53 protein-coding genes (2 of these 53 running past the window's edge) are annotated in these 57,309 nt (G+C 63.2%); 14 read left to right on the top strand and 39 right to left on the bottom strand.

The features are described from left to right. The 4 genes from ACW73L_RS02630 to ACW73L_RS02615 all read left to right on the top strand — a co-directional run. Positions 1-1,067 carry the end of a polysaccharide biosynthesis tyrosine autokinase gene (locus tag ACW73L_RS02630; protein ID WP_498919793.1) on the top strand. Its footprint begins 1,267 nt before the window's first position, so only the last 1,067 of its 2,334 coding nucleotides appear in the window; its start codon lies beyond the left edge, outside the window; it ends in the stop codon at positions 1,065-1,067. A gap of 294 nt (positions 1,068-1,361) precedes the next feature. Further along, a complete protein-coding gene (locus ACW73L_RS02625) occupies positions 1,362-1,586 on the top strand; it encodes a BrnT family toxin (protein ID WP_498919791.1) in 225 nt (74 codons plus the stop codon). A gap of 35 nt (positions 1,587-1,621) precedes the next feature. Continuing rightward, positions 1,622-1,861, top strand: coding sequence for a hypothetical protein (locus ACW73L_RS02620; protein ID WP_139556652.1), 240 nt, complete (start codon positions 1,622-1,624; stop codon positions 1,859-1,861). A gap of 237 nt (positions 1,862-2,098) precedes the next feature. Beyond that, on the top strand, positions 2,099-3,247 hold the full coding sequence (locus ACW73L_RS02615; protein ID WP_498919790.1) for a lipocalin-like domain-containing protein: 1,149 nt from the start codon (positions 2,099-2,101) through the stop codon (positions 3,245-3,247). Positions 3,248-3,876: 629 nt separating this feature from the next. Here ACW73L_RS02615 and ACW73L_RS02610 read toward each other — a convergent pair. The 5 genes from ACW73L_RS02610 to ACW73L_RS02590 all read right to left on the bottom strand — a co-directional run bounded on the left by ACW73L_RS02610 (position 3,877) and on the right by ACW73L_RS02590 (position 6,416). Next, the gene (locus tag ACW73L_RS02610) at positions 3,877-4,422 is read right to left on the bottom strand and encodes a Uma2 family endonuclease (protein ID WP_498919789.1); all 546 of its coding nucleotides are present in this window, start codon (positions 4,420-4,422) and stop codon (positions 3,877-3,879) included. 822 nt (positions 4,423-5,244) lie between these two features. Continuing rightward, on the bottom strand, positions 5,245-5,628 hold the full coding sequence (locus ACW73L_RS02605) for a HEPN domain-containing protein (RefSeq protein ID WP_498919788.1): 384 nt from the start codon (positions 5,626-5,628) through the stop codon (positions 5,245-5,247). Next, positions 5,625-5,936, bottom strand: a complete 312-nt coding sequence (locus ACW73L_RS02600; RefSeq protein WP_498919786.1) for a nucleotidyltransferase family protein — start codon at positions 5,934-5,936, stop codon at positions 5,625-5,627. The genes ACW73L_RS02605 and ACW73L_RS02600 overlap by 4 nt, the downstream gene beginning before the upstream one ends. Before the next feature lie 43 nt (positions 5,937-5,979). Further along, the gene (locus ACW73L_RS02595) at positions 5,980-6,129 is read right to left on the bottom strand and encodes a hypothetical protein (RefSeq protein WP_498919785.1); all 150 of its coding nucleotides are present in this window, start codon (positions 6,127-6,129) and stop codon (positions 5,980-5,982) included. Then, the gene (locus tag ACW73L_RS02590) at positions 6,126-6,416 is read right to left on the bottom strand and encodes a nucleotidyltransferase family protein (protein WP_498919784.1); all 291 of its coding nucleotides are present in this window, start codon (positions 6,414-6,416) and stop codon (positions 6,126-6,128) included. Before ACW73L_RS02590 ends, ACW73L_RS02595 begins: the two co-directional genes overlap by 4 nt. Before the next feature lie 234 nt (positions 6,417-6,650). Between ACW73L_RS02590 and ACW73L_RS02585 the strand changes: the two genes are divergently transcribed. Beyond that, entirely contained in the window at positions 6,651-7,799 is a 1,149-nt protein-coding gene (locus ACW73L_RS02585) for a lipocalin-like domain-containing protein (RefSeq protein WP_498919783.1), read from the top strand. A 475-nt stretch (positions 7,800-8,274) separates the two neighbouring features. Here ACW73L_RS02585 and ACW73L_RS02580 read toward each other — a convergent pair whose 3' ends face one another. From ACW73L_RS02580 to ACW73L_RS02540, 9 genes are all read right to left on the bottom strand, one after another. After that, entirely contained in the window at positions 8,275-8,628 is a 354-nt protein-coding gene (locus ACW73L_RS02580; RefSeq protein WP_139556650.1) for a DUF5615 family PIN-like protein, read from the bottom strand. Continuing rightward, positions 8,625-8,855: a DUF433 domain-containing protein gene (locus ACW73L_RS02575; protein ID WP_139556649.1), complete on the bottom strand. Its 231-nt coding sequence runs from the start codon at positions 8,853-8,855 to the stop codon at positions 8,625-8,627. The genes ACW73L_RS02580 and ACW73L_RS02575 overlap by 4 nt, the downstream gene beginning before the upstream one ends. Positions 8,856-9,085: 230 nt before the next feature. Next, positions 9,086-10,033 (bottom strand): DUF4351 domain-containing protein, encoded by a 948-nt coding sequence (locus tag ACW73L_RS02570; RefSeq protein WP_498919781.1) that lies wholly within the window; start codon positions 10,031-10,033, stop codon positions 9,086-9,088. Positions 10,034-10,253: 220 nt separating this feature from the next. Further along, entirely contained in the window at positions 10,254-10,658 is a 405-nt protein-coding gene (locus tag ACW73L_RS02565) for a HEPN domain-containing protein (RefSeq protein ID WP_498919779.1), read from the bottom strand. After that, positions 10,642-10,983: a nucleotidyltransferase domain-containing protein gene (locus tag ACW73L_RS02560; protein ID WP_498919778.1), complete on the bottom strand. Its 342-nt coding sequence runs from the start codon at positions 10,981-10,983 to the stop codon at positions 10,642-10,644. Before ACW73L_RS02560 ends, ACW73L_RS02565 begins: the two co-directional genes overlap by 17 nt. 265 nt (positions 10,984-11,248) lie before the next feature. Next, positions 11,249-12,172, bottom strand: coding sequence for an Rpn family recombination-promoting nuclease/putative transposase (locus ACW73L_RS02555; protein ID WP_498919777.1), 924 nt, complete (start codon positions 12,170-12,172; stop codon positions 11,249-11,251). Positions 12,173-12,892: 720 nt separating this feature from the next. Continuing rightward, entirely contained in the window at positions 12,893-13,237 is a 345-nt protein-coding gene (locus ACW73L_RS02550; RefSeq protein WP_498919775.1) for a HepT-like ribonuclease domain-containing protein, read from the bottom strand. Beyond that, positions 13,227-13,535: a nucleotidyltransferase family protein gene (locus ACW73L_RS02545; RefSeq protein WP_498919774.1), complete on the bottom strand. Its 309-nt coding sequence runs from the start codon at positions 13,533-13,535 to the stop codon at positions 13,227-13,229. Before ACW73L_RS02545 ends, ACW73L_RS02550 begins: the two co-directional genes overlap by 11 nt. Positions 13,536-14,503: 968 nt before the next feature. Next, on the bottom strand, positions 14,504-15,814 hold the full coding sequence (locus tag ACW73L_RS02540; RefSeq protein ID WP_498919773.1) for an MraY family glycosyltransferase: 1,311 nt from the start codon (positions 15,812-15,814) through the stop codon (positions 14,504-14,506). Positions 15,815-16,082: 268 nt separating this feature from the next. Between ACW73L_RS02540 and ACW73L_RS02535 the strand changes: the two genes are divergently transcribed. Further along, positions 16,083-16,706 (top strand): response regulator, encoded by a 624-nt coding sequence (locus ACW73L_RS02535; RefSeq protein ID WP_498919772.1) that lies wholly within the window; start codon positions 16,083-16,085, stop codon positions 16,704-16,706. A gap of 258 nt (positions 16,707-16,964) precedes the next feature. Beyond that, positions 16,965-18,197, top strand: coding sequence for an OmpA family protein (locus tag ACW73L_RS02530; protein ID WP_498919771.1), 1,233 nt, complete (start codon positions 16,965-16,967; stop codon positions 18,195-18,197). A 407-nt stretch (positions 18,198-18,604) separates the two neighbouring features. On the opposite strand, the gene ACW73L_RS02525 is transcribed toward ACW73L_RS02530, so the two are convergent. The 5 genes from ACW73L_RS02525 to ACW73L_RS02505 form a co-directional block, all read right to left on the bottom strand. Then, positions 18,605-20,062, bottom strand: a complete 1,458-nt coding sequence (locus ACW73L_RS02525) for an efflux transporter outer membrane subunit (protein WP_498919770.1) — start codon at positions 20,060-20,062, stop codon at positions 18,605-18,607. A 2-nt stretch (positions 20,063-20,064) separates the two neighbouring features. Beyond that, entirely contained in the window at positions 20,065-23,196 is a 3,132-nt protein-coding gene (locus ACW73L_RS02520) for an efflux RND transporter permease subunit (RefSeq protein WP_498919769.1), read from the bottom strand. Between the two features lie 15 nt (positions 23,197-23,211). Then, positions 23,212-24,366: an efflux RND transporter periplasmic adaptor subunit gene (locus ACW73L_RS02515; RefSeq protein WP_498919768.1), complete on the bottom strand. Its 1,155-nt coding sequence runs from the start codon at positions 24,364-24,366 to the stop codon at positions 23,212-23,214. Positions 24,367-24,457: 91 nt separating this feature from the next. Further along, complete coding sequence (locus tag ACW73L_RS02510; RefSeq protein ID WP_498919767.1) at positions 24,458-25,012, bottom strand: hypothetical protein; 555 nt, start codon at positions 25,010-25,012, stop codon at positions 24,458-24,460. Positions 25,013-25,155: 143 nt separating this feature from the next. After that, the gene (locus ACW73L_RS02505; protein WP_498919766.1) at positions 25,156-26,568 is read right to left on the bottom strand and encodes a hypothetical protein; all 1,413 of its coding nucleotides are present in this window, start codon (positions 26,566-26,568) and stop codon (positions 25,156-25,158) included. Between the two features lie 362 nt (positions 26,569-26,930). Here ACW73L_RS02505 and ACW73L_RS02500 point away from each other — a divergent pair, with 362 nt between their 5' ends. Beyond that, a complete protein-coding gene (locus tag ACW73L_RS02500; RefSeq protein WP_498919765.1) occupies positions 26,931-27,704 on the top strand; it encodes a proteasome-type protease in 774 nt (257 codons plus the stop codon). Between the two features lie 12 nt (positions 27,705-27,716). On the opposite strand, the gene ACW73L_RS02495 is transcribed toward ACW73L_RS02500, so the two are convergent. From ACW73L_RS02495 to ACW73L_RS02465, 7 genes are all read right to left on the bottom strand, one after another. After that, complete coding sequence (locus ACW73L_RS02495; RefSeq protein ID WP_498919764.1) at positions 27,717-29,354, bottom strand: hypothetical protein; 1,638 nt, start codon at positions 29,352-29,354, stop codon at positions 27,717-27,719. A gap of 79 nt (positions 29,355-29,433) precedes the next feature. Further along, positions 29,434-30,075 (bottom strand): MarC family protein, encoded by a 642-nt coding sequence (locus ACW73L_RS02490; RefSeq protein ID WP_498919763.1) that lies wholly within the window; start codon positions 30,073-30,075, stop codon positions 29,434-29,436. A 198-nt stretch (positions 30,076-30,273) separates the two neighbouring features. Beyond that, complete coding sequence (locus ACW73L_RS02485; RefSeq protein WP_498919762.1) at positions 30,274-30,687, bottom strand: DUF6691 family protein; 414 nt, start codon at positions 30,685-30,687, stop codon at positions 30,274-30,276. Continuing rightward, a complete protein-coding gene (locus ACW73L_RS02480; RefSeq protein WP_139556629.1) occupies positions 30,684-31,151 on the bottom strand; it encodes a YeeE/YedE family protein in 468 nt (155 codons plus the stop codon). The genes ACW73L_RS02485 and ACW73L_RS02480 overlap by 4 nt, the downstream gene beginning before the upstream one ends. 28 nt (positions 31,152-31,179) lie before the next feature. After that, positions 31,180-32,967 (bottom strand): glycosyltransferase family protein, encoded by a 1,788-nt coding sequence (locus ACW73L_RS02475; RefSeq protein WP_498919761.1) that lies wholly within the window; start codon positions 32,965-32,967, stop codon positions 31,180-31,182. A 200-nt stretch (positions 32,968-33,167) separates the two neighbouring features. Beyond that, entirely contained in the window at positions 33,168-33,977 is an 810-nt protein-coding gene (locus ACW73L_RS02470; RefSeq protein WP_498919760.1) for an alpha/beta fold hydrolase, read from the bottom strand. Next, positions 33,967-35,064 (bottom strand): M14 family zinc carboxypeptidase, encoded by a 1,098-nt coding sequence (locus ACW73L_RS02465; protein WP_498919759.1) that lies wholly within the window; start codon positions 35,062-35,064, stop codon positions 33,967-33,969. The genes ACW73L_RS02470 and ACW73L_RS02465 overlap by 11 nt, the downstream gene beginning before the upstream one ends. A gap of 159 nt (positions 35,065-35,223) precedes the next feature. Between ACW73L_RS02465 and ACW73L_RS02460 the strand changes: the two genes are divergently transcribed. Then, positions 35,224-36,123, top strand: a complete 900-nt coding sequence (locus tag ACW73L_RS02460; protein WP_498919758.1) for an ROK family protein — start codon at positions 35,224-35,226, stop codon at positions 36,121-36,123. 237 nt (positions 36,124-36,360) lie between these two features. On the opposite strand, the gene ACW73L_RS02455 is transcribed toward ACW73L_RS02460, so the two are convergent. The 12 genes from ACW73L_RS02455 to ACW73L_RS02400 form a co-directional block, all read right to left on the bottom strand. Then, complete coding sequence (locus tag ACW73L_RS02455; RefSeq protein WP_498919757.1) at positions 36,361-37,380, bottom strand: ABC transporter substrate-binding protein; 1,020 nt, start codon at positions 37,378-37,380, stop codon at positions 36,361-36,363. Further along, positions 37,381-38,025, bottom strand: coding sequence for a c-type cytochrome (locus tag ACW73L_RS02450; protein WP_498919756.1), 645 nt, complete (start codon positions 38,023-38,025; stop codon positions 37,381-37,383). A 1-nt stretch (position 38,026) separates the two neighbouring features. Further along, positions 38,027-39,649, bottom strand: a complete 1,623-nt coding sequence (locus tag ACW73L_RS02445) for a b(o/a)3-type cytochrome-c oxidase subunit 1 (RefSeq protein ID WP_498919754.1) — start codon at positions 39,647-39,649, stop codon at positions 38,027-38,029. After that, entirely contained in the window at positions 39,646-40,173 is a 528-nt protein-coding gene (locus tag ACW73L_RS02440) for a cupredoxin domain-containing protein (protein WP_129882259.1), read from the bottom strand. The genes ACW73L_RS02445 and ACW73L_RS02440 overlap by 4 nt, the downstream gene beginning before the upstream one ends. Before the next feature lie 8 nt (positions 40,174-40,181). Continuing rightward, on the bottom strand, positions 40,182-40,334 hold the full coding sequence (locus ACW73L_RS02435) for a hypothetical protein (RefSeq protein ID WP_165370037.1): 153 nt from the start codon (positions 40,332-40,334) through the stop codon (positions 40,182-40,184). Positions 40,335-40,692: 358 nt separating this feature from the next. Then, entirely contained in the window at positions 40,693-41,292 is a 600-nt protein-coding gene (locus tag ACW73L_RS02430; protein WP_498919753.1) for a response regulator transcription factor, read from the bottom strand. A 4-nt stretch (positions 41,293-41,296) separates the two neighbouring features. After that, positions 41,297-43,255, bottom strand: a complete 1,959-nt coding sequence (locus ACW73L_RS02425; protein WP_498919752.1) for a PAS domain S-box protein — start codon at positions 43,253-43,255, stop codon at positions 41,297-41,299. Positions 43,256-43,416: 161 nt separating this feature from the next. Next, positions 43,417-43,809: a VOC family protein gene (locus ACW73L_RS02420; RefSeq protein WP_498919751.1), complete on the bottom strand. Its 393-nt coding sequence runs from the start codon at positions 43,807-43,809 to the stop codon at positions 43,417-43,419. A 57-nt stretch (positions 43,810-43,866) separates the two neighbouring features. Continuing rightward, positions 43,867-45,483 (bottom strand): ABC transporter ATP-binding protein, encoded by a 1,617-nt coding sequence (locus ACW73L_RS02415; RefSeq protein ID WP_498919750.1) that lies wholly within the window; start codon positions 45,481-45,483, stop codon positions 43,867-43,869. A 20-nt stretch (positions 45,484-45,503) separates the two neighbouring features. Beyond that, on the bottom strand, positions 45,504-46,895 hold the full coding sequence (locus tag ACW73L_RS02410) for an ABC transporter permease (RefSeq protein ID WP_498919841.1): 1,392 nt from the start codon (positions 46,893-46,895) through the stop codon (positions 45,504-45,506). Continuing rightward, positions 46,895-47,872 carry an ABC transporter permease gene (locus ACW73L_RS02405; RefSeq protein WP_498919749.1) on the bottom strand — a complete coding sequence of 326 codons (978 nt, stop codon included), beginning with the start codon at positions 47,870-47,872 and terminating at the stop codon, positions 46,895-46,897. Before ACW73L_RS02405 ends, ACW73L_RS02410 begins: the two co-directional genes overlap by 1 nt. Beyond that, positions 47,869-49,992 carry an ABC transporter substrate-binding protein gene (locus ACW73L_RS02400; protein ID WP_498919748.1) on the bottom strand — a complete coding sequence of 708 codons (2,124 nt, stop codon included), beginning with the start codon at positions 49,990-49,992 and terminating at the stop codon, positions 47,869-47,871. The genes ACW73L_RS02405 and ACW73L_RS02400 overlap by 4 nt, the downstream gene beginning before the upstream one ends. Between ACW73L_RS02400 and ACW73L_RS02395 the strand changes: the two genes are divergently transcribed. Both ACW73L_RS02395 and ACW73L_RS02390 read left to right on the top strand, forming a co-directional pair. Next, entirely contained in the window at positions 49,991-50,149 is a 159-nt protein-coding gene (locus ACW73L_RS02395; protein ID WP_498919746.1) for a hypothetical protein, read from the top strand. The two genes, ACW73L_RS02400 and ACW73L_RS02395, sit on opposite strands and share 2 nt — an antisense overlap. Positions 50,150-50,205: 56 nt before the next feature. Further along, positions 50,206-50,988 (top strand): enoyl-ACP reductase FabI, encoded by a 783-nt coding sequence (locus tag ACW73L_RS02390; RefSeq protein WP_498919745.1) that lies wholly within the window; start codon positions 50,206-50,208, stop codon positions 50,986-50,988. 496 nt (positions 50,989-51,484) lie between these two features. Here ACW73L_RS02390 and moaA read toward each other — a convergent pair whose 3' ends face one another. Continuing rightward, positions 51,485-52,489: a GTP 3',8-cyclase MoaA gene (gene moaA / locus ACW73L_RS02385; protein WP_498919743.1), complete on the bottom strand. Its 1,005-nt coding sequence runs from the start codon at positions 52,487-52,489 to the stop codon at positions 51,485-51,487. Positions 52,490-52,751: 262 nt separating this feature from the next. On the opposite strand from moaA, the gene ACW73L_RS02380 reads away from it, so the two are divergent. The 3 genes from ACW73L_RS02380 to ACW73L_RS02370 form a co-directional block, all read left to right on the top strand. Next, positions 52,752-55,604: a 2-oxoglutarate dehydrogenase E1 component gene (locus ACW73L_RS02380; protein WP_498919741.1), complete on the top strand. Its 2,853-nt coding sequence runs from the start codon at positions 52,752-52,754 to the stop codon at positions 55,602-55,604. Continuing rightward, positions 55,570-56,841, top strand: a complete 1,272-nt coding sequence (gene odhB, locus ACW73L_RS02375) for a 2-oxoglutarate dehydrogenase complex dihydrolipoyllysine-residue succinyltransferase (protein ID WP_498919740.1) — start codon at positions 55,570-55,572, stop codon at positions 56,839-56,841. The genes ACW73L_RS02380 and odhB overlap by 35 nt, the downstream gene beginning before the upstream one ends. 80 nt (positions 56,842-56,921) lie before the next feature. Beyond that, positions 56,922-57,309 carry the 5' portion of a glycosyltransferase family 2 protein gene (locus ACW73L_RS02370; RefSeq protein ID WP_498919739.1) on the top strand. The gene runs 719 nt beyond the window's last position, so only the first 388 of its 1,107 coding nucleotides appear in the window; it begins with the start codon at positions 56,922-56,924; its stop codon lies beyond the right edge, outside the window.

Below are 57,309 nucleotides of genomic sequence, written 5' to 3'. Positions count from 1 at the left end.
CCTCGCTATTGAACAGCGCGCAGGGACTGCGTGTGGCCAAGGCTGGCACCATCGGCACGGTGCGCATCCTGGACCATGCGATGCACCCTTCCGCGCTGGTCTCGCCGAATGCGGGAAGAATCCGAATGCTGTCTTTACTGGGCGGGCTCGCCGCCGGCATCGGTTTGGCGTTCCTGTTGCGCACCTTCCGCCGCGGTGTCGAGGACCCGGACGAGATCGAGAGCAGTTTGAGTCTGCCGGTCTACGCGACCGTGCCCCATTGCGTGGAGCAGGAAAAGCTCGACAAGCAAATTCGGAAGGCCTCACGTCGCAAGACCGAACCCGCGCCCCTCATCAGCCGGGTGGTCGCCGATGTCGAGCGCGATGCCCTGGCCGTGGAAAGCCTGCGCAGCCTGCGGACTACGCTGCACTTCGCCATGATCGATGCGCGGGAGAATTCGGTCCTCTTGACCGGCCCGACCCCGGGGGTCGGCAAGTCGTTCATCAGTGTCAACCTAGCCGCTGTTCTGGCGCAATCGGGCAAGCGGGTGGTGCTGGTCGACGCGGACATGCGCAAAGGACACTTGAACCGCTTCTTTGGTTTGCCGCGTGACAATGGCTTGTCGGAATACATTAGCGCGGGCTCGATGCTGGACCAGGTGATACACGAGACCTCCGTCGCAGGATTGCATTTGGTGCCTACCGGCGTGATGCCGCCGAACCCGTCGGAATTGTTGATGCATGACCATTTTGGGGAGCTGCTGCAGGAGTTGCAGAACCGTTATGACATCGTGTTGATCGACTCGCCACCGGTGCTGGCCGCCACGGATTCGATGATCATCGGCCAGCAGGCCGGCGCCACGCTGCTGGTGGCACGTGCGGGCGCTCACCCGATGCGTCAGTTGCGCGACACGGTCAAGCGCCTGGAGAACGCGGGAGTCAACCTGCGGGGCTTCGTGTTCAATGGCATGCCGATCGCCACGCGTGGTTATGGGTATGGCTACGGTTATGGATACGGGTACGGCTATGGATACGGATATCGGAAGTACGATTACAGCTATACGTATAAGGATAAGAAGAAAGGCTGACCGATACGCGGGTGTGTGACGCACGGGGCTTGAAGCGCGATAGCGCATGGGTGCGCACGGAATTGTTTTTGTAGGGGGGGCAATTCATGAATTGCCCCTACATGAACCGGGCACGTGGATCGTCTGGTCGTGCGGTTGTTCGTGCGCATGGCGCACGTGATTGAAGTTTGACCTGCGCGTTGACCGGTGGGGTGTCGGGCTCAAGCCAGACGGGCCTTCTCGGGCAATAGGGACAGAGACACCATGATCGGTGAAACTAACCTCAGACCAGGGACGAATACGCGAAGGTGATACGTGGAATTCCAATGGGACGACCGAAAAGCCGAGAGCAACCTGAAAAAGCATGGTGTGTCTTTTCGCGAGGCCGCGTCGGTCTTTGGTGATCCATTGGCGCTTACCTTTGATGATCCCGATCATTCCATTGGCGAGCACAGGATGCTGACATTCGGCACCACAAGAACCGGTAAATTGGTTATTGTCTCCCCCTACCGAACGAGATGGATCCATGCGGATCGTTAGCGCTCGACTCATGCAGAAACGCGAGAGAGAGATTTATGAAAAAGGCTAAGGATCAAGATGAAATGAGGCCCGATTATAAAAGAGCGGACCTGGGTGCCGGGGTTCGTGGCAAATATTATGAGGCCTATAACGAAGGCCACAACCTGGTTCTTCTGAGACCTGAAGTAGCGAAGGCGTTTCCGTCAGAGGAAGCGGTCAATGAAGCACTCCTGTCATTGATCAGGATCGCCGAAGCATCCACTGGCCTGACAAAAGACACAAACAGAAGCTCATAGAGGCGGGTGAAATCCGCGGATGCGCCTGACGGCTTATCCGCCCTACGGTTGGCCTAAAGGAACTAAGGTTTTTCGTTCGCGCGGCGCACGGTTGACCGGCGGGGTGTCGGGCTGAAGCCCGACCTACGGCTCAACCTACGGGCTGACCTACGAATCTCAAGGCCGACGATGCGGGGGCGGCGGCGAGTGAGGTGTCCTTCGGCCCCTGCCATGACGTGATCTCTTCGCACTCACCCGATGACAGAAAAGCTCGCAGGACCACCCTCCTCTACGCGCCACGGCAAGCGGCGGCGCTCGTCGTCGAAGCGGCGGCAGCGCATCAAGAGGTGGCGTCAGATTGGCTCCTGGGTGCTGCTGGTGCTGCTGTTCCTGCTGCTGCTGCGCTGGCTCGGTGGCTATCGGCCGGCGCCGGCGGTGTATTCCAGTCACAGTCAGCATCAGGCCTTGGTGCAACTGCCGCGGGATGACGCGCCGCACGATGATTACATGGAGTGGTGGTACTACAACGGGCACCTGAAGGCGGACGATGGGCGGGAGTTCAGCTTTCATTATGTATTCTTCGTCGTCAATTCGGCCGTGGGCTATACGGTGGCGCATGTCGCGCTGACCGATCATCAGACGCTGAAGCGCTACAGCTTCCAGAAGGAGACAACCGGCAATCCGTCCTTCGGCACGCTGGATCGCTTCGGCTTCGTGCTGGGCGACCTGGCGATGGCCGGCGGGGGCGGCAAGGACACGCTGAAGGCGAAGACGCGGGATTTCGCGTTCGAGCTGAAGCTCGAAAACAGCGCCCCGGCGGTGCTGCAGGGCGGCACCGGATTGCTCGATTTCCATCAGGGGGGAACCAGCTACTACTACACGCGGCCGCGGATGAAGGTGTTGGGGACGCTGTCGCTGCGCGGCAAGCCGGTCGCCGTGACGGGGGAAAGCTGGTTCGACCATCAGTGGGGGGACTTTCACCCCCCCAGCCTCACCTGGAATTGGTTCGCGCTGCAGCTGGACGACGGGGCGGACATCATGCTGTATCAGTTGACCGACGGGTCGTCGGCGCTGCCGATGTTCTCCGGGACGTATACGCGGAACGGGCGGACGGAGGTGCTGCACGAGCCGGAGGTGAGCCTGTCGTCGACGACTACGTGGATCAGTCCGGCGACCGCCATCCCCTACCCCATCGCCTGGCATGTGCGGATACCGAAGCATGGGATCGACGTGAAGGTCGTTCCGGTCATGCAGAATGCCGAGGTGGATTCACGCCAGACCACGCATACCATTTATTGGGAAGGCGCCGTTAAGGTGGCGGGCAGCCATACCGGCAAGGGCTTTTTGGAGGTCAATCCGACGCAGGAAAAGAAGGCGCCGACGAAGGGGCCGGCGGACGCGCGGTGAGGGGGATGGTTGGGAGTGGTGCGGGAGGAGTGATTGCCCCCCCTGTAGGAGCCGAGCCCTCTCGGCGAATCGCCATCCGGCCAGGGCATTCATCGGTTCGCCCGGAGGGCCGGGCTCCTACAGGAAATGCGTAGGCTCTGCCAGGGGCCTTGGATTCCCGCTCGCGCGGGAATGACGGGGTTGGGAGGCGGAGTTCGGGCCGGCGCATGGCCGCGCTGCGGAGCCGCACCCGCCCTGTAGGAGCCGAGCCCTCTCGGCGAATTGCCATTCGGCCAGGGCATCGGTCGGTTCGCCCGGAGGGCCGGGCTCCTACAGGAAATGCGTAGGCTCTGCCAGAGCCGTGGATTCCCGCCTGCGCGGGAATGATGGGGCTGGGGGCTGCGGGAACGTGGGCCTCGGCGAATGGCAGTCCGGCCGCGGCATCGGTCGATTCGCCCGGAGGGCCGGGCTCCTACGGGGGATCCTGAAACACGGCATCTAGCCTATCGGCATCGAGGATGTGGTCGAGCTCCGTAGGGGCACCGTGAATTGCCCCTACATGAGCATGGCCTTAAGCACTTCACCTATCGGTTACTTACGCGAACGATAGGTTCAGCCATGGTCATGGGACTGGGTTGTTACCGAGGCACTTATGAAAGCCAAATTTTCGCGAAATCAAAGGGCATCGTGCAGGGTCCCAAGTCAAACTCAACACTTTCCTCGCCGGCGTCCAGCATTTTGATATAGCGCCCTGCATGCCACCGATAGACCTTGGCGAGATTTTCCTCAGGGTCGACGATCACGTAGTAACGCACGCCTTCGTGTTCATAGAGATTGAATTTGGTGGTTCGGTCTTTGTGTGCCGTCGCCTTCGAGAGGATCTCGAAAATCACGACGGGTGCTTTCGTTAGATAATTCGTGTTCGCCAACTCCCCGCAAACGACCAAATTATCGGGCTGGACGATGGTAGCTTCATCGATCTTCCAGTCTACCGGGAGGAGAGCCCGGCACTCCGGGCAGTCTGACAAGGCCGTTTCTAGCTGGCTGGCGATGTGTTGGCTGATCGACTGATGGGCGATACTGGGCGATGGGCTCATGGCATAGGCAATGCCGTAGATCAGTTCCCATTTGCCCGTCCATTCCGCATAGTCGTCATACGTATAATGCGGAAGATCTTCCAGACTGGGTTTGCTCATGAAGTCGCCTTAGGATGGGTATGGCTTGCACGGGCCCTCGCGTGCCTTCGGCTGGTCAGAAGCGTCGCGTTGCCGAGGTGTCGGGCAGTTGACCAAGCGTTGCCTGCCTACCTCATTATCCCACAGCGCCACCGCGAGTGTTCTTGGCATTGTTACGCAACAACACCCCATCATCCGACAGACGTTTCAAGGTCGCGACGGTCGAACGGAACAGGTGCCGGTTTCTGCCCAGGGAGAAGCGCAATCTGTCGGTCCGTTGCGCGCAGGCCGCTATAGCGGCCCGAAGCATTTCAAGATCCTGACTCACAGGGATATTTCTTTCCTCGCGATCACGAGAGTGATCTTTTCCGGTAAGTGCGGCGTCTTGATCAGAAGGTCCACGCGCCCTCGACTCATATAACCAGAGGCGTCGGAGGTGCGGCGGTGAGTTGGGCGCCCGAAAGGGGGCGCTCTCGGGAGCGCGGAGGCGTTGTTTCGTGCGCACGGCGTACGCCACCCCGGATCATCGCGTAGCGCGCGTTGCGCGCACGGAATTATGGGTGCGTGTTGCGAAGCAATCCGTGATCTTTTTCCGTAGGGGCAATTCGTGAATTGCCCCTACATGATCGCGGTCCGCTCATTGCCGTATCGCGCCGCCTTTTCGCGCGCGGCGCATGCGCGTCCGGCCAGGGCATTGGTCGGTTCGCCCGGAGGGCCGGGCTCCTACAGGAAATGCGTAGGCTCTGCCAGGGCCTTGGATTCCCGCTTCCGCGGGAATGACGGGAGAGAGGGTTATGGCAGTGGTCTGGGGCAGCGTTCACGTCCCACTGACCCGCGAAATGTCTATGGCGCTTGCAGCAGATGGGCATGAATCGCCGCGACCACTTGCTGCGCATCGGCTACGTCTTGGGCTGCTTGATCGCGGCCGATTTCGAAAGTCGCATCGTAGTCGCCGAGTTGTCGATCCTCGAATAGACGTGTCACGATCCGTGTGAATGTCTGCGGGAAAATGCCGGTCCGGACAAAATCCCGGTTGAATCGTCCGATCAATTGCGCGTGGCTTGAGAAGCTGTTGTCACGGGCCAGGTGGAGAGCGCTTATCGCATGGAAAACGGCGTAATGGGCCCTTGATGCAGCGTCGCCATGAAGGCTTTCCCTGAGCAATAACTCGGCGGCGAGCAGCTTAGCTTCTGCGGCAGCTATGAGATTTTCGATCTCGGGCGTCATAGCCGCACGGCGTCACGGGCGATGTTGCGCGCAAGCGGGTAGCCTTGGCTGGCCAGCCACTCTTCTTCAGTGCGCAACAAGGTGGCCACCAGCGCGTCGTAGCGGTCGAGGATTTCCACCTGCAGTTCCAGAATCTGGGCGCGTACCTCGGGCGTCTTCTCATCGACAATGACCAAAACGTCATAATCCGACGTTGCGCGGGCATCGCCGCGCGCCCGCGAACCATATAACCAGAGGCCTCGCAGGTGCGGGCGGAGGCGCTGATTCAGCTCGCGCGAGAGTGTTTCGATGATCGCGTCCCGGGACATGCTCGATGCGTCTCGTCAATGGCGAAATGGTTTAAGGCAAAAATCATTTCACTTGCCGAGACAACATGAACGGTATTCTCGGCTGCTGGTCGTTGGTCGAACCTTTCACGCCGACCGGCAAGCGATTGACACGCTCGATCGTATCCAGCATGTCTGCAAGGTAACCCGGTAAGTGCAGGCACTTCTTGGTCATACCGGAATTGCTTCGCGCAGTACCTGGGAGCGAAATTTTTCCGGCAAGGACGCTGGTGTCAGCACGTCGACCGCTACCCCCAAACGCGCCTCAAGCTCGACCTGAATGCGAACGATGTCAAGCAGGGAGGCATCAGCGGAAGGTTCGACGAGAAGATCCAGATCGCTATTCTCCGAATCGCTGCCCTTGAGAAGGGACCCGAATACGCGGGGATTGCTGGGTCGATTGGCAAGAACGACTTGCCGGATGAGTACGCGGTTCGCTTCGAGAACGATGGAGGGTTTCATCGGGGGTGCACCGATAGAGTCAATAGCACAGTAATCATACAGTAGCTCTAACCCATCTATCTCGGATTGGGCAGAGGCGATCGGAATCCACCGTGCGGTCAGGCTGAAACCTGACCTACGAAATGTCTGGCCGAAGAAGCCCGACCTAACATTCTCAAGGCCGCGATGCGGGGGCGGCGGCGAGTGAGGTAGCCTGCTGCCCCTGCCATGACGTGATCTGATCGTACTCACCCGATGACAGAAAAGGTCTCAAGGCCACCCTCCTCTACGCGCCGCGGCAAGCGTCGGCGCTCGTCGTCGAAGCGGCGGCAGCGCATCAAGCGCTGGCGTCAGATTGGCTCGTGGGTGTTGCTGGTGCTGCTGCTCGTGCTGCTGCTGCGCTGGCTGGGCGGCTATCGGCCGGCTCCGGCGGTGTATTCCAGTCACAGTCAGCATCAGGCGCTGGTGCAATTGCCGCGGGATGACGCGCCGCACGATGATTACATGGAGTGGTGGTACTACAACGGCCACCTGAAGGCGGACGACGGGCGTGAGTTCAGCTTTCATTATGTGTTCTTTGTTGTCAATTCGGCCGTGGGCTATACGGTGGCGCATGTCGCGCTGACCGATCATCAGACGTTTAAGCGCTACAGCTTCCAGAAGGAGACGACGGGCAATCCGTCCTTCGGCACGCAGGAGCGGTTCGGCTTCGTGTTGGGTGACCTGGCGATGGCCGGCGGTGGCGGCAAGGACACGCTTAAGGCGAAGACGCGGGATTTCGCGTTCGAGCTAAAGCTGGAGAACAGCGCCCCGGCGGTGCTGCAGGGCGGCACCGGGCTACTCGATTTCCATCAGGGGGGCACCAGCTATTGCTACACGCGGCCGCGGATGAAGGTGTTGGGGACGCTGTCGCTGCGCGGCAAGCCGGTCGCCGTGACGGGGGAAAGCTGGTTCGACCATCAGTGGGGGGACTTTCACCCGCCCAGCCTGACGTGGAATTGGTTTGCGCTGCAACTGGACGACGGTGCGGACATCATGTTGTATCAGCTGACCGACGGGTCGTCGGCGCTGCCGATGTTCTCCGGGACGTATACGCGGAATGGGCGGACGGAGGTGCTGCACGAGCCGGAGGTGAGTCTGTCGTCGACGAATACGTGGATCAGTCCGGCGACCGCCATCCCCTACCCCATCGCTTGGCATGTACGGATACCGAAGCATGGGATCGACGTGAAGGTCGTTCCGGTTATGCAGAATGCCGAGGTGGATTCACGCCAGACCACGCATACCATTTACTGGGAAGGCGCCGTGAAGGTGGCAGGCAGCCATACCGGCAAGGGGTTTTTGGAGGTCAATCCGACGCAGGAAAAGAAAGCGCCGAAGCAGGTGCCGGCGGAAGCGCGGTGAGGGGGCGGTGGTTGTAGGGGTGCGTTCGGGTGCGGGGCGCGCATGGAATCATGGATTCGTGTTGCGAAACAATCCGTCGTCTTCTTCCGCAGGAGCCGAGCCCTCTGGGCGAATCGCCGTCCGGCCAGGGCGTCGGTTGGTTCGCCCGGAGGGCCGGGCTCCTACAGGAAAGCGGATACGGCCAGGGCCTTGGATTCCCGCTTGCGCGGGAATTACGGGGTTGGGGGGTGCGGCAGTCTCGTAGCACGGAATGCTGGGTGCGTGTTGCGAAACAGGCCGTGGTCTTTTTCCGTAGGGGCAATTCATGAATTGCCCCTTACGTGATCGCGGTCCGTTCATTGCCGTGTCGCGCCGCTTTTTGGTGCGCGGCCCATGCGCGTCCGGCCAGGGCATTTGTCGGTTCGCCCGGGGGGCCGGGCTCCTACCGGTAATCATGGAGCACGAGCCCATCAGCTTGCTGGTGTCTTCCGTCGAATCATTGATGAATGATCAATGAATGCCGACCAAGCTCGACATACCGAGCGTGTTCGAACGCTCGTAACACTGCTGGCAAGGCTGCTGAAATCAACCGTCCGAGCTCTGTATTGGAAACATTCCCCACAGCAATCAACAGTAGTCGCTGCGGCGTGTTCCGCAACAGGAAGGATTGGACAAAGTCGTCATCCTTCGTCACCACAATCCGACCGTGTTGATCTGCGAAACGCATGATTTCAGCGTCCGGTGTCCGATTGCCCAAGTCGAGGTCGAGGGTGTGTACTGCATCGTGCCCCTCTTGCCGCAACCAATCGCAGAGACGGCGCGGTAGTTGGGCATCTACCAGAAATCTCATGCGGCTATGCCATTGATACTCTTCACATGCGCTAATCGTGCAGCGTAGGCAAGAACGGCGAGAATATCTTCCCGTTCGAGATCCTCGTAGTCACCCAGAATATCGTCGATGGTCATTCCCCCGGCCAGCCATTCGAGCACGTTTTCGACGGGATAACGTAACCCCCGAATACAAGGCTTGCCATGACAAATGCTGGGGTCTGTCGTAATGCGGTCAATCGTTTGCATCGCGTTATTGCTCCTCGATCAGTGCAACTCAGTCGCCTGGCGTGCGCTGCGCGCAAGGAATGATGGGTGCGTGTTGCGAAACAATCCGTGGTCCTTTTTCGTAGGGGCGATTCATGAATCGCCTCTACATGATCGCGGTCCACACATTGCCGTGTCGCGTCATATTTTCGTGCGCGGCGCATGCGTGGCCGCGCCAGGGCATCGGTCGGTTCGCCCGGAGGGCCCGGCTCCTACAGAGGATCCTGAAACACCGCCTCCAGCGTGTCGGCGTCGAGGAGACGATCGGCCCACAGTTCCAGTGTGTCGGTCGAGGCTTCGCTCAGCTTGGCTTCGACCCACTCGGGCAGTGGCCCGAAGCGGCGGATTAGCAACCGGCGCACAATCTGGGCTTCGCCTCGGGGGATACCTTGCTCGATCCCTTGCTCGATCCCTTGCTCTTGGCCGATCAAGATCCCCTTTTTGATCCCAAGTTGTTCGCCTTCCGCTCGGTAATGTTGTGCAAAGCCCATGAGTTCACCTCGTTCGTTGACGTAGGTCGCCCGGTAGCGGGCCTGTTCCTCGTCGGTCAAGTTGGCATAGTAATCGATGAAGTCGACGTATTTCGAGCGCCGGTTCGGATCGCTCTCGAGTTGGATCAACCCGATCTGCGCTGCGGCGTACACGTCCAGTCTCGCTTCGGCCGAATGGGCCATGGTCGGGAGCGCCAAGCGCACGACCAGGTTGTCGCTGTCCTGGTAATCGACCGCCGGCAGTGCATAAAGCTCGCAGGCGAGGTAGTGAAAGTCGAGATAGGTAGCGCGGTGTCCGCCGAGGCATAAACGATCCGGCCGGGAACCTGATCGCAGAAAGATCACTACGGGGACCACCCGCTCCGTGTCGAGCAGTTCCGCCAAATCGAGGCAGTAGTGCGCCAACCGGTGGATGGAGAAGCGGCCCGTCTCCGTCTCTTCTTCGATCACGAACAACAGCCCCTCGCGGCGTCCATCGGGCCACTCGACGAGCAGCGGGGTGTCCAGTTCGCGGAAGCGCTCACCCAGGCGTTCCTGCAGTTGCTCCTGACGCAGCGGCACAATGCGCGCCCGAGCCAGCGCGTCCCGGTCCACTTCCCCGGCCGCAAAGAAGGCCAACGCTTCCTTCGGATAGTCCAGGATCAGGTTCTTGAAGTTCTGATCGTGCATGCGCCCACCGGGGCCGGTGATGGGTCAGGTCATTTGCAGTCAGCGCCTAACCCTGGCGCGGCCGCGCCGTAGGCAGCGCCGTTGCAATGACGGAGCCGCACCCGCCCTGAGGCGCCGAGCCCTCTGAGCGAATGTGCATCCGGCCAGGGCATCGGTCGGTTCGCCCGGAGGGACGGGCTCCTACAGGTACGGGTTCATGTTTCGAAGGGTTCCGCGGTCATCAAGTTCGGTAGCCTTCCTGTTTCAGTATCGCCTTACTTCGCTGGAACAGGGATAAAGCAAACCTATGGAAAACAGCCACCTCGGCTATCGTCGGTTTACCTTCCGGCAAGAGGCCATAGGGGCCGGGATAGCGTGCGTCGAGAAACAAACCTTCCAGGCCGTTGACAAGATCTGACTCTGATTCTGCCAACTGAATGCAGCAAAGCTCGAAAAGACGTGTCAAGGAATGAACCTTTGGAACCGGTTGCCCACGGTACTCCATAATGGCCTTGAGGCATTTCTCTATCGCCTGCTGCGCATGAAATGCAGCGAGATGGCTCAATCGCTCATCTTCGAGGATACGACTAATCAGAAGCAGATCATCGCTTGCTGAAGCAAGCCATCCCTCAATGACTTGATTCATAGAGCACAACCCCTTTGTGCATGATATCGCGCGCAAATGAACTATTCAGTTCGACAAAGCGTTTGTGCATCGCCTCGGAATGCGCAATCAGATCCGTCGGATGCTGACGCATGAAATCACGCAACTGCCGCGCTACTTTGAGGTATATCGCGTTTTTTTCACTCCAGCTGACTGGCAGGTAAGCGTCATCCGTGACGACGTAGAGATCGATATCGCTATCGGGCGTAGCCGTGCCAGTGGCATGTGAGCCAAAGAGCACGATCATTCGCGGCGATATCGTCATCAGCCGAGAGATAATCTCGTCCTTCAGTTCTTGGGGAATCACGTGTTGAGACCGCACGACTGCCCTGCACCTGGGCCTTGACACGGGCATTCTACAACGTTTCAGGTTAAGGAAGAGGAACCTTCCCAAGACGCTGGCCGAACCTTTGTCGGCTAATTTCTGGATTCCCGCCTCCACGGGAATGGCGGGGTTCGGGCCGGCGCAGGGTCGCGCTGGCGGAGCCGCACCCGCCCTGGAGGAGCCGAGCCCTCTCGGCGAATGAGCATCCGTCCAGGGCATTGGTCGGTTCGCCCGGAGGGCCGGGCTCCTACAGAGGATCGTGAAACACGGCATCCAGCGTGTCGGCGTCGAGGAGACGATCGGCCCACCGTTCGAGGGTCTCGGTCTTGGCCTGGGTCAGCTTCGCCTCCGCCCAGTCGGGCAGCGCACCGAAGCGCCGGGTCATCAGACGCCGGAGCAGTTGGGTGGCTTCTTCCTGCCGACCTTCCTGCCGGCCCTCCTGCCGACCCTCCTGCCGACCCTCCTGCCGGCCTTCCGCTCGGTAGTATTGTGCGAATCCCATGATCTCACCTCGTTCGTTGACGTAGGTTGCCCGGTAGCGGGCCTGTTCCTCGTCGCTCAAGTTGGCATAGTAATCGATGAAGTCGACGTATTTCGAGCGCCGGTTCGGATCGCTCTCGAGTTGGATCAACCCGATCTGCGCTGCGGCGTAGACGTCCAGTCTCGCTTCGGCCGAATGGGCCATGGTCGGCAGCGCCAAGCGCACGACCAGGTTGTCGCTGTCCTGGTAATCGACTGCCGGCAGTGCATAAAGGTCGCAGGTGAGGTAGCGAAAGTCGAGATAGGTGGCGCGGTGTCCGCCGAGGCGTAAACGATCCGGCCGGGAACCTGCTCGCAGAAAGATCACTACGGGGACCACCCGCTCCGTGTCGAGCAGTTCCGCCAAGTCGAGGCAGTAGTGCGCCAACCGGTGGATGGAGAAGCGGCCCGTCTCCGTCTCTTCTTCGATCACGAACAACAGCCCCTCGCGGCGCCCATCGGGCCACTCGACGAGCAACGGAGTGTCCAGTTCGCGGAAGCGCTCACCCAGGCGTTCCTGCAGTTGCTCCTGACGCAGCGGCACAATGCGCGCCCGAGCCAGCGCCTCCCGGTCCACTTCCCCGGCCGCAAAGAAGGCCAACGCTTCCTTCGGATAGTCCAGGATCAGGTTCTTGAAGTTCTGATCGTGCATGCGTCCTGCGGGCCCTCGGTGCGTCACGTCATCTGCCATCAGAGCCTAACCCCGGCGCAGCCGTCCCGCAAGCAGCGCCGGCGCAATGACGGAGCCGCACACCCACCCTGGAGGAGCCGAGCCCTCTCGGAGAATTGCCATTCGGCCGCGGTATTGGTCGGTTCGCCCGGAGGGCCGGGCTCCTACCGGAAATGCGTAGGTTCTGCTAGGGCGTTGGATTCCCGCTTCTGCGGGAATGACGGGGCTGAGGGTTGCGGCAGTCTCGTAGCGTGCGCTGCGCGCACGGAATGATGGGTGCGTGTTGCGAAACAAGCCGTGGTCTTTTTCTGTAGGAGCCGAGCCCTCTCGGCGAATTGCCATCCGGCCGCGGCATTGGTCGGTTCGCCCGGAGGGCCGGGCTCCTACAAGAAATGCCAGAGACGGCCAAGGCCTTGGATTCCCGCTTATGCGGGAATGACGGGGGGCGGGGCTGCAGGAGAACGAGGGCCTCGGCGAATGAGCATCAGGCCAGGGCATTGGTCGGTTCGCCCGGAGCATGCCGTTGTTCGTGCGCACGGCGAGCGCTAACCCAGGTCATCCCGTAGCGCGCGCTGCGAGCACGAATGGGCTCAGAAATCGTCCGTTGCGGTAGCCCCGTTTGGTATCCGGCGTCGGTGCGCGGATTTTGGCAGATCGCCGCCGAATGGGATTGGGGGCGTCCGCTGCGGACATCCGCCAGATTCAACCCAGTTGCTTTAAAAGTTCGGCGCATTCGCGACGGAGGACTGGTGCGTCACGATCGGCAATGGCCCAGACCACTGCGTGGTTGACGTTGGCGTACTCGTGCGCCAAACGGTTGCGGAAGTCTATGATACGGCGGGCGTGTGCGATCGAGGTGAACAACTCGGGGGCACTCCGAGACAGCGCCGACAAGGCCTCGCCAATAATCGTGAATTCGCGTTTCACAGCCGAGCGAATCAAGCGGCTATTGCGGTAGGCATCAAGATCGACGCCTTGAAGGTCTGCCGCGATCGCGTCGCAAGCCTCGACGATATCCAGAAGATAAGCCCTTGCATCACGCCGCATAGACGATTTGCCGGGTGCGCTGGATCTCGGCCGCGATGTAGGGGTTCTCCACGGCATCTGCCATGACCAGATCGACTGGGGCGGCGAGGATAGAGCGCAGGGAATCCAGCAAGTCGAAATAAGCGTCTGCCAGTTGGTGAGGACTCATCGGACCGAATTCGACCAGCAGATCGACATCGCTGTCGCCGGCCCGAAAATCCCCCCGGAGCGCGGATCCGAAAAGGTACATCCGCGCCACACCCGACCGTCGGCAGGCCTCGGCTATGGCTTCTCGCTGGTGTTTAGGCAAGTGAATCACGGCTTTCTCCGTTCCGTCCGCATTCTATCCCGCATTCCGCTGCGCTGCATGCAGGCGACGGTCTTGCTGCCGGTCAGAGGATCGAGGCCTCAGCGTGCGCACGACCTCCCCGCGTCCCTCCCGGTGATCGGCCGGGGAGTCTCTCCCTTGCAGAGAAAGAAATCGAAATATAGGGGGCAATTCATGAATTGCCCCTACATGATCGCGGCCCGCTGACTGCGGTATCGCGCCGCCTTTTGGTGCGCGGCCCATGCGCGTCCGGCCGCGGCATCGGTCGGTTCGCCCGGAGGGCCGGGCTCCTACAGGAAATGCCATATACGGCCAGGGCCCTGGACTCCCGCTTGCGCGGGAATGACGGCGCTGGGAGGCGGGGTTCGGGCCGGTGCACGGTCGCGCTGCCGGAGCCGCACCCGCCCTGTAGGAGCCGAGCCCTCTCGGCGAATGAGCATCCGGCCAGGGCATAGGTTGGTTCGCCCGGAGGGCCGGGCTCCTACAGTAAATGCGCGGATAGGGCCGGGGCCGTGGATTCCCGCTTCCGCGGGAATGACGGCGTAGGGCGGGGTTCTGGCTGGCGCACTGTCGCGCTGCCGGAGCCGCACCCGCCCAGTAGGAGCCGAGCCCTCTCGGCGAATGAGCATCCGGCCGCGGCATCGGCCGGTTCGCCCGGAGGGCCGGGCTCCTACAAGAAAATGCGCGGATAGGGCCGGGGCTTTGGATTCCCGCTTCCGCGGGAATGACGGCGCTGGGAGGCGGGGTTCGGGCTCTCGCACCGTCGCGCTGCCGGAGCCGCACCCTCTCGGCGAATGAGCATCCGGCCAGGGCATAGGTTGGTTCGCCCGGAGGGCCGGGCTCCTACCGGGGATTCTGATACACGGGCGCCAGCGACACGGCGTCGCGGTTGCGGTCAGGGGCGGGAGGGGCACCATTGAAGTGCCCCTTATCTAAGCGCGGGTCGCTGGGCAGGAGGTTCAGCGCGGGTTCGGGTGTCCGTCGTCGCAAGCGGTAGCGAGCTCGCAACCATTGATCACGGCCTTCGGGCACTCCGAAACATCGCGTCCGCAATACCCGATGAATGGTGACCGTGGTGTCAGGGTCCAGAACACCAACGCGACGGCGATGAAGCTGTAGGTCAGTGCTGGCTCGGGGACGCGGAAGTGAGCACCCAGGACCCCGACGGCGCAGAACACGATGTTGACGGCGACCAGCGTACAGGTCGTCGCGGAAGGCGTCATTCCGTGGGCTAGCAGGATGTGATGCAGGTGGTCACGGGCACCGGAAAACGGGCTGACACCCCGCTTCAGCGGGCGTTGAATCATCAACCTCAGCGTATCGATGACAGGCAGGCCGAGAATCCACAATACCGCTGCCGGCGGCAGCGCCTTTTGCTCACCCTGACTCAAGCTGATGGCATACCACGCGAGACAGATCCCAAGGATCATGCTACCGCTATCGCCCAAGAAGGCCTGCGCCCGCGCATTGAACGGATGACGCGAATTCACGACCAGAAAACCCACCACGGCCGCGATGATCACGGGCAGTTCGGGCGGGAAAGCGCCGGTCGACAGCCAGGCCGCCAACAGCAGAGCCGTTAGACTGCTCACAACGTGGGCAGCCGCCAGACCATCGACGCCGTCCGCCATGTTGATGGCGTTGACCAGGCCCACGCCGCAGATGATCGTGAAGACCAGACTGCCGGCGGCACCCAGTTCGATGGAGCCGAAGCCGAAAAGGTTGCCCAGATCGGTCACGCCATGGCCGGCGATATAAACCATCGCCACCAGGATGGCGGTCATGGCGCCCAGCCGCATTCTTGCCGAGAGCCCGCGCCGGTCGTCCACCGCCCCGACCAGGCCGGTCACCACCAGAAACGGCAGGATCGTCGCTGGCCACCAGCCGCTGAGCATCACGATTGCCGCTGCAAACAGGATCGCGGGCCCGCCGGTCAGTGGCGTCACGCAATCGTGAGCCTTACGCCCCTGGGGCTTATCGACGAGGCCGAGTGCCGCAGCCGGCAATTCCAGCAACCAGACCAGGGTCACGGTCAACAGCAGCGCCGTGACGCAGGAAGTCCACAGGGGGTGAGACAGAACCGTGAGTGAAACCAGCAGGACGTTGAGTGCCAACAAGCAGGCAGTGCGTTGCGCGGGAGCACTGTCGACCTTGAGTCGGTACTGCGGCACGGTCGGCCTGAAACGCGGCGAGCGACCGAGACGCCATTCATGCCCCGAGAGCAGACGGGGCCGTTTCGAAGCAGAAATCAGCGACTTCAAATACGACATAGCGGCAAAAACTCCATTCCGCCTTATCCCGCGCGCAGTATACGGTTAACTCGATTTGGGCACCATTCGCATGATGATGCGTAGGCAGGTTCCTACGACTTGTAGTGCATGCCCCTACAGCCCGAGTTCCCGATCCCGACGCGGCTGCGTCGCCGTCGCTAGCCTAGAATGCCTAGTCGTGCTATTAATGTGCGGTCTGTCTCGCGTCACTTAGACCCTTTACCGGATGAGCGCCATCGCGACTCACGAATCCGCCCGCGTTCGCACGGTGATCGTCGAAGACGATCCCGTCATTTCTCGCTTTATTCAGCATTGCATCTCCCGGCATCAACGGGCCGAGTTCGTCGGCGCGTTCGCCTGCCTGCACGATCTGCTGCGCACAACCGATATCAGTCCCGATCTTCTTTTGCTCGATCTCGGTCTGCCGGACATCGCAGGCCTCAACTCGATCCCGTTGCTCAGGGCCCGGTTCGCCGAAGCGAGAGTGGTAGTGATCACGGGAAGCCAAGGGGAAGGCACGGTGCTCGGTGCGCTGCGCGAAGGCGCCTCGGGCTACATCGTGAAGACCGGCAGTTCGCGTGATGTTGCCGACAACGTCGACCGTGTACTCGACGGCGATACCGTGATCTCGCGCCCAGCGCTCGATACGCTGCTGAATGCGATCCGCTCCGAGACATCCGATCTGAATCAGCTGACGAACCGTGAACGGGAGGCGCTGCTGCTGCTGCGATCCGGACAGTCTTACAAGCAAGCCGCCCACACGATGGGTGTCAGCATCAACACCCTGCGCACGCATGTGCGGACGCTATACCGCAAGCTCGGCGTTCGTTCAATCGTCGAAGCGTCCACCAAGACGCAAGGCGGCGTGGTCGAGCCCGCCACGCGCAGCTGAGCCCGCTGGTGCGGCCTACCTCACGCCCGCCCGGCCCGCAACCATCATCCTCCCGGTCATCCCTCACGGCTTGTTAGCCATTCGGGCTTCTGGCATGCTAGGACCCGATGGTTGCGAAATTACATCTTTTTTGCTCTTTTCAGCAACACGACAGACTCGAGAACCCGAAGCCTTCGTGAGCGGAACCGCCCTCCGAGCCGCTCCGAGACGTTACGTACGAATCACCCAGTTATTGCGACGCGAAACAAGGAGTCTTACATGAGGAAAAGTGCCCTGATTACATCCGCCCTGCTCAGTGCGCTGGCCACCGGGCCAGTCGCAGCGCAGAGCGCTGCCGATGCAACCGGCATGAGCCCGGCCGACGAAACGATGGTGGCCGACCCGATGGCAACGGGAACCGAAGCGACCCCGGCCGCCTCCGATACCGCTGCGGCGGCGATGACCTCGACCTACACCTGTCCGGATGGCACCTCGGTCGCCACGGCCGATGCCCAGTGTGCCGACGACCGCTGGTACCTCGCCCCCTTCGCAACCTTCATGCAGCCCGGCGGCGACCGCAAGGCGTTCGGTGCCTGGGGTGGCGGCATGGGCATCGGCAAGGTCATCAACGAATGGTTGAATCTGGAAATCCGCGGGTTCTGGATGAACTATTCCAATAACCGACCGGGGGTCGGCGGCCAGACCGACGTCACGGGCGGATCGGCCGACGCGTTGTTCTTCTTCGACCGCGACGTCTTTTCGCCGTATGCGGTGGCCAGCCTGGGCGCGAACAACACCAGCTATCGCACGGCGTTCGGCACCGGCAACACCCAGCCGATGTTCCAGTGGCAGTTCGGCGTCGGCGCCACATATGAATTGGCCGACAACTTCCTGCTCCGCAGCGACGTGCGCTACCAGGGCATGTTCCAGAACGGTAACACCATTGCGCAAGGCGGCAATTACAACGCCTCGGTGCTCAACGATCTGGTCGTGAACGCGGGCTTCGTGATCCCGCTGGGCGAGAAGCCGGTACCGGTGGCGGCGGCAGCGCCGGCGGCGGTTGACGACTGCTCGACGAAGGATTCGGACGGCGACGGCGTCAACGACTGCGACGACAAGTGCCCGGGCACGATGAAGGGCGCCAAGGTCGACGAGTACGGCTGCTTGGTCCGCATCGAACTGCGCGGTGTGAACTTCCACTACGACTCGGCGGAACTGACCGAGACGGCGAAGGGCATCCTGGACGAAGTGTCGACCGGTCTGATCGCCTCGGGCGAGACCAAGGACATCGAAGTGCAGGGCCACACCAGCACCGAGGGTACCGACCAGTACAACATGAAGCTGTCGCAGCGTCGTGCGGCCTCGGTGGTCGACTACCTGAAGATGAAGGGTGTGCCGAACAACCTGTATCCGAAGGGCTACGGCGAGATGTACCCGAAGGTATCGCCGGACCGCACCGAGGAAGAGCGTTCGGTTAACCGTCGCGTGGAACTGGTCTGGATGGGCGAATAACGCCTGACCGATCAGGACAGAAACAGGCCCACGGGAGGGCCCGGACGAACCCGCCGCTTGGCGGGTTTGTCTTTTCTGGGGCGGTCACACGTGTGTTTCCCCCCGAAGCTGGCACATTGCACACTCTTCCAGTCAAGCGCACTCGCACAAATTGACGATTCCCCGCGGCTCAAGGGTTTTGTAGCCTTGTGTTCGTGTAACGCCGCATCCCCCCCAAATCTTCTGCTATTCGCCGCCTCGATTAGTGGAAGGCGCGTGCGTTACACACTACCTGCCCCACACTCGCGCGTTTTCGATTCCCCGCATTTACACTGCCTCGCCGTGATTGCGTGCGCATGGCGCACGCTACCCGATGCCCAACTCTAGCGTGCGCTGTGCGCACGGACCGCACAATCCGGCAGCGGTTTTCAAGGAACGATCTGGGCTTCGGCCGGGCGCGGGTTGTAGGTCTTGTCCCTGGCCTTGACGATCCAGCCACCGCCCATGGCGCGATACAACTGGATCGTGGCGACGAAGGTCTCGCGCTGCGCGAACAGCAGGTCGATCTGGGCTTCGTAGAGTTGCCGCAGCGAGTCCAGCACGGTGATGAAGTCGGTATAGCCTTCGTCATAGCGCAACTTCGCCAGCCGATAATACTGATCGACCGAAGCCACTCGCTGAGACTGGTGGTCGCGCCGCTCTTTCGCCTTACGGCTGTCGACCAACGCATTCTCGAACTCCCGGAAGGCATTGACGATCGCCTGTCGATAGGTGGCAACCGTCTGACGCTGCACCGCCTCGGCCGCCTGCACCTCGCCCGCGAGGCGCCCGGCGGTGAAGATCGGCAGCAGGGCGTTCGAACCGACGGTCCAGAAGTTCGCATTGGGCGACATGATGTTGCCGAGGTCCTGGCTGACCTGCCCAATGTCGCCGGTCAGGAAGATGCGCGGGAAGAACAGGCCGCGCGCGACGCCGATGCGGGCGTTCGCGGCAATCAGGGCCTGCTCGGCCTGGCGGATGTCGGGACGGCGCTCCAACAGATCCGATGGCAGACCGGCCGGCACGGCGGGCATCTTCAGTTCGTCCAGCGTCAGCCCGCGGATGATCGTGCCCGGATTCTCGCCGAGCAACACCTTGAGGGCGTGTTCGGTCTCGGCGATGGTCTGCTCGACCAGCGGCAGGTTGGCACTCCGGCGCTCGAGTTCCGAGCGCACCTGCTCGACCTCGAGCTGCGACGTGAAACCCTCCCGGAACCGGGCCTCGGCAATGCGCAACTGTTCACGGAGGATCTCCATGATCTCCAGCGTGATCTCGCGGTTCTTGTCCAGTTCGCGCAGCACGATGTAGGTCTGCGCCACCTGACTGACCAGCGTCAGGATCACGCCCTGCTCGAAGGCTTCCTGCGCCAGCAGGTCGGCCCGCGCGGCTTCCTTGGTCCGGCGCAGCTTGCCCCAGATGTCGATCTCCCATTCCATCGTCGCGGCGAGCTGGCCGATGTTCGTATCCGGAATGCCTCCGAACAAGGCCGGATCGACACCGAACTGACCGGCGGAAATCTGCTGCCGGCGATAAGCCGCCTGGCCGTAAATCTGCGGGAACAGGACGGAGCGGGCCGATCCGTACAAACCCATGAACTGATCGACCCGGGCCGCGGCGACCTGCAGATCGAGGTTGCCGCGCAGGGCGCGTTCGATCAGGGCGTCGAGCCGGCGATCGCCCAGTTGCTCCCACCAGGCCGTGTTCGTGACATCCTTCACTTCCTTGACCCCGAAACGCCATTTCGCCGGCACGGCTTTGGGCAGAGGCTCGTAATCCGGCCCCACCTTCCAGGAGCAGCCGGCGGCCAACAGGCCGGCCATCAGGAAAAAGACGAGACTGGCGCGCACCATCAACCGTTCTTGGCAGCCGAGCCCTGGGCGCGCTGGCGCAGCCGCTCGACGAGGGTGAACGACACCGGAATCAGGAACACGGCGATGAACGAGGCCGCGATCAGGCCGCCGAGAACCGCAAAGCCCATCGCCTGCCGCGCCAGCGCACCCGCTCCCGACGCGAGACACAGCGGCAGGAAGCCCAGAATGCTGGCGAGACTGGTCATCAGAATGGGCCGCAGCCGGAGCCGCGCCGCCTCCAGCGCCGCGTCGACCAGGGGCTTGCCCTGCTCAACCCCGGACTTCGCGAACTCGACGATCAGGATCGCGTTCTTAGCGGCGAGGCCGATCAGCATCACCAGCGCGATCTGCGCATAGATGTTGTTCTCGTAACGCCCGACCATCAGCGCGAAGAACGCCCCGAAGACCGCGATCGGCGTCCCCAGCAACACGCTGAAGGGCAGGCTCCAGCTCTCGTACTGCGCGGCCAGGATCAGGAACACGGCCAACAACGAAAACGCGAAGATGGCCAAGGGCGAAATCCCCTGCTGCGCCTTCTTCTCCTGGTAACTCATGCCGAGATAGTCGTAGCCCATCTCCTGCTTCGGCATCGTCTCGGCGAAGACCTCTTCCAGCGCCCGCATCGCCTGCAGCGAGCTGTAACCGGGGCTCGCGGCCGCGTTGATCTGCGCGCTGCGATACAGGTTGTAGCGCATCGTGAATTCCGGCCCGAGCGTGTTCCGCACGCTGGTCAGAGCCGCCAGCGGGACCATGCCCCCTTCCCTGCTGCGCACGTAGAACTGGCCCAGCTGGTTGGCATCGGTGCGGAATTCGCCCTCGGCCTGCACATAAATCTGCCATTGCCGGCCGAAGCGGTTGAAATAATTGACGAAGCCGCTGCCCATGAAACATTGGAGGGTCTGATAGACGTCGGCGAGGTTGACGCCGCGCGTCAGCACTTTGTCACGGTCGACGTCGACGAAGGCCTGCGGGATCGTTGGCAGGAAGGTCGTGCTGACCGAAGCGAGCTCCGACCGCTGGCGCGCCGCTTCGAGGAAGCGCTGCACGTTGTCGGACAGGAAGGCCAGGTCTCGGCCGGCGCGGTCCTGCAACAGGAAGGTCACGCCGCCGGAAGTGCCGATGCCGGGGATGGCCGGGGGCGAAAATGCGAAGCCGATCGCCTGGCTCAGCTGCCGCATCCGGCCGTTGATGCGCATCTTGATCGCCTCGTACTGCTCCTCGGGCGCGGTACGCTCCTCCCAGTCCTTCAGCGCGATGAAGAAGAAGGCGCTGTAGGTATTGGTGACCTGGCTCAGCATGTTGTAGCCGATCACCGACGAATAACTTTCGACGCCGGGCGTCTCGGCCAGGATGTTCTCGACCTGCCGCACCACATCGTCCGTCCGCTGCAGCGACGCCGCGTTCGGGAGTTGGATGCCGGCGAACAGATAGCCCTGGTCCTCCTCCGGCAAGAACCCGGTCGGCAGGCCCTTCCCGATCAGGCCGGACAGCGCCGCGATGCCAAGCAGCAGCAACACGCTGATCAGGCTCTTGCGGATCAGAAACCCGCATACGCCGACATACCCGTTGGTCGCAATGCCGAAGGCGCGGTTGAACGCATCGTAGAAGCGCTGCATCAGCCCGGCATGCTGCCGCGGGCGCAGCAGCAGGGCCGACAGCGCCGGACTCAAGGTCAGCGCGTTGAAGGTCGAGATCATCACCGACACGCCGACGGTGACCGCGAATTGCTGGTACAGGCTGCCCGAGATGCCCGGGATGAAGGCCGTCGGCAGGAATACCGCGATCAGCACGAGGCTGGTGGCCACGACGGGGCCCGAGACTTCGGCCATCGCCTTCAGCGTCGCCTCGCGCGGGGACAGCCCCTGTTCGATCTGATGCTCGACCGCCTCGACCACGACGATGGCATCATCGACCACCAGACCAATCGCCAGCACCAGCCCCAGCAGCGACAGCGTGTTGATCGAGAAACCCAGCATCGGGAACAGCAGGAAGGTGCCGATCAACGACACCGGCACCGCCAGCAACGGGATCAGCGTCGCGCGCCAGCCCTGCAGGAACAGGAACACCACCAGGATCACGAGGATCAGCGCCTCGTACAGCGTCTGCACGATCTCTTCCATGCCGGCGGTCACGGCCAGCGTCGTGTCCAGCGCGACCATGTAGTCGAGGTCGGCCGGGAAGCGCTGCTTCAGCTCGCTCATCAGCTGTTTCGCCCCGTTTGCCGCATCCAGCGCGTTCGAACCCGGCTGCTGGTACAGGGCCACCAGCGCGGCCGGCTTCCCGTTCAAGCGGCCGCGCATGTCGTAGGTTTGCGCGCCCAGTTCGATGCGGCCGACATCCCTGATACGGACCAATGATCCGCTGGGGTTCGCGCGCAGCACGATATTGCCGAATTCCTCCTCGGTCACGAGCCGCCCCTGCGCGCGCACCGCGTAGGTGAATTCCTGGCCGGGCGGCACCGGTTCACCGCCGATCCGGCCAGCCGGATTGACGGTGTTCTGGGCGTCGATCGCGGCCATGATCTCGGGAATCGTGATGTTCAGCTTTGCCAGTTGATCCGGTTTGACCCAGATCCGCATCGCGTATTGCCCGGCGCCGAACACCGTGACGCTGGCAATGCCCTGAATGCGGGTCATCTGGTCGTTGATGTTGATGTATGCGTAGTTCGCCAGGAAGACGCTGTCGTAGGTGCCATTCGGCGAGTACAACGCGAACATCAGCAGCGGCGAGGCGGTCGATTTCTCGACCTTGATGCCGAAGTTCCTGACTTCGACCGGCAACTGCGATTCGGCCTGCGATTTCCGCATCTGGCTCAGGATCAGGCCGGTGTCCGGGTCCGAATCGACGTCGAAATTGACGCGCAGCGTGGCCTGCCCGTTGTTGGCGTTGACCGAGTACATGTAATTCATGTTGTCGACGCCGGACATCTGCTGCTCGATCGGCGTCGCGACCGACTGCTCGACGGTGACGGCATCCGCACCCGTGAAGGTGGTCGAGATCTGGACCTCGGGCGGAACGATGTCGGGATACTGGGAGATGGGCAGCCCGGCCATTGCGACGAGGCCGAGCAACACCAGGAAGATCGACAGGACGATCGCGACTGTCGGCCGGTTGACGAAGAATTGCGCCATGGCTGGCGGCGCGCCCTAGCCTGGCCGGGACGCCCCGGAGACCGGGGGGGGAGTTTCCGGGGGCGCTTGATAGGGCTGCGGCTGGACGGGCATTCCCGGCCTCACCTTCTGGATGCCTTCGACGATGACGCGCTCGCCCGAGCGCAGCCCCTCGTCGATCACCCACTGCGATCCGACGCGCTCACCGGTTCGCACCTTGCGAAATTCCACCGTGCTGTCCGGTTTCACGACGGCCAGCTGCGCCATGCCTTGCAGCTCGGTCACAGCGCGCTGCGGTACGAGCACGGCCGCGGGCTGGATGCGGGTCATGGCACGCACCCGCGCGAACTGGCCCGGCCGCAGCAGATTCCCGGGGTTCGGAAACAGCGTTGCGAGCAGGATCGCGCCCGTCCGGGAATCGACCTGCCGATCGGCGAAATAGACTTGGCCGCGTTCGGAATGCAGCGAGTTGTCGGCCAGGATCAGCTCCATCCCGGTGCCGCGACCATCCGAACCGCTCGGGTTCGCGCGGTTGAACGCGAGATACTCCTGCTCGCTGATCGAGATATACACGCGGATCGGGTTGACCTTTGACACGGTCGTCAGCACGGCATCGCCGGTACCGGGTCCGACCAGATTCCCGAGCTGGGCTTTCGAAATGCCGGCGATGCCGTCGATCGGCGAGACGATGCGCGTGAATGCGAGGTCGAGTTGCGCCTTCTGCAGGCTCGCCTTGGCCGTCAGCACGTCCGCCGCGGCCGTGGACTCGCGACCCACCGCCGCGTCGCGATCCCGCACGCTGACGGCATTCTGGGGCAACAGCCGGCGGATGCGCTCCAGTTCCAGCCGCGCCGTGGTCAGTTCGGCTTCCTCGCGGGCCAGGGAACTCTTGGCCGCGTCCACGGCGGCCTGAAAGGTCCGCGGATCGATTTCGTAGAGCAACTGGCCCTTCCGAACTAGATCGCCCTCGCGATAGTTCTGCTTGACCAGATAACCGGTGACCTGAGCACGAATCTCGGCGTTGACCATACCATCCAGCGTACCTACCCACTCGCGGTAGATCGGCACGTCGCGCTGCGTGGCCGCGACCACCTCGACGGCCGGCGGCGCAGGCTGCGGAGGCGGCTTATCCGCAGCCTGGTCGCACGCGGCCAGCAGCAGGGGCACACACAGGCCCAGCCTTCGGAGCATGGACGGGAGGCCCCGCGGTCGCTGCCGATCCGGCAACGACCCCGGCAGAGTATGGCGAGGTGACTTGGGGCGACGAACGCTCGGCACGGCCTCAGCGCGGCTCGGACGTGATTTCGTCACCGATGGTCAGCGAGGTCTCCCAAGTCGGGAGAAAACCACCGCGTGGCTTGAAGTAGCGCATGACGACCTGGGTCGACTTGCCCGGCTGAGTGAAGGTGGTCGCGGCACCGGTTTGCCCGCGGGTCTCGGCCTTGGACCACGGCGCCGTCAGGCAACCGGCAATCAAGCCGGCATTTTTCTCGTACGTGGCCCGGGCCTCGGCCTCCGATCCGTCGGGCCAGGTGCAGGCATAATTCGTGCGGCCGCCGACCCATTCGAACACATCGCACTGGGAATCCGGGAACACCGGCCGCGTTTCCCATTTCGTCATGCCGGAAAACGGGCTGATCGTCGGCGTCGTCTTGAACTTGCGGAAGCGGGTTTCCGACTGCGCGACGACATCCTTCAGGGAAGCGCACAGCTCGGCGGTCGTCGGCGGCGGGGCCGATTTTTGGGAGGCGCACCCGGATAAGAGCAAAGAGCCCGCCAGCCCGATCGCGACAGCGGGAAACGTCAGACGAGCGCCGGAGGTTCGAACGAATTGCATGATGGATCCTTGTAATCGATTCTTGCGGCCCGATGCCGGACGGCGGCCGCTTTACGGCGAAAAAATGCTATCACGTCGCGACGCACGGGGCCATGTTTGCCCTGCAGCCCATCCGCTTTGCCCTTAGCGCTCCCATCGGCGCATCAGTCCCTCCCGGCATCCGCCGCTCCCGGCGGTCGCGCCCAGCGCCGGAACAGCCGCCGCAGGGCCGCGCCGAGCAGCTGATAGACCAGCGCAAAGCCCAGCGCCATTGCGCCGATCAGCGCGGCCGCGATCAGGAGCTTGCGGTAGGCGTAGTCGACGAGATCACGGCCGCGGGTTTCGGCCTGGCGGGTCACGACGTCCAGTCGCTCGGTCAGGGTTTGGGCATTCGCGGCACCGATGGTCTGGTTGAACAGACCCAGCAGTTCAGCGAGGCGCTCGGAGGTCTGGCTGATCTGCGCCGCCGCGGCGGTGTACTCGGCAATGCGGAATGGCTCGGCGTTCGGGTCCGACGGCCGGGCGTTCAACTGCGCCATTACGGCCTGGAACGACTTCAAGGTGTCATTGGCCGAATCGGCCATCTGCTTACCCGCCGTCAGCGCCTGCTTCGACTCGGCTGCCAGCGCGGTCAGTCCCTGGCGCTCGGACTTCAGCGTCTCGACCAGTTGCGCGCGTTCGTTGCTGATCAGCTCGGGCAGTTGTTTCGACAACAGGCTGACACGCTCGGCCGATTCCGACATTTTCGTGGTGTCCGCCAGGAGTTTCGAAATCTCCGGCACCTCCACGGTGTTCAGTGTGAAATATTCGGTTTCCCAGCGAATCAGCTCGGGCAGGTGCCGCGACAGGAACAAGGCCCGCTCGGCCATCAGGCGCGTCTCGGCCAGTTCCTTGGCCGCCGGATCGAGCCCGGACAGCGGATCGATCATCAACAGGCTGAACACGCTCGCGGGAGCCGAGGAGGAACGGCTCCGGCTGAACTTACGGATCTCCGAAACGAAATCAAGATCCGCCATGTCGGGCGTGAAGCGCAGCTTGGGGTTGCGGCCCAACCATTCCGTCAGGGCGGCGCGGAGTTCGGCCTGCTGATCGGGCGCAAGCACGGTTGCGCTGATGCGCCAGATCTCGGCTTCCGACTCTCGGAAAGCCTGCAACACCGGCTTGATGTCCTGGTTCTTGGACTGCTCCTTCCAGTAGTTATCGACGCGCATCCGTGTCAGCGTGACCAGCACGACCATGTCGAGCAGGTTCGCGTAGGCATTGGCCCCCGTCGCGATCGCCAGGACCTCGTTGGTGTACTGGATGCGGCGGCGGGTGAGCTCCCGTTTACCGATCGGCTTGCCGTCCCGCTGCAGCAGCCGCATGTTGCGGGTCACCGCCTCCAGGTACTGATCGGCGAAGCGAATGACCTTCGACTGCACTTCGACCGGGTCCCCCTGCGGCTTCCGTACGAAAGGCAGCAGCGCCTGCAAGGCGAGGTCCGGGAGTTGCAATGTGCCCTTGACCAGGGTGCAGCCGCCGAGACCGGCAGACAGCAGCAGCCCGCAAGCGACGATCACAGGCTTCAGACCGCCCATCGCGCGTTCCCTGTCGTCGTCTGCAGAATGGTCACGCAGCCCCCCATCCGCGCATGGCGTCGTTTCTTCGCATGAATTGCTCCTGAGGTGCCGCCGCGCAAGGCGACAGCGGCCGTTCGGCTTCGTCGAGCCAAAGCCGGCAATGTACTGCGGAACCGCGTGACGCGCCATGGAGGGCAGAACCGGACCTGGGGCACGTCCTGCCGGCGGCGGTACCGATCGGCTTTGCGGCGCACCCCGCACAACTCGACCCGACGCGTGCGATCCCGTATGCTTTCCCGCCTGACCTCGTCACGACGGGATCCCTCCGGGGACTTACTGGCCGCCCGTCAACTCTGACTCTACCAGCGAGACTCGCCGCCATGACTTACTGCGTCGGATTGTGCCTCGACCAAGGGCTGGTGATGGCGTCCGACTCACGGACCAACGCCGGGGTCGACTACATCTCCTCGTTCAGCAAGCTGCACGTGTTTCAACCGGCACCGGATCGGCTGTTCGTGCTGCTCGCCGCCGGCAGCCTTGCGACCACACAGGACGTGCTGAACCGGATACGTCGCGACCTGGATTACGCCGAGAATGCGCGGGCCCAGGGCCTGCAGCCGGGGGTGAGCCTACTCACGGCGAACTATCTCTTCGAGGCGGCCGCCTATATCGGGCAGTTGATGGTCGCGGTCCAGAACGACTACGGCCCGGCCCTGCGACAGGCCGGCGTCAGTCCCGAGGCTACCCTGATCCTGGGCGGCCAGATCGCCGGGCAGCCGCATGGCCTGTTCCTGATCTATCCCCAGGGGAATTTCATCTCGGCCACACGCGAGACGCCCTATCTGCAGATCGGGGAAAACAAGTTCGGCAAACCGGTTCTGGATCGTTTCGCCAACCAGGAGCTGTCGCTGGAACACGGCGCGCGCCTGTGCCTGGTATCGCTCGACGGAACCGCGCGTTCCAACCTCACCGTCGCGCCGCCTTTCGAGGTGGCCATCTATCCCCGCGATTCGCTAGCGCTGTCGCACCGCCTCAAGTTCCTGGCCGACTCACCGGAACTCGTGGAATTGTCCCGCAGCTGGGAACAGAGTCTGGCCCGGGGCTTCCAGGAGCTGCCCCGGTTTGCCTGGGAAGACTCGTCGTCGCCCGCTTGATACGATCCGGACTCAGAAAAAATCGGTGAATAACTGCAGCTGATACAGGGTCCCGCTCTCCCCGGCCCGGTATCCGGTCAGCAGATTCTGGGCTGGAGAGCGATTGACGTTCAGCACCTCGAAGGTCATCCGCCAGTCGCGGGACGCCCGCAGATACCAGTTGACGCCGCCACCGACCTCGTACCCGCCGCCGAAACGACCGCTGACGAAGGAACTGCGCGCAAACCCTTCGAGCCGGCCCGGAATCACGAAATAGGCGGTCTGCAACAGGGCGCCGTGGTCGAACAACGAGTCCATGGGCAAGGTTCCGCCGCGATAGTCGAAGCCGTCGAGCCACCGCAGGAAATACTCGCCCGACAGGGTGAAGCCGCGATACTTCAGGGCCGCGTCGAGCGCCCACAAGTTGACGTTCGCTTTCGACAGTTCCACCCCGGGCGCCAGCGCCCCGGGCCGGAACAGCGGTGTCCCGTCCGACAGACGCAGGATGGTGTCCTCCGGGTTCCCGTTCTCGGTCGCGCCGAAGCCCTGATTCGACTCGCGGGAAAAGGCGAAACTGGTCCCGAGACGAGGACTCGGGCGAGGATGGTGCTCGATATCCGACGGCCCCGGCCCGAAGGGTCCCATCGGCTCCCACCAGACTGTACCGCCGAAGGCGATCGAGGTCCCGATTCGGTCCACCCCCTGATTGAACCGATTCAGGGAGTTCGCGACCATGGCGACGTAGTGCACATTGTCGAACGGCTCACCCTGCGCCCAGACCCCCGGACTGATGTTCGGGCGGAAAAAGGTCGTCGCCATCAACCGGTCCGCCCCCAGCGTATAGCGGAAGGATTCGAGCCACTCGCGCGTGCCCGGCACGATCCAGTTGCCGGCGCGGAGGTCGAAGGCACGGTTGAACCGGTAATTGATCCATCCCAGGTAGACCGTGTTGTTGATCGCCGTCGACGAAAAGATGTTCGCCGTGAATTGCAGGCGCGGATCCAGCGCATAACCCGAGAACTGGATGAAATTGCGGGTCAGTTCGAACGAATCGAAGCTGCTGAGCGGCTGGAGGTTGCCGGCGCTGTCGATCCAGTAATCCTGATCGCGCGCGAAGTTCGTGTAGCGGATCTGCGTGAACAAATCGGCCCGCAGTTCGAAAGGCATCGGCCCTTGCTGGCGCCGGGCGACGACGATCTGACCCGCCGGATCGTCCTCATCGGCATCGATGATGGCCTGTTTGGGCGGCTGGGGCCGGGCCGGTGGAGCCACGACGACCGGCTTGGTGGTCAAGCTGGGCGGTGCGCGCGACGCCGAATCCACCGAGAGCGGGTCCTGTTGGCGAGCACTCGCATCCGAGTGACCCTTGGCGCCTTCGACCAGTTGCCGCGCCAGTGAGTCGTTCTGCTCTGCCAGTCGCGCGTTCTGTTCCATCAGCTTGGCGTTCTGCTCGGCCAGGCGCGCGTTCTGCTCCTCCAACCGTTTCAAGAGCTGGCCGACCTGACCGACCGTGATTGGCGGTTCGTCGGCGCGACCGGGAACAACCCGGGTACCCGCCAACACGGGGCCCGGCAGGAACAGCAGGCTCACTGCCAACTTGAGCGACGCATTCCGCCAACGGGATCGGGGGGCGCCGTGGCTCGCTGCCGTCTCCGGCATTCGCCCGATCATGAGCACGAACCGGCGGAGTTTCCGCTCTTCCCCGCGTTCGAGAGTTCGAGTACCTGCACCCGCGCTACCCCGTGAACGCTTAGCGGATCGGCGTCATGACGCCCAGACCGACCAAGCCCATCAGCACCAGCTCGACCGCCAGAGCCACCAGGATGACGCCCATGACCTTGCCGACCACGCTCAGGGCGACCGGGCCCAGCATACGGGCGATGCCCTGGCAGGCGCGCAGGCAAAGGTAGTTCACCGCCATGATGGCCAGAATGGCGCCCAACAGGTACAGCAGCGCCCAAAGATCGTCGCCGGCCTGCGCTACCAGGGAGACGATCGCGATCAGCCCCGACACCGAGGCCAGCAGCGGCACCGCGATCGGATAGGCGGCCAGCTCCAGCGACGGCGCGTTGGAAGTTGCTACGCCGTCACCGGCCCCGCTGTCACTGCTCGCCCTGCCGCCCATGACCATCTCGATCGAGAACAGCATCACGATGATGCCGCCGGCAATCTGGAACGCCGGCAATGACACCCGGAACACGAGCAGGATCAGTTCACCGAGAACGGCGAAGACGAGGCAGACACTGGTCGCAATGCGGACGGCCCGCCCCGCGAGTTGCTTCAGGAAGGCCGGGCTGGCATCGCCCGTCAGCGTGGCGCAGACGATCATGGCCCTGAGCGGCCCGATCGTCGCAAATAGCAGCAACATCGCTTCCGAAGGGTTGAATTCCATGCTCGATTCCCGCCACCGTTTTGCAATCGCAGAACCATTCAAGCCGAGCCCCCTGGGTACACGCTTCGTTCGTACCGGGACGGCTCTGGCTGCACTCGCCGGTACGGCGATGCTCCCAGCGTGCCATCGCGACGCTATCACAAGGCGCGGGGCCGTACTGCCTTCCGCCGGGACATGGCGGAAATTCACTGTTTGAAACTAGTTCTTCGGAAAAAACCGGCCCTGCAGATAGGCTCCGACAAAAATGCCGACCAGGGCGATCAGCAGCGGCCAGTTTCCGGCACCCAGCCCTGCAATCGCGGGACCCGGGCAGACGCCGCACAGTCCCCAACCCAACCCGAACAGCGCCGCCCCGATGATCGTGCGGCGGTCGAGAACGCTCTCGCGTTGGGCGAATGTCCCACCCAGCAGCGGCTTCGACAGCAGGCGCGGAGTGATCTGGTAGCACGCGAGCGCCACCACCACGGCCCCGCCCAGGACCATCAACAGCCCGAGGTCCCGGAACAGCAGGAAATCGATGACGATTTCCGGACGGATCATCGTCGACCAGGCCAAACCGAAACCGAACAGGGTTCCCGCCACGAGCGCGGCCAGCCAGCGCGGCGCGGTCATGGCATGCCTCCCGCCCACTGCACCAGATGCGCCATACCGATCGCCGTCGCGAGAAAGGTCAGCACCGCCAGCAGTGACGGCCATTGCAACGACGCCAGACCGCAGATGCCGTGTCCTGCCGTACAGCCGTTCGACAGGCGCGCACCGAAGCCGATCAGAACGCCCCCCAACAGCAGCCGCCAAGCGGCGACCCCGGTCTGGAAGGGTTCGCCGTAAACGGCAAGGTAAAGGGCAGCGCCGAGCACCAGTCCCAACGCGTAGACGGCACGCCATGCGCGGGTGCCGACGAAGCGGGCCTGCTGAAAGAAGGGTCTTTCGACGACATACGACAGGGTCGACGTGAAGAAGGTGCTCGTCCCGCCGATCAGTCCGCGGAGCACGAACAACAGGCCGACCCCGCCGCCGATCAGCATGCCACCGATCAGGTAATGGGCCATTCCTCTCGGAAAAAAACTCTCGATCATCGCCGATTGATTGCTCCTCGCTGGGTGGTCAGTGCGCGGCCCGCGCGCTCGCGCCGGCGTCGGACTCGTGCCGGTGGGTCAGGCGGTAATGCGCTCCGGCGACGGGGTCGTCCAGAACCGGTTCTCCGGAGAAACCGCGCTTCAACGCATCGTGGATGGCCCCGATGTGCTCGGTGTCGCCGATCGTGACCAACTGTTCGACCCAGGTCTCGCGCGGCATCACCCAGATCTCGTTGGCGATGACCTGATAGCCGAGCGACAGCGCCCGATCGACCTGCGCGCGCAGATCCGCCGCCTGTTGCTCAGCGGACCAGTCGGGATGGCGGATCAGGGTCTCGGCGACCGAGATCCACTTGAAGCGCGGGGCAGGACTCGGAGCGGCGGAGAGCCCCTCGACTCCCGGATTGGTCGCACTCCAGGTCGCCCACTTCCACGGGACTTCGAACTCGAAACCGCGATACAGGAAGACCGTGTGGGCCGGATCGAAGTGCTGTTCCAGACGCGTCAACAGCGACAGGTAGCGCGTGTCCCCGCCCCGCCCCTGGGTCAGCACCGAGGCGTTGTAGACCAGCGGCAGGACGCACAGCATCGCTGCCAGTGCCATGCGCCAGGGAGCCGGGCCGGGATTCTGGGACCCGTCCAGCGGATCCCCCTGTCCGGTCAACAGGGACATCATCACGGCCCACCCGAGTATGACCCATGGCATCACGGTCAACTGCATCTGCGGATCGTGCGGCTGGGAGTACAGGTTGAATACCTGGCCCGCGCAGAACGTGCCGCCGAATACGATCAGGTGTGCGACGACGCAGGGCTCGCCGCGCCGCTTCCAGGCATAGCCCAGCGCGCCGAGTGCGAGCACGATCAGCAGCAAGGTACCGACCCCGGCCTCCAGCACATGGGCGAGATGCCGGTACCAGTGGTCGGACCCGATGAAGCGTCCGCCGATCAGCGACTGCACCATGCCGACCCAGGCGAGCTTGACCTTGACCCAACTGAACCCCGCCCAACCGGTGCCGAGGCCCTTACCGGTCCAGAACATCTGCTGCAGGCACTCGGCTGTCCGGGTACAGGTGCCGCGCACCATCAGTGACGAGGTCAACAGCAGCGGCACGATGGTCAAGCCGGCAGCGAACAATACCACCCGCCGCAACCGCGCCGTCCAGCGTCGGGCCGACAGCCACAGCGCCAGCAGCATGGGCGGCACGACGGGAAACATCAGCCGCCACTCGAACAGCCAGCCCACCGACACGACCAGGGCGACCAGCACGATACGCGTCGGGGTTGGGCGGCCGAACCACAGGGCCCCCAGCATCATGCCCGTCAGCGTCCAGACATAGCTGGGCATGATGTCTTCGTTAATGACGGCGAGCGCCAGAAAGAACCCCGTGCCCAGATAAAACACGGCAGCCAGCAGGCCGATCAGCCGGCTGCGGAACGCCGTCGCGATCCAGAGGTAAATCAGCCCCACGCCGATGGACGCGAACACCGTGTTGAGCAGCGCCATTTGCCGCCATGTCTGGCCGACGAAGATCCCGAAGGCATCGAGCAACCGGCACAACAGGCCGTAAACCGGGAAGTACAGCAGATTGGCAAAATCCACCGGCGCGGTGGCGGGGCTGTTCGCCCACATCCGCACATAGACGCTCTTCCAGAGCCCGTTGGCGTTGATGACGAAGCAATTGTCGAGGTATTGCAGCAGACCGACGAGCAGCGCGAGCGTCACCGCCGCAAGTATCAGGGCTTCGGAGATCCGCGCGTCGGGGGATGGCTCGCCTTCCGGCATCACGGTGTTGTAGGGGGGGGCGGCAGTGATCATCGCTGGGGTCGGCCTCCTGCACGATTGCCGGCGGCAATTGGGCCGAAAGGTTCGCCGGTCAAAGAGCATCAAGAGTATCAGAAAAGCGCGGCCACATCGCCGCCATGCAGGGGGGCGCGTGCCAGGCGCAGAAGATGCTGCCGTTCCGCGTTGGAGTGCCACCGATCGAACGGTGTGGCAGCGGGGCTCCGCGCGGGCGTTCAGACCGCGTTCGTCACGGACCGCGCTTCGCGCGCCAGCCCTCGCATCCACTCCCGCGTCACCTCGATGGTCCACTCGGGCTCATCCAGCGGCAGGTCATGACCCGCGCTCGGATGGCGCAGCGGTTCGAGTTGCCAGACGCGCGCGAGAGCGTCGGTGCAGCCCGGCGACACCATGCGGTCGCCCTGCCCGATCAGCAGCAGCACGGGGACGGGCGGCTTTTCGAGGGTCGGCCGGAACCGGGACGCGGCCCACAATTGCCGCAGCAGCGTGCGGCCGCTGACCGGATGACGGCGAAAGGCATCGACGCGAGCGGCGATCAGTTCGGGGCTGAACGAGGCAGCATTGCTGGTGAGCTTCAGGATCTGTTCTTCCCGGCGCGCGACATCCCGTTCGAGGGCCATGCGCAACATGTCCGGCAGCACCCGCCAGTTCAGACGGTGGTGCAGCGGGCTCAGGCTGCCCAGGCTGGTATTGATCAGCACGACGCCGGCCAGCTCGGCTGGATGTCGGCGCGCCCATTCGATCGCGACCATGGCGCCCAGCGAAACCGACAGCAGGAAGAGCGGCGCGCCCGACAACGCGGCCGAGCGCTGCAGCGCCTCGGCCCGTGCCGCTTCCATGATGCCGGCCACAGAGAAGGGACTCGGGGTCTGCCAATGCACGCCCGTTCCCGGAAAATCCACCGAGTAGCAGTGCGCCCCCGGCACGCTGGCGGCGAACCGCTGCGGGAAGTCGTCCCAATGCGCGCTCTCGCGCACCAGGCCGCGCAGCAGAACCCAGCGCGACGCTGCTGCCTCACTTTGCATACCAAAGTCCCACGGCATGGCCCATCAGTCGCTCGCGGCTTCCATCGCCCATAACGGCCCAAGGCTCGGGAGACTGCACCGCCCGGTAAAGAAAATCAAACAGATGCAAGTGGCGCCGCAGCGCGCGCTGTTCGCGGTGAGGGAGTCTCGGGTTGAAGGCGCCGAGACGGTCGAACAACTGCCACCAGTTTTTCCGGACCCAGACCCATGAACCCAGCTCCAGCGTGAACGGAATAAAATGGCCGGGCGCCCCCCGCGCGTGATAGTCGTCGTAGAGGTAATCCCACAAATCACCGTGGGTGACGTATTGCCGGGACTGGGGCTCGACGCAATAAATATGGTGCGGGTAGGTGCTGTCCAGCAATCCCTTCAGCGCCAGGACCTCGGGCACGCGTGGGAAGGGGTCGCGCGTCCGGGCGTAGGGAAACCAGATGCGGTCCCTGTTTCCGTAGCCGGAATGCACGTCGACTACGAGGGCGATCGAGGCCGGGAAAATCTCCTCGCGCACCAGCTTGCAGACGGCCTGGGCCTCGGCCTCCATCGGCGCACCCGCTGTGCCCTGGTACCAGGGCAGACGTGGCGAGATGCTGTGCCCGGCGAACAGATGCCACCGCCCTATTCCATCGGCCCGCACCGGCGAGTTCCGCATCAGATCGACGCCGTTGCCATTCGAGCGACGCTTCAGCAGCATGCCCACCGGATTAACCAACGGGAACAGCACGATCCGTGTGGTCTTCAGCATCTCGCGGGTGATACGATCCCAGCGCGCCAGCTCGCTGAGCGTACGCAGGTAGGACAACACGATGCGGGTGCCGATGCGTTCGAGACCGTGCACGCCACCGAACAGGGCCAGCACTGGCGCCTTTGGATCATCCGGCCCGAAGGCCACCGAAATCAGCGGAAAGGCGCGGCCCCGGTGCTCGATACTATCCAGCACGTCGACACGCGCCAGGCCGTGCAGGTTTTCGGTCAGGTCCAATAGATCCCGCATTTCCGGAAAATCCATGCCGCCGGCCATGGCTTCGCGCATGGCCTCGGCGACGGGTGAGCGGAATAGCGGGCGAGTGACGGCGGGAACGGCGTTCAATGGGCTCGGCGACCTCCTTACAGGCTGGGAAATTGAGGGGAACGGTTTGATAGAACAAGAATTTTACGGTGCTCCCGGGCGACCGCAAGTTACAGTGCAGCGAACCCGCGGGGGCGATCGCTTGATCGGCGTCCACTCTGCCGGCGGCGAGTTCAGGGCATGATCCGCTTCGGTATCGATCTTGGCGGCACAAAGATCGAGTTGCTGGCCCTGAACGGCACGGGCGAAGCCCTGTGGCGACGGCGCGTACCGACACCGAAGGGGGACTATTCGGGCACGCTCCAGGCCATCGGGCAACTCGTCGCCGACGCCGAAGCGGAACTGGGCGGCCAGGGGAGCATCGGTATCGGCACGCCCGGTGCGATTTCGAAAGCCAGCGGCCGGATGAAGAACTGCAACTCGACCTGGCTGAACGGGCAGCCGCTGCTCGAAGACCTGCAGCGATTGCTGTCCCGCCCGGTGCGGATCGCCAACGATGCCGACTGTTTCGCGCTGTCGGAAGCCGTGGACGGTGCGGCTGCCGGCGCGACCACCGTATTCGGCGTGATTCTGGGAACGGGTGTCGGGGGCGGCATCGTGGTCAGAAACCGCCTGCTGGACGGGCCCAATGCCATTGCGGGCGAATGGGGCCACAATCCCTTGCCCTGGCCGACCGATGACGAACGCCCTGGGCCCGGCTGCTACTGTGGCCGCTCCGGTTGCATTGAGAGCTTTCTGTCGGGCCCGGGATTGACGCGCTGTCATCGCGAGCGGACCGGCGAAACCCTCGAAGCTTTCCAGATCGTCGAGCGCTCCGACGCCGGTGACCCGTCCTCCGGTGCGACGATCGAGATTTACGAGGACCGGCTGGCGCGGGCGCTGGCGCACATCATCAACATTCTCGACCCGCATGCGATCGTGTTGGGCGGCGGTCTGTCGAACTGTGCGCGCCTGTATCGCTCGATCCCCCTGTTGTGGGAACGTTACGTGTTCTCGGATCGCGTGGACACGCGCCTCGTACCCCCCCGCCATGGCGACTCCAGCGGTGTCCGCGGCGCGGCCTGGCTGTGGGAATATTGAACGACAGGGAGTAATGCCCGCGGCGGGTAGATAACTGTTCATGCCCCCTCACGGGACTGGGCCGGGAGGTCTAGACACGCCGTGAATCCGTCCCTGGAGGCTAGCCTGCGGGTTCCCTACCGCAGACGGTCTCTCCCTCCCGGCCCCAATCCCACTACCGAGCAAAGTGGGCGTGAATGGCTACACCGGGAAGTGGAAGTCCCGAACTTGCCACCGGACCTTTCAGGTCAGGGGGAATTAGCGGGGCGGGATCCAGAACGTGCCGGTCGGCAACGCGGTGTTGGCGAAGGTCGCACCCCCTGCCTCCCGCAGCAGAGCGAATAGCCGTCCGGCCGCCTCGGCCTGGCGCTCGGGTGGGTCACCCACCCCGCCCTCGCAGTAGCGCTGGCGCAGCAGCATTATCGCTTTCGGGTTGGTTTCCTGCGTCAACGGCACGATCCGCTGCCACGCGGCATCGTTGTCACACAGGCGTAGATGCGCACTGCGAAACCGTTCCAGCAGGACGCGCAACGCCTCCGGGTGCTGCTTTGCCCACGACTCCCGGAATACGAAGCCCAGATTGGCGAGGTCGGCGTCCACACCAAGTTCCCGCAGCAGGGCGCGGCCGTCGAGCAGCGTTCGGTAACCCTGCGCTTCGAGCTTCACCGCATAGTGCCAGTAGTTTAGCAGCGCATCGAGGCGTCCCTGGGTCAACTGCTGGTTCAGCAGCGGCGGCGCGCCGAACACCGGCTCGATGGCCTGCTCGGCGTCCAGCCCGTACTTCCGCTTGGCCAGCAGCTTCAGCATCAGCCAGTTCTTGTCGAGCCCCCCGCCGACCACCCCTAGCTTTTTCCCCTTTAAATCCCCGACGCTCCGGATCGCCGAGTCTGCCGGCACGACCAGCGCGCCGTGCATCGTCGAGTAGGGCACGAAGGTGAAATCCAAACCCTGGCTGCGCTGGCGGGCGACCCAGATCCAGTCGGCGACGATGAGGTCGACGGCCTTGCCCTGCAATGCGACCTTCCCGGCCTCGGCGCCCGCCAGCACCGTCGGCACGATGGCCGGGGAGCGGGTTGGCGCCGGGACTTCCGCTTCCATCGCGGCGAGTTCCCAACTAACGGTGCCAAAGGCGAGCACACCGATACGGACAGGCGCAGGCTTCGCGGGCACGCCTTCCGCCGCAGCGTTCCCTGCCGCAAGCAGCGCCATCAACGCGCCGACCAGAAGCCGACAACGCCCGGAGCCGATCACGCGGCAGGCAGCGAGAGGGTCAGCCATTTAGCGCAAGCCGCCGTAGTAGTTGGCCAGCACATCGATCTCCTCGGGAGACAAGCGCTCCGCCATGGTCCGCATCCTGCGGTAGATATCGTTGTGGCGCTGCCCGGATTTGTAGGCCAAGAGCGTCTCCTTCAGGTAGGACGCCTTTTGACCCGACAGGCGCGGCGTATCGACCGGCTCGCCCTGCCCGTGGCCACCGTGACAGATACCGCACGGCGCGATCAGGCGTTTGCTGTCGCCGTCGACGACCAGCCGCGGCACATCGCCCCGACCCTCCGGCATCTGCACCGGCTCCTGCCGGCTGTACCACTGGGCAATGTCCGCCATGTCCTGATCGCTGAGCGCCGCAGCGATCCCCGTCATGATCGGATGAGGACGACCACCGGCCTTGTAGTCCTGCAACTGGCGATAGAGATACGTCGCCAGCTGTCCGTTCAGATAGGGGAACGGTGTGGCCGCATTGGCGGGGTCCGCCCCGTGGCAGCTTTGACAACTGGCCGCCTTGGTCTGACCCCGAGCGGGGTCGCCGCTCTTCACCAGATTCAGCGTCTGCGGCGTCCACGCGATGCGGGTCGACGGCTCGGCTGCCGCGACGGCCGAGAGGCCCGACAGAACCAGCCACGCGAGTGCAATGAAAGTTCTCATCTCAGTACCCCCACGCCGACGGACTGAATGAGTCCATAAAAAAGAACTGCCCGATAGGCACGGCGAAACTGACGATCATCAGCACCAGGATCACGCGGTTCCATAGCCCGAAGCCGTTCAACATGGCCGGAAGCTTTACGACCGGGTGCAGCGGCTCGGCGTAGGCCACGGTCCTGTCCGGTTCCTCGGCTCCCTTGGTCTGGGTCTGGAACAGGATGTAGACGAACAGCAGCGCAGAGGCGAGCAGTACGCAGCCACCCAGGATCATTGCCAGTTCGTAGGGATCCCAGGCCAGCGTCAGCAGCGTGTTGTAGGTGACGTCGGAGATCCGCCGCGGCTGACCGAGCAGACCGAGCACGTGCCACGGTGTGGTCAGAATGGCCATGCCGATGAACCAGGACCACAACTGCAGCGTCGGCAGCGACGCCGAACACAGTTGCTTGCCGGTCAGTTTGGGCCACAGGTAGTACGCGATCGCGAAGTACATCGTGATCACCGTACCGGCAAAGATCAGATGAAAATGACCCGGTACCCACGCCGTGTTGTGGACCATGGTGTTCATCGCGTAGCTGGCGTTGATCATGCCTCCGAAGCCGCCGAGCAGCAGCATCAGCAGCGACAGGATGGCTGCCAGCACCATCGGATTGCGCCAGGGCAGAGCACCGATCCAGCCGAACAGGCCCTGGCCGCCTAGCTTGCGCCCGGCGACTTCCAGCGATGCGATGACCGTAAAGCCGGTCAGCAGCGTCGGGATCGCCACCGCAAAGGTGCCGATGCCATGCGCCAGCTTCCACCCGGCCGCCTGCTCCGGATCGACGTACAGGTGATGAAAACCGATCGGCAGACCGAAGACCATGATCATCACGAAGGACACGCGCGCCAATTCGTCACTGAACAGCTTGCCTCCCGCTGCCGCCGGCACGAACACGTAGTACGCCATGTAAGCGGGCAACAGCCAGAAGTAGACGATCGGGTGCAGCGTCCAGGCAAACAGCGTGCGCGCCAGACCGACATCGATCGTGTCCATCAGGCCCAGCGCCCAGGGCAGCAACTGGAAGACCATTTCGAGCGCGACGCCGACACTCGTCCACAGCCACAGGATGGCATTGGCGGCATTGGCGTACATCGGCAAGGGCACGGTTTCACCCGGATGCGCCGCCTTCCACTGGTGCAGCATAACCAGCATGATGCCAGCCCAGAACCAGGATCCGACCACCAGCAAGGTCGCGCCGAGATAGAACAGCACGTTCGCCTGTACCGGCGGATAGAAGGTGTAAAGCACCGAGGCCTTGCCCAGCAGCAGCGGGATCGCGGCCATGACCGTGCCACCCAGTGCGATCCAGTAGCCGGTCTTGGCCAGCGGCTTGTTCCAGATCGGCATCTTCAGGCTCGTCGTGGCCACGTAGTAGCCGAAGCCCATGATGAAGAAGGTGGTCAGCACGTAGGCCATCAAGACCCCGTGGGTGCTGACCGATGCGAAATAGACCGCTGGCGACTGGATCGCCGGAATGATGCCGCTGCGTTCCAGCACCTGATAAACGCCGAGCACACAGGCCAGCGCGAAGGCGGCGAAGGCCACCCAGAAATGGTCGATGACGAACCGTCGTGCTTCCTGATCGCTCATGGCTTGCTCCCCTGTTGCTCAGCCGCCGCAACGCCGTGCCATTCTTCCTTGGCAACGACGGTCACTTTGCTCCACATATGGTCATGACCGAGACCGCAATACTCGTTGCACAGCATCGGGTAATCGCCCGGCTTCGGGAAAGTCGTCGTGATCTGGGACACATAACCCGGCACGACCATCGTGCTCATGTTGGTCATCGGGATATGCGCGGCATGCAGCACGTCGACGCTGGCCATACGGAAGGTGACCGGGGTATCGGCAGGAATCTCGATGTGGTTGGGATAGAAACCATAGCGGGCTGCGACCAGCGTCACGCGCAGCGAGCCGTCAGGCTGCTGCCGCACACCCAGTTTGTCCTCGGCGAACTCGTCGCCCAGATGCAGACTGGCCGAGTCGACGGTCTCGACGTTGCTGGGCGGATGCACGCCCTCGGTGATCGCGGTCAACACGATCGAGGCCACGAACAGGCCCACCATGCCGAGTGACACGTAAACCCATTTTCTTTCGAGTGGATTGATGTGCATACCCGGCCTCACTGCACGACGCCGCGTGGCAGAAAGATGCCGAAATACAGAAAGAGCCAACCAGCTGTCATCGCCGCGCCGACGATGCAGAGCAAGGCCCAGGTTCCGACAGGCGATGTATGATCGCCCGGCGCTTCTTCGTGGTGCTCAGGTGCAGGCATAACCTTCTCCGTTCTTTTAATTGCAGTTCCCGCTCGGCTCGCTCGGCGGGCTGCCGGCAGTCTAGCGGAGCCCGGATGCCCCGGCTAGTCTTTCCTCAGTAATCACAAGGGAATGCCCCGTTTCCTCACGAAGAGGCAACGGGAGGGCGTGCCGGTCGAGGCCCGCAGCGCCCTTAGAGGCCGCTTCAGGGAGGACGACGGTGAGGTAGGAACCGTTGGTGTCCGCTGCCTTCCACCGGTTCGCCCGAGGCGGGATCGACAGTGCTGACGGCCTGGATCGAGCGACCGACGCGTAGGCCGGATGCGCCGGCTGATGGATTACCACGATCCGGAGGGCTGCCGCTACGCCCGGGAGTCGCTAGCCGCCAGATCGGTAGAGCGAGAAATCGCGAATCACCTGGGCAAACGAGCGGGTGTGCATCTTTTTCAGGATGCTTTCGCGGTGCTTTTCGACCGTTCGTTCACTGATGGCCAGATCGGTGCCGATTTTTTTATTCGACTGGCCCTGGACGACGCGCACGAGGATCCCCTGCTCACGCTCAGTCAATTGGTTGAACAATGTATTGAACGTCGTCTTCGCCACATCGCGGACGCGGATCTCCTCGCTGACGCGCAAGGCATCCCGCACACGTTCGAGGATCTGCTCCGGCAGACCCGGCTTTTCGATGAAGTCGAAGGCACCGCTCTTCACGGCCTGAACGGCCATCGGTATGTCGCCATGCGCCGTCAGCATGATGACCGGGAGGTGGCGACGTTCCACCTGCAGTTGCCGCAGCAGGCTGAGCCCGCCCATACCGGGCATGCGCACGTCGAGCAGCAGGCAGCTGGCCTCGGATACATCGGGGTGTGCCAGAAAGTCCTCCGCACTCTTGAACGCGCGCGAACGCAGGCCAATGGATTCGACCAGCCATTGCATGGACTCTCGAATGTCGCGATCGTCGTCGACCACAACGACCATACCTTCACACTCCACAGTCAGCCTCCTCGCGGCTCAGCGGCAGTGTGACATGAAATGTCGTACCTTCGCCATGCACCGACTCGGCCTCGATCTCTCCGCCGTGAAGCTCGACGATGCTACGGCAGATCGCCAGGCCAAGCCCCAGGCCCTCCGGCTTGGAACTAACGAAGGGCTTGAACATGCGATCCTCCAGTCCGGGCGCGATACCCGCGCCCGTGTCCGAAACATCGATCCTCAGCGCCGTCGCATCGACTTGCCGCGCGGACAGCGTCAAGACCCGTCGCGAACGAAAGGTGTCCCGCATCGCCTCAACCCCATTGGTGACGAGGTTCAGGAACAATTGTTTCAGCAGGACCAGCTGGCCCCAGACGGGCGGCAGATGTGGCGGCAGGTCGACGACCAAGCGCACCCGCCGCAGATGAAGATCGGGCGATACCAACTGCAGCGTCTCCTCCAACAGTTGATCGATGGTCACCCAGGCCGGTTGGAAATCGTGTTTTCTGACCAGATTACGAATGCCCGAGATGACGCCTGCGGCGCGATCCGATAGTCGCAGCGCCGAGTCGATAATCTGCAGCAACTGCGGGTTATCTGCCAGCAAAGGCCCGAAACGGAGCTTGGCGCCACCGAGATAGTTGCTCAAGGCCGCCAGCGGCTGGTTGAGTTCATGCGCCATCATCGCGGCGATTTCACCGGCGGTCGTAAACTGCTGCGCGTAGGCCAGCTCCTCGTTTTGCTCGGCAAGCCGGAGTTCGAGTTGCTTGCGCGCCGTGATATCCATGTGGGTGCCGCTCGCACGCAGCGGTGTTCCTCCCGGTTCCCGCTCCATGACGCGACCGCGGGACAGCACCCACAGCCATTCGCCCCCGCTTGTGACGAGCCGGTGCTCGGCCTCGTACAACGGGGTCAGACCCCGCAAATGCTCATCCAGCAGGGCCTGCACACGCGGCAGGTCATCCGGGTGCACCAGTTTCTCCCACTGCTGAATGTCGGACCGGATCTCGGACGGCTCGTAGCCCAGCATCGTCGCCCATCGATCGCTGAACACGATTTGCCCGGTGGCCAGGTTCCAGTCCCAGGTTCCGAGGTCCGAGCCCAGCAGCGCCAGTTCCAGACGCTTCTCGCTGTCGCGCAGGGCGGCTTCGGATGCCTTCCGCAGGGAAATGTCGCGCACGAGGCCGACGTAATTGCCGCTATCCGCGCTGGAGAACCGACCCACCGCGATCTCGAGCGGGAAAGTCCCGCCGTCCCGTCGGCTACCGCTCAACTCCCGGACGACATTCTCGGCATGCCACTCGAAGCCCGGGTCCGGAATCAGTCGAGTCATCTCCTTGCCCACCAGCGAGGCCCCCTCGTAACCGAACATCGAAGCCGCGGCAGGATTGGCGGTCTCGATCCTGCCATTGCCGTCAAAAACGATGATGCCCTCGATGGCCGTGTCCAGTATCGCCCGCAGGCGCGCCTCGTTCAGACTCAGTTCGTGCTGAATCCGCTCACGTTGAGTGGCTTCCACGCGCAGCCTTTGCACCGCCTGTCGCCGCTGCTCGGCCTCCTGGCTCAGGTCGCGGTTCAACGCGGCGAGCTGAGCGGGTCCCGGCAGCGCCAGGGCGTGCGGGATCAGGCGCCACAGCAGCACCGCCGTGGCCAGCGAAATGCCCGCCGTTAGCGCCTTCACCGTGCCCTGGAGAACGTAACTGGGGTGCCAGAGGGTCCACACATCGAGCATGTGGTTGGTGCCGCACGCCAGGATGAAAGCCGCGAACAGCAAGACCATCCAGCGATATGCGAGGTCCGCTCGGCGCCAGGCGAAATAGGCCAGGCCGAAGGGAATCGAATAATATGAGAAGGCAATCACCGAATCCGACACGGCGAACAGTCGCAGCAGATCCCGGTTCCACAACAGGCAACTGGCATGCGGAACCAGGCCTTGCGTTGCCGACCAATCAAACAGACCCGATGTCATCAGCAAACTCCGTCTGGGTGCAGGTACAGACCAACCTCCGTGCTTCTGGAATGCGCCCTCCGATCATAACGCGACGCAGCTTCGTGGATCGAGACCTCGGCGGCGCGATCGGGAGAGTCCCGCGCCTGACAGTGATCGCGCCTGAGGTTCCCCATGCGGGCTCAGCCAGGCGGTAGCATGAACTCCTGCGCGATCAACTCGAACGCATTGCCTTCCGGATCGCGGCAGAAAATCGCGGGGCGACCAGTGGCACTGTACGTGTAGGGCACTCCAGCCCCATCCAGCTTCGCGCGCATGCCGTCGATGTCATCGATCAGCAGCGCGACATGACGGTCTCGACCGCCGTGTTCAGGACGCACCGCATCGGCATCGGGATTCGGCAGCGCCAGCAAATGGATCTGCTGGGCGCCGATCTCGTACCAGACACCGTCGTACTTCAGCTGGGGCCGTTTCGGGCTGGGCTGCAGGCCGAGAATGTTCTCGTAAAAACCTCGGGCGACGGTGAGATCGCTAACCAACAACGAGGTGTGATGCAATGCGGTAATGCGTGCCATGGGGATGAAACCTCCGTTCAGTTCAGTTCCGGATCGTATTGCAGACCGCGCGCCGGATCATCCGCAACGGAGCTTCGGCACGGCCGCCAACAGCCGGCGTGTGTAGGGATGGGCAGGCGCGAGCAGGACCTGAGCCGTGGGGCCCTGCTCGACGATCCTGCCCTGAAACATCACCGCGACCTCGTGCGCAATTTCGGCCACGACGCCCAGATCGTGCGTGATGAATAGATAGCTGAGCTCCAGCCGTCGCTGCAAGTCCACCAGCAACGCGAGTATCTGGGCCTGCACCGACACGTCCAGAGCACTGGTCGGCTCGTCGCAGACGAGGAGCCTGGGCTCGACCGCGAGGGCGCGGGCGATGCAGATCCGCTGCCGCTGTCCACCGGAGAATTCATGCGGATAGCGGCTTCGCGCATCGGGCGGCAATCCCACGGAGACCAGCAGCGTCTCCACCCGCTCCCGGCGCGACTCATGTCCGATCTCGGGACGCAGCGCTCGCAGCCCCTCCTCGATGATGTCACCGATCAGCATACGCGGATTCATCGCCGAAAAAGGATCCTGAAACACGATCTGCATCTGGGCCCGCAGTCGGCGCTGAGCGTCGTCACTGCCCGGACGCGAAAGATTCACCCCGTCGTAGCGAAGCTCACCTTCGTTGTGGTCGATCAGTCTCAGCAGCGCCTTCCCGAGCGTCGTCTTGCCGCAGCCCGACTCCCCTACAAGAGCCAGTGTCCGCCCCCGCGGCAGCTCGAGAGACACGCCGTCGACGGCCCGGACCTGATCGACGACGCGCTGGAACACACCCTTCCGCACCGGATAGTAGACCTTGAAATCGCGCACTTCGAGCAGCGTCGGGGGCGGCGCATCGCCCCTCACGTCGCGGTTGTTGCGGCAGGCGCTCAGGCGCGGTAGCCGTTCGAGCAATTGGCGGCTGTAGGGGTGCTCGGGCCGGGCGAAGAAGCGCTTGCAATCGGCGGTCTCGACGATTCGTCCGCTCTGCATCACGGCCACGCGATCGGCCATTTCGGCCACGATGCCGAGGTCGTGGGTGATCAGCCACAAGGCCATGCCCAGGTCGCGCTGCAGGGTCTTCAGCAAGGCCAGAATCTGGGCCTGCAGCGTGACATCAAGCGCCGTGGTCGGCTCATCCGCGATCAGCAGTTCGGGTTCGCCGGCCAGCGCGATGGCAATCATGACCCGCTGACGCATGCCGCCGGAGAGCTGGTGCGGGTAAGCCGACACCGCCCTCCGCGGCTCCGGCAGGCCGACCTGTTCCAGCAGTTCCAGCGTCCGGTCTGCGGCGGCGCGGCCCCGTCGCAGACCGTGCCAGGCGAGGACCTCGCCGATCTGGGTTCCGACGGTCAGGACCGGGTTCAGCGAGGTCTGAGGATCCTGGAAGATCACCCCGATGCGGCGGCCCCGTACCCGGCCCATCATGAGTTCGGGCAACTGCAGCAAATCCTCGCCGGCGAGCGCCACCGAACCGGACAGGATGCGCCCGTTCTGCGGCAGCAGCCGCAGCACCGACAGCGCCGTGACCGACTTTCCGGACCCCGACTCGCCGACCAGCGCAAAGGTCTCGCCAGCCCCAACATGGAAATCGACGCCGTCGACCGCCCGAACGACTTCCCCGCCCTGAACGAATCCCGTGCGCAGGTTCGCGACCTGCAGCATAGGTAACGACGCCGCGCCCATCAATCGGCGCGCCTCGGATCCAGCGCATCCCGAACCGCGTCGGCAAAGAGATTCGCTGCCAGCACCAGCGTGAACATGAACACGAACGCCGCCGCCAGCGACCACCATACCGGCGGCTCGCGGGCCAGTTCCAGGCGGGCGCTGTTGATCATGTTGCCCCAGCTCTCGGTCGTCGGGTCCACGCCGATATTGATGTACGACAACACGGCCTCGGCGAGCACCAGTCCGCTGAAATCAAGCACGACCGAGATCAGCACGATGTGAAACACATTTGGCAGGATGTGGCGCAACAGGATGCCGTGATCCCGCACGCCGAGCGCCCGCGCCGCCTGGACATACTCCAGTTCGCGGAGTTTCAGAGTGTCGGCCCGCAACAGCCGGCAGAGTCCCGTCCAGTTGGTCAGGCCGAGGATCAGACACAGGAACAGCAACCGCAGGTCAGCCCGCAGGGCCAGACTCGCGAATGCCTCTTCGTGCTTCGCCATATAGACCTGGGTCAGCAGAATCGCTGCCGCGATCAGCAGCACATGCGGTATCGAATTCAAGGTGGTATAGAGGTATTGAATGAGATCGTCGGCCCAGCCACGGAAATAGCCGGCCGCAAGTCCCAGGACCAATGCCAGCGGCAAGGTCACGAAGGTGGTCAGCGTCCCGATCAGCAACCCCGTCCGTATGCTCTTGATGGTCTGATAGAGCACATCGGCGCCGACCTTGTCCGTGCCGAACACATGGTAGTGCGCACTCCACTCGGCAATCGCACCGCCCCCAACACACAGCAGCAGCAGCGTGAGCAACATCGCACGCCATGGCAGAGGCGTCTGACCGCGGGCCACCCGACGGACGATCCGGCCAATCGGTTCACGCCGCGACCTCGCAATCAGCGCCGCGATACCGGCTGCGGCAATCAGCCACATCAACCCGCCCTCCCCGGCACCGCGCACGCCGGTGACGGCGATATCGCGGACTCTCTCGGATTCAGGATCGACCAGATGCGCGCCGCCATGTGTCAGTCGCGGGTAATCCCAGCGCTGACCGCCGCCGGCAGTCGGCAGATGCTCCTTCGCATAGGCGTACGCCGCGAAGGGTGCCGAGTAGGTTTTCTCGGTACGAGTACGCAAGCCCCCGAGCCAGTGATCGAGCAGGCTGATCGGCTCGTTCGCGCCCGCTGCGCTTCCTGCCGCATCGGCGCGCGGGAAGAAGTGCACGGAGTCAAGGATACCGACGGCGAGATACACCGCGATCACGACCAGGGACACCATCGCCGGGGTGCTCCGCGAAACCGTGCGCCAGGGGCGGCGAAAATGCTCGCGGCGCCGCATCACGAGCACCAGCGCGCCGGCCATGGCCAGCACCAGGAAAAACAGGCCGTCGGTCCAGAACAGGGTCGGGATCAATGCAGGCGTACCCGCGGATCGACGAGGGTATAGGAAATGTCCGTCAGCAGGAGCCCGAGGATGTACAGCGTCGAACCGAGATACACCATCGAGCGGACGATCGCAAAGTCCTGCTGCTGGATCGCGTCGATCGTATAGCTGCCCAGGCCCGGAATCGCGAAGAAGGATTCGTTCAGCAGACTGCCGGTGAACAGCAGCGGGAGCAGCACGACGATACCGGTCAGGATCGGGATCAGGGCGTTCCGCAGTACGTGCGTGAACAGCACCCGCAGTTCGCCCAGCCCTTTTGCCCGTGCGGTGCGCACATAGTCCTTCTCGACTTCGTCAAGGAACAGCGTGCGATACCAGCGCACGCCGGACCCGATCCCGGAAATGACACTGATCGTCAGCGGCAGGATCAGAAACCGCCAGGCATCGTGACATCCGTCGTAGCCCGAGATCGGCACCAGCTGCAGCAGCTTTCCGAACAGATATTGGCCCCCGATGATGTAGAACAGCGACGACACGGACATCAGGGCCACACACAGGGCCATGCCCCAGAACTCGAGATAGGTCAGCCGGAACAGCACGACCAACAGCGCCAGCGAGACATTGACCGCGACACCGAGCACCAGCGACGGCGTCGCGATCGCGAGCGAGGGCCACATTCGGGTCCTTATGTCGGCACCGATGTCACGACCCTGGTCGGAGCGACCGAAACGGAACAGGAACAGACCGACGGACTTCTGGTAGAAGATCGTCTCGGTGACCTGGGCCGTTCCCTCAGCGCCCTCATTCCACAGCAGGGGCAGGTCGTAGCCGCGCTCGTGCTTCCAGTCGCGGATGGCCTCCGGCCCCACCCGTTTCTGCCCAAGCTGCATGCGAGCCATGTCGTCGGGCGTGTTCACGACGAAGAACAGCAAAAAGGTCAGGATGTTGACCCCCAGCAGTAGCGGAATGGCGTACAGCAGGCGTCGGATCAGATAGGCGCTCACAGCGCGCTCGCCCTCTGGCGTTGGCGATAGCCGTTCCAGGCCGGCACCAGCGCCGCGACGAACAGGATCAGGCCGACCAGCAATGGCCAGACCCGGGGGCGGTTCCATTCCCGTTGCCGCGCCACCCGCTGCGCCGGTTCGATCAGCTGGTATTTGAGTTCGTTGTTCGCCATCAGATTGGGCTTCAGATTGCGGAACCAGGCGTGATGCAGCGCAAAGCTCTTGGGATGGTAGCCGAAGATCCAGGGCGCGTCGTGGCGGACAATCTCCTGTAACTGCTGGATCACCTCCAGGCGCGCAGGCCCGTCGTCCATGTTCCGCATCCGCTCGAATAACCGGTCGAACCGTTCGCTCTTATAGTTGGCCGCATTCTCGCCACCGAGCCCGGCCTTACGGTTCGGCCCATACAGCAGGAAGAAGAAGTTCTCGGGATCCGGATAATCCGCGTTCCAACCCCACTGAAAAATCTGCGCATTGCCGTTCGCCATCTTCTGCTGGAACTGGTTGTAGTCGGTGGCCCGCAACACGAGTTGGATGCCGAGCTTGTCGAACTGTTTTCGATACCAGTTCAGCAAGGATTTGTCGTCCGGACCGCGCGCCGTGATGTCCAGATACAGCACCAGAGGCTTGCCGGTCACCGCGTCGACACCCCGCGGATAGCCCGCCTCGGCCAGCCGTTGCCGGGCTGCCTCGATGGACTTGCGGCGTGGCGCATTCCCGACCCAATCATAGACGTAGGGATTGATGCCGCGCGGACCATCGAGATGACCGAAGATCCCCGGCGGCACCATGCCCTGCGCGGGAATGCCCCGACCGTTCATGAAGATCGTGATGAACTCCTCGTAGTCCAGAGCGATGCTCAGCGCCTGTCGCAGTTTGCAGTGACGTTCGTCCAGTCCACCGATGACGGGATCCAGAAGATTGAACCCCATGTAATACGAGGAGGCGGCAACCGCTGTCTCGAGCGAGATGCCCTGATCCTGCATCTCCCGCGTCAACTCGGCGTTGCCCTGGGCGCTGAACTGCACGGCCTGATCGAAATTGTCCGAGGCCAGACCCGACGAATCGTAGTAACCCTGCAGAAACTTGTTCCAGTAGGGGATCGTCTCCTTCTCCAGCGCCAGCACGACGCGATCGATGAATGGCAAGCGATTGCCCGCATTGGCCAGCAGGCCCGACTCCCGATCGCCGGGCTCGCCCTCGGTCGGATAAAGCTCGTCGTGAAAATAGGGATTCCGACCCAGCACGATCCGCCGGTTCGGATTGTTCTCGATCAACTGGTAGGCGCCAGTGCCGACGGGATACCAGTCCAGCGTGATGTTCTTCGCAACCAGCCCCGGCTGACTATAGAAACGCTCCGCCTCCCACGGCATCGGAGCGAAGAACGGCATGGCCAGCCAGAAACGGAACTGCGGGTACTTGCCATGCAGGCGCACCCGATAGTGCAGTGCGTCTATGACCTGCACGCCGTTCAGGGCGTAATCACGCAGATCGAGCACAGCCCCGGGCCCTCGCGCATCGAGATCGCGTTTCAACGTGTCGGCCAGTTCCCTGAACCCGACGATGTAGGTCTTCATCAGCTCGGCAATCGGCGAATGCAGCTGCGGATGAGCCAGTCGCTTGAGCTGGTGCGCGTAGTCCTCAGCCGTCAAGTCGCGGGTCGCGCGTTCACTGAAATCGTCGAGCGTAGCCACCGCAGCTAACTGTGCCTCCGTCAGGGCAGCGTAGCGATAGCTGCCGTCAGGATTGCGGGCGAACGCGGGGTGCGGCTGGAAACGAATCCCCGGCTTCAGTCGGACCGCATACTCGCTGTAGGCGATGGCGGCCTCCGGCGCATCGTCCGCCAGCACCTTCAGATCCCGGTCCAGATAGCGAACCGTCGGCAATACGGCAGCAGTGAGCGGCTCGAGGGCATATGGCCGCTGCAGATAGTGGTACTGGAGTGGCGGCTCGTAGACCTGCCCTATGATCCGGAATTCGTCCGAGCTGTAGGCGCGCGCCGGATCCAGATGTTTCGGGCGCTCCGAGAACGAGGCGAACAGCGTGCGTCCGGATGCCGCGCCCGCTGGATAAGGGCTGTTCCAGGGCCCCTCGCCGCAAGCCGTCAACAGGATGGCCATGGCAGGCAAAAGGACGGCAGCACGGCAGCGAGGAAAGGCGGGCAACGGCATCGAACGGCGGAAGAATGAGGATCAGACGGGGCTGACCGAGCGGGTCGATTATACGCGACGCGAAGCGATGCCCACCGCACCCGGGGCGATGCTGGACACCGCGTGACGGGGCGGACATACTGAGCCGCTTCAAAAATTCGCACAATACGGAGGAGGCCAACGATGGGGTTCATGCAAGGCAAGAAGGTGTTGATCGTCGGCGTGGCCGGCAATCGTTCGATCGCTTGGGGCATCGCCCAGGCGATGAAGCGCGAGGGCGCCGAACTCGCGTTCAATTACCAGAACGAAAAGTTACGCGAGCGCGTCGAGGGACTGGCCGCTGAATGCGGCTCCTCCATCGTCCTGCCCTGCGATGTGTCCAGCGACGACGAGATCTCGGCGATGTTCGAGCAGCTGGGCCAGCAGTGGGACGGACTGGACTGCATCGTCCACTCCGTGGCTTTCGCACCGCGCGACGCGCTGGAAGGCTCTTACATCGACTCGGTCACACGCGAAAACTTTCGCACCGCGCACGACGTCAGCTCCTACAGCTTTGCCGCGCTCGCCAAGGCGGGCCGCGCGTTGATGGCCGGAAGAAACGGTTCGCTGCTGACCCTGAGCTATCTCGGCGCCGAGCGCGCGCTGCCGAACTACAACGTCATGGGCGTCGCGAAGGCCAGCCTCGAAGCGAACGTGCGCTATCTCGCCTACTCGCTGGGGCCTGAAGGCACGCGGGTCAATGCGGTGTCGGCCGGCCCGATCCGGACGCTGGCCGCATCGGGCATCAGCAACTTTCGCGACATGCTGGCCAAGGCGGAATCGGCCGCGCCGCTGCGCAAGAATGTCACCATCGAAGAAGTCGGCAATGCCGGGGCGTTTCTGTGTTCCGATCTGGCCTCCGGCATTACCGGCGAGATCGTCTATGTCGATGCAGGCTACAACATCGTGGGCCTGCCGGCGTTCTAGCCGCACGGGCCATTCACTGGATATCGACGGGTACTGGACGCGGGACGCGCTGACTGGATTCGGCGCTTTCCGCGCAGCGCCGCTGCGGAGGAGGCAGCAATCTCAGCCGACTTCCGGCGACACCCACAGTGACCGAGCGGTGTTGGAAGTTCGGCGCTCTGACTGAAGCCAGGACACGCATTGCGCGAACCCGGTCTGTCAGGTTGTGCCGGAGATTCTACCCGTCCCGACCGGGCACCGAGCCCCCCGAATCCTTACCCCGCTAATCCTCCCCGACACACTGCCAGATTACCGGTATTGTTTGGGCCGACGACAGTGAATATTCACACACGGACTGTGACATTCGTCACAGCGCACCCGGAAACCAGCGCCATTCAGCCGCTCCTAATGGGGTTCCTGTTCCCAACGCGCCCAGCCGCGGGCGGCGTCACCGGCGTTCAAAAACCTACGCCGACGGCATCGCCGGGGCTTTCCGCGCGGGATGACATTTGAGTTTTCACCCGCCCGTCGCGTTCATGTGGCGAATGATGACCGGCTGCGCAGTCAGATCGAAATGGTGGCGCTCGGGCTTCAGGTCCATGGCCGCCACGATGGCCTGTCGCAAGCGCTCCGTATCTCCGGGGTGACTCCGGATCACGCGCTTCAGATCGACCGAGTGCTCGTTGCCGAGGCATAGCAGCAGCCGACCCTCCGCGGTTACCCGCACCCGGTTGCAACTGCCGCAGAAGTTGTGACTGTGAGGTGAGATGAAGCCGACCCGCGTGTCGCTGCCGGCCAGCCGGAAGTACCGCGAGGGCCCCCCCGTCGATTCCGGCGAGGGCAGCAGCGTGAAAACGCGGTCCAGCGCGGTCTTGATCTCGTCGCTGGAACAAAAGTCTTCACTCCGGTCCCGACCATCGACGAGCCCCAGCGGCATTTCTTCAATAAAGCTGATATCAGTGCCGCTATCCGTGGCGAAGCGGACCAGATCCACGACCTCGTCGTCGTTGCGGTGCTTCATGATCACGGCATTGAGTTTGATGCGCGCGAAACCGGTGGCGACGGCCACCTTGATCCCCCGCAACACCTGCGTCAGGTCACCGACGCGGGTAATGGCTCGAAAACGGTCCGGACGCAAGGAGTCAAGGCTGACGTTGATCCTGCGCACGCCGGCGTCTTTCAATGCCGCTGCGTTCTGTGCGAGCTGCGATCCATTGGTCGTGAGCACCAGTTCGCGCAAACCCGGCAGGCGGCCGATCGCTTCGATCAGTCCCAGTGCACCGCGCCGGACCAGCGGCTCTCCGCCGGTTATGCGGATCTTGCCGACGCCCAGTTCGGTGAAGGCGCGTGCCACCTCGTGAACTTCCTCCAGACTCAGGATCTGCGCTCTCGGCAGAAACGTCATGTCTTCCGCCATGCAGTACTGGCAGCGAAAGTCACAACGATCGGTAATCGAGATGCGGACATAGTTCACGGTCCGGCCGAAGCGGTCGGTCAGGAGGGTGGGAGCGGCGCTGGTCATGGTGGTTTGCGGAGTTACACGACGCAATTCAATTGCGGTTGGAAATTTTTACACGCTTTGACTGGCGCCAGTAGCAAAATGCTCGGGAATTTTCTGGCGGGCTGCCGGTCCGAGTGTCGCGTACGTACAAAGATGCTGCTGCGGCGATGTCCAGCCGGGTAGTTTAAGCGCCACACGCCACGATGCTTGGAGTTTCTTTGAAAAACACATATTCTTTGCACTCCTTGAAAGCGACCTGCTGGGATTTGGCAATCGCACTTACATGACCGAACTCCTGCGCTGGCTTCAAACGGGCTCCGCCCTGTCCGAAGATAACGCCAGCTTCATCGAGGACCTCTACTCCAAGTACCTGCGCGATCCGGCTTCGGTGGACCCGAGCTGGCAGCGGACGTTCGCGACGATGCCCTCCGCCGGGCTGGCCGAGCGAGCATCGACGCGCCCCCCATCAGGCGAAACGCGACCGGCCGAGGCATCGAAGGCCCAGTTGCGCAAACAGACCGCAGTGGACCGGTTGATCGACCAGTACCGAACGCTGGGTCATCAAGCTGCCGATAATAACCCGCTGAAACACGCCGGGTTACCGTCGATCCGTGAACTCGAGCCTGCGACCTACGGGCTGGAGCAGACCGATCTCGACCAACTCTTTTACGTCGATCTCCTGAAGGACGACCAGCAACTGACGCTGCGCGAAATCCTCGCGATACTCCGAGAGACCTATTGTGGTCCGATCGGTGTCGAGTACATGCATGTCATGGACACCGAGATCAAGAACTGGCTGCAGACCCGGCTTGAAGGCACCCGCGCCCGGGGAAGCTTCGATGCCGACGAGAAGCGGTGGCTACTGAAGCTACTCGTGGCCGGCGAAGGGATCGAAAAATATCTGCATCGCAAGTACGTAGGACAGAAGCGCTTCTCGCTGGAGGGTGGGGAAGTTCTGATTCCGCTGCTCGACGACATCATTCAGCGCTCAGGAACGAACGGAACGCGGGAAATCGTCATCGGGATGGCTCACCGCGGTCGCCTCAATGTGCTGGTCAACATCCTCGGCAAGAAACCCTGCGAATTGTTCAAGGAATTCGAAGGCATCGCTCCGCAAGACCAGTTCGTCGGCAACAACGGCGACGTCAAGTATCACATGGGCTTCTCGTCCGATGTCGTCAGCCCCGGCGGCCCCGTCCATCTGGCCCTGGCTTTCAACCCGTCGCATCTCGAAATCATCGGCCCGGTTGTCGAGGGCTCGGTGCGGGCGCGTCAGGATCGTCTGGGGGACGACGGCGAACAGCAGGTGATGGCGATCCTGATCCACGGCGACGCCGCTTTCGCTGGTCAGGGCGTGGTCATGGAAACGCTAAACATGGCCGAGACGCGCGCCTACACGACGGGGGGCACGATCCATATCGTCATCAACAACCAGATCGGTTTCACGACGAGCAATCCCTTCGACGCACGTTCGACCCTTTACTGCACCGACGTCGCCAACATGGTTCAGGCGCCGGTGCTGCATGTGAACGGCGATGACCCGGAGGCCGTGCTGTTTGCGGCGCGTCTGGCCGTGGACTACCGGATCGCCTTCAACCGCGACATCGTCATCGACCTGATTTGCTACCGGCGACATGGGCACAACGAGGCCGACGAGCCGGCCGTGACCCAGCCGGTGATGTACCAGTTCATCCGGCAACATCCCCCGGTGCACCGTCTTTACGCCGAGCGCCTAATCGCCGAAGGCATCATCACCCCGGACGACTTCCAACGGATCGACGACGAGTATCAGGCGTCGCTACAGGAGGGTGACGAAGCGCTGATCCGGCCGACGATCGCCGACGCCGCAAGCTACACGAAGACCCGCTGGGACTACTACCTCGATCAGACCTGGACGACGCCCTGCGAGACGGGTGCCCCGCTGGAAACCCTGCAGCAGGTCGCCGAGCGCATGCTCGCAATCCCACCGGATATGGAAGTCCACCCCAGGACGGCAGCGATTCTGCAGGCGCGTGAACAGATGGCGCTCGCGCTAAGCCCCGTCGACTGGGGTTTTGCCGAAAACCTGGCGTATGGAAGCCTGTTGTGGGATGGCCGCAGCGTCCGCCTGACCGGGCAGGACGTTGGTCGCGGTACCTTCTTCCACCGCCATGCGACCATCTACGACCAGAACACCGGCGAGGTCTATGTTCCCCTCCAGAACCTGAAAGCGGGACAGGGCCACTTCCGTTTGTTCGATTCCCTGCTGTCCGAGGAAGGCGTGCTCGGCTTCGAGTACGGCTATAGCACGTCGGAACCCGAAACCTTGGTGATCTGGGAGGCGCAGTTCGGGGATTTCGCCAACGGTGCGCAGGTCGTTATCGACCAGTTCATCTCCTCGGGCGAGACCAAATGGGGACGGTTGTCGGGTCTGGTGATGCTGCTGCCGCACGGGTACGAAGGTCAGGGGCCGGAGCATTCATCGGCGCGCATCGAGCGTTACCTGCAACTCTGTGCCGAGCAGAACATCCAGGTTTGCGTGCCCACGACGCCGGCGCAGATCTTTCATCTGCTGCGCCGACAATCGCTACGCCGTTTCCGCCGCCCGCTGATCGTCATGACGCCGAAAAGCCTGCTGCGCCACAAGATGGCTGTCTCCAACATCAGTGAACTCGCCGACGGACAGTTTCGGAACATCATCGGCGAATGCGAGCCGTTGGACCGGAACGCCGTCACGCGCGTGCTCCTGTGCACCGGCAAGATCTTTTACGATCTGTTCGAGAATCGCCGAAAGGAAAACCTCGACCATATCGCCATCATCCGTGTCGAGCAGCTTTACCCGTTCCCGATGGACGAATTCCTGGCGGAGCTGGCCAGCTTCCCGAACGTCCGGGAACTCATCTGGTGTCAGGAAGAGCCTGAGAACCAGGGCGCATGGCACCAGATCAAGCATCGGTTCCTCGGCGTCATGGAAGGCGATATCGCGCTAAGCTATGCGGGGCGGCCGATGTCCGCAGCCCCCGCCGAAGGCCACTTCAAGCGCCACATCGAACAGCACCGCAAGGTCATCGAGGACGCGCTGTTCGGATCAATCGGATCCGGAGAATCCCTGGGAATCGTTCATGCGTATCGAAGTCAACGTACCCAATCTGCCTGAATCCGTCAGTGACGCCACACTGCTCGACTGGCACAAGAAGCCAGGCGAAAGAGTGAGTCGAGACGACAATCTGATCGACCTGGAAACCGACAAGGTCGTGCTCGAGGTACCGGTCCCCGAGAACGGCATCTTGCAGGAGGCCGTCGGCAACCGCGGTGACGTGGTCACCAGTGGCCAGTTGCTCGCGGTCATCGAGACCGACATGGGCGCGGTCGTGGCGCCCTCCGCGTCCGCGGCTGTTGCCCTGCCCGAGATCATCGCCGAGCCCCCGCCGGCGCCCGCCCCCGCTTCGGCCGCAGTCGTGACCGCAGCGCCGTCACGCCTCGAGACCGTTCAGCAGCCCCTGAGTCCGGCCGTACGACGACTGGTCGTCGAGTACGGCCTCGATCCCGCGCAGATACTCGGCAGCGGCCGCGAGGGCCGGCTGACCAAGCAGGACGTGCTGGATTTTCTGGCGCGCACCAATGGTGAACAGCCAGCCGCCGCGCCGGTAGCACCCTCCCCGAGTCCGGCAGTCGCGGCTGATGGCGCAACCTCACGCGGCGATCGCCGTGTGCCCATGAGCCGACTGCGCGCCCGAATCGCCGAGCGACTGCTGGAAGCCCAACGCACCACTGCCACGCTGACGACCTTCAACGAGGTCAATCTGCAGCGCATCTACGACGTCCGTAACCGCCTAAAGGCGCGCTTCGAAGAACGCCAGGGCGTCAAGCTCGGGTTCATGTCGTTCTTCGTCAAGGCGACGGTCGAGGCCCTGCAACGCTTTCCGATCATCAACGCGTCGCTGGAAGGCGAGGACATCGTCTACCACGACCGCTACGACATCGGCATCGCCGTCTCGACCGACCGCGGGCTCGTCGTGCCGGTGCTTCGCAACGCGGACCAACTCAGCTTCGCCGCCATCGAAAAGTCGATCAACGAATTTGCCAAGCGGGCCCGCGAAGGCAAGCTCACCATCGAGGAACTTTCCGGCGGGACCTTCACGATCACCAACGGCGGCATCTTCGGGTCGATGCTCTCGACGCCGATTCTGAACCCGCCGCAGAGCGCGATCCTCGGTATGCACGCCGTCAAGGAACGTCCGGTCGTCGAGGACGGGCAAATCGTCATTCGCCCCATGGTCTACCTGGCGCTGTCCTACGACCACCGCATCATCGACGGCCGCGACGCGGTGCTGTGCCTCTACACGATTAAGGAACTGCTGGAGGATCCTGACCGTCTGCTGTTGGGGGTTTAGGCGCGGCGTCAGCGACGCGCAGTCGCCTTCCGCGACCGCGGTCTTCCGTTCGCCATTGACCTCGCCGGAAGTCGCACCCCATGGATCCGCTCAGTCTTGCCCTCTTCCTGCTGCTCTGGTGCCTCGGCTTCCTGCTGCTCTGGCGGGTCGACAGCCCGTCGCCTACCGTCCCGGACTGCCCGGCCGCTAGCCGAACCGTCTCGGTCATCATTCCGGCCCGCAACGAGGCGGCCAATCTCGGGCCGTTGCTGCAGTCGCTGCGAGAACAGACGCTGCCACCAGCCGAGGTCATCGTCGTCGATGACCAGTCCACCGACCGGACCGCAAGCGTCGCGCTCTCAGCAGGTGCCCGCGTCATCACGACGCCCCCCCTTCCCGAGGGCTGGTGCGGCAAGCCTTGGGCGTGCTGGCAAGGTGCGCACCGCGCCACCGGCGCGATACTGGCTTTTCTGGATGCCGACACGCGCC

The sequence above is a fragment of the Methylolobus aquaticus genome, assembly GCF_054172105.1.
Note: the sequence above shows the minus strand (reverse complement) of the source record. Positions and strands in the feature narration are given on the sequence as shown.

Bases quoted from the DNA above. Each gene is read 5' to 3' on its own strand.
- ACW73L_RS02585 (WP_498919783.1), top strand. From the start codon at position 6,651: ATGACAGAAAAGGTCTCAAGGCCACCCTCCTCTACGCGCCGCGGCAAG.
- odhB (WP_498919740.1), top strand. From the start codon at position 55,570: ATGCGTATCGAAGTCAACGTACCCAATCTGCCTGAATCCGTCAGTGAC.
- ACW73L_RS02500 (WP_498919765.1), top strand. From the start codon at position 26,931: ATGACTTACTGCGTCGGATTGTGCCTCGACCAAGGGCTGGTGATGGCG.
- ACW73L_RS02550 (WP_498919775.1), bottom strand. From the start codon at position 13,237: ATGCGGCGTGATGCAAGGGCTTATCTTCTGGATATCGTCGAGGCTTGC.
- ACW73L_RS02460 (WP_498919758.1), top strand. From the start codon at position 35,224: ATGATCCGCTTCGGTATCGATCTTGGCGGCACAAAGATCGAGTTGCTG.
- ACW73L_RS02390 (WP_498919745.1), top strand. From the start codon at position 50,206: ATGGGGTTCATGCAAGGCAAGAAGGTGTTGATCGTCGGCGTGGCCGGC.
- ACW73L_RS02570 (WP_498919781.1), bottom strand. From the start codon at position 10,033: ATGCACGATCAGAACTTCAAGAACCTGATCCTGGACTATCCGAAGGAA.
- ACW73L_RS02580 (WP_139556650.1), bottom strand. From the start codon at position 8,628: ATGAGATTTCTGGTAGATGCCCAACTACCGCGCCGTCTCTGCGATTGG.
- ACW73L_RS02510 (WP_498919767.1), bottom strand. From the start codon at position 25,012: ATGCAATTCGTTCGAACCTCCGGCGCTCGTCTGACGTTTCCCGCTGTC.
- moaA (WP_498919743.1), bottom strand. From the start codon at position 52,489: ATGACCAGCGCCGCTCCCACCCTCCTGACCGACCGCTTCGGCCGGACC.
- ACW73L_RS02610 (WP_498919789.1), bottom strand. From the start codon at position 4,422: ATGAGCAAACCCAGTCTGGAAGATCTTCCGCATTATACGTATGACGAC.
- ACW73L_RS02530 (WP_498919771.1), top strand. From the start codon at position 16,965: ATGAGGAAAAGTGCCCTGATTACATCCGCCCTGCTCAGTGCGCTGGCC.
- ACW73L_RS02400 (WP_498919748.1), bottom strand. From the start codon at position 49,992: ATGGCCATCCTGTTGACGGCTTGCGGCGAGGGGCCCTGGAACAGCCCT.
- ACW73L_RS02415 (WP_498919750.1), bottom strand. From the start codon at position 45,483: ATGCTGCAGGTCGCGAACCTGCGCACGGGATTCGTTCAGGGCGGGGAA.
- ACW73L_RS02565 (WP_498919779.1), bottom strand. From the start codon at position 10,658: ATGAATCAAGTCATTGAGGGATGGCTTGCTTCAGCAAGCGATGATCTG.
- ACW73L_RS02495 (WP_498919764.1), bottom strand. From the start codon at position 29,354: ATGATCGGGCGAATGCCGGAGACGGCAGCGAGCCACGGCGCCCCCCGA.
- ACW73L_RS02440 (WP_129882259.1), bottom strand. From the start codon at position 40,173: ATGCACATCAATCCACTCGAAAGAAAATGGGTTTACGTGTCACTCGGC.
- ACW73L_RS02480 (WP_139556629.1), bottom strand. From the start codon at position 31,151: ATGATCGAGAGTTTTTTTCCGAGAGGAATGGCCCATTACCTGATCGGT.
- ACW73L_RS02605 (WP_498919788.1), bottom strand. From the start codon at position 5,628: ATGACGCCCGAGATCGAAAATCTCATAGCTGCCGCAGAAGCTAAGCTG.
- ACW73L_RS02505 (WP_498919766.1), bottom strand. From the start codon at position 26,568: ATGGGCGGTCTGAAGCCTGTGATCGTCGCTTGCGGGCTGCTGCTGTCT.
- ACW73L_RS02615 (WP_498919790.1), top strand. From the start codon at position 2,099: ATGACAGAAAAGCTCGCAGGACCACCCTCCTCTACGCGCCACGGCAAG.
- ACW73L_RS02620 (WP_139556652.1), top strand. From the start codon at position 1,622: ATGAAAAAGGCTAAGGATCAAGATGAAATGAGGCCCGATTATAAAAGA.
- ACW73L_RS02395 (WP_498919746.1), top strand. From the start codon at position 49,991: ATGGCAGGCAAAAGGACGGCAGCACGGCAGCGAGGAAAGGCGGGCAAC.
- ACW73L_RS02450 (WP_498919756.1), bottom strand. From the start codon at position 38,025: ATGAGAACTTTCATTGCACTCGCGTGGCTGGTTCTGTCGGGCCTCTCG.
- ACW73L_RS02575 (WP_139556649.1), bottom strand. From the start codon at position 8,855: ATGCAAACGATTGACCGCATTACGACAGACCCCAGCATTTGTCATGGC.
- ACW73L_RS02595 (WP_498919785.1), bottom strand. From the start codon at position 6,129: ATGACCAAGAAGTGCCTGCACTTACCGGGTTACCTTGCAGACATGCTG.
- ACW73L_RS02475 (WP_498919761.1), bottom strand. From the start codon at position 32,967: ATGATCACTGCCGCCCCCCCCTACAACACCGTGATGCCGGAAGGCGAG.
- ACW73L_RS02430 (WP_498919753.1), bottom strand. From the start codon at position 41,292: ATGGTCGTTGTGGTCGACGACGATCGCGACATTCGAGAGTCCATGCAA.
- ACW73L_RS02515 (WP_498919768.1), bottom strand. From the start codon at position 24,366: ATGCTCCGAAGGCTGGGCCTGTGTGTGCCCCTGCTGCTGGCCGCGTGC.
- ACW73L_RS02490 (WP_498919763.1), bottom strand. From the start codon at position 30,075: ATGGAATTCAACCCTTCGGAAGCGATGTTGCTGCTATTTGCGACGATC.
- ACW73L_RS02380 (WP_498919741.1), top strand. From the start codon at position 52,752: ATGACCGAACTCCTGCGCTGGCTTCAAACGGGCTCCGCCCTGTCCGAA.
- ACW73L_RS02590 (WP_498919784.1), bottom strand. From the start codon at position 6,416: ATGAAACCCTCCATCGTTCTCGAAGCGAACCGCGTACTCATCCGGCAA.
- ACW73L_RS02420 (WP_498919751.1), bottom strand. From the start codon at position 43,809: ATGGCACGCATTACCGCATTGCATCACACCTCGTTGTTGGTTAGCGAT.
- ACW73L_RS02600 (WP_498919786.1), bottom strand. From the start codon at position 5,936: ATGTCCCGGGACGCGATCATCGAAACACTCTCGCGCGAGCTGAATCAG.
- ACW73L_RS02425 (WP_498919752.1), bottom strand. From the start codon at position 43,255: ATGACATCGGGTCTGTTTGATTGGTCGGCAACGCAAGGCCTGGTTCCG.
- ACW73L_RS02435 (WP_165370037.1), bottom strand. From the start codon at position 40,334: ATGCCTGCACCTGAGCACCACGAAGAAGCGCCGGGCGATCATACATCG.
- ACW73L_RS02445 (WP_498919754.1), bottom strand. From the start codon at position 39,649: ATGAGCGATCAGGAAGCACGACGGTTCGTCATCGACCATTTCTGGGTG.
- ACW73L_RS02470 (WP_498919760.1), bottom strand. From the start codon at position 33,977: ATGCAAAGTGAGGCAGCAGCGTCGCGCTGGGTTCTGCTGCGCGGCCTG.
- ACW73L_RS02555 (WP_498919777.1), bottom strand. From the start codon at position 12,172: ATGCACGATCAGAACTTCAAGAACCTGATCCTGGACTATCCGAAGGAA.
- ACW73L_RS02520 (WP_498919769.1), bottom strand. From the start codon at position 23,196: ATGGCGCAATTCTTCGTCAACCGGCCGACAGTCGCGATCGTCCTGTCG.
- ACW73L_RS02455 (WP_498919757.1), bottom strand. From the start codon at position 37,380: ATGGCTGACCCTCTCGCTGCCTGCCGCGTGATCGGCTCCGGGCGTTGT.
- ACW73L_RS02485 (WP_498919762.1), bottom strand. From the start codon at position 30,687: ATGACCGCGCCGCGCTGGCTGGCCGCGCTCGTGGCGGGAACCCTGTTC.
- ACW73L_RS02540 (WP_498919773.1), bottom strand. From the start codon at position 15,814: ATGTCGTATTTGAAGTCGCTGATTTCTGCTTCGAAACGGCCCCGTCTG.